Genomic DNA, 57,671 nt, shown 5'->3' with positions numbered 1-57,671 from the left:
GGCCGAGATCACCGCGAGGGCGGGGTTGCGGCCCCCGACCTTGCCCGTGGCGAGGCCCACGACGAAGCCGACACCCACGGCCGCCCAGCCGATCTCGTGCTCCGTGGCACCGATGACGGCACCGTAGATCCCGGCCGAGACGAGCGCGGTCACGAGGGCGACGACGATGCCGAGGCCCACGTTGTCCCGGGTGGGAGCGGGCGGCGCGGGCACCGTGTACGGGGGCTGGAAGCCTTGCTGCTGCTGCGGGAAGGCGGCGTACGGCTGCTGGGGCTGCTGGCCGTAGGGCTGCGAGCCGTACGGCTGCTGGGGCTGCTGCTGGGGGTAGCCGTAACCCGGCTGGCCGTACGGCTGCTGGGGTTGTTGCGGGTGGCCGTACGGCTGGCCTGGCGGCGTGGGCTGCGTCATGTGGATTCCCCCTGGGACACGAGAGTGCACTGGTGTGCGGTATTGGCTGGATCCGCACGGTAGCAGCAGTGACCGGCGTGCCTCAGGGGATCGTCGTGACGGTCACAGCCGGTGGGCGGCGCCCGCCGGGGTCGCGCCCCGGGTGTCGAGCAGCAGTTGGGCCTTCACGGCCAGGCCCTGGAGGTCGTAGGTGCGGTGGTGCTGGAGCAGGATCGTCAGATCGGCGTCGGCGGCCGCTTCGTAGAGGCTGTCCGCGCGCGGGACAGGATGGCCGAGAACGTTCCAGTGGGCCACGTACGGGTCGTGGTAGCTCACGGCGGCGCCGAGCTGCATGAGGCGGACCGCGATCTCCTGGGCCGGGGCGCCCTGCTGGTCGGCGACGTCCGGCTTGTAGGTGACGCCGAGCAGCAGCACGCGCGCGCCGCGGGCGGACTTGCCGTGCTCGTTGAGCAGGGTCGCGGCGCGCTGGATGACGTAGCCGGGCATGCGGTCGTTGACCTGCTGGGCGAGTTCGACCATGCGCAGGGGGCGGGCGCCGTGGGCCGGGCCCGGCACCTCCAGGGGGGCGCCGTGGCCGCCGACGCCGGGGCCCGGCCGGAAGGCCTGGAAGCCGAACGGCTTGGTCTCGGCGCAGCGGATGACGTCCCACAGGTCGATGCCGAGGTCGTGGCAGAGCACGGCCATCTCGTTGACCAAGGCCATGTTCACGTGGCGGTAGTTGGTCTCCAGGAGGTGCACGGTTTCGGCCTCCCGTGGCCCACGCGCGCGTACGACCTTGTCGGTGAGGCGGCCGTAGAAGGCGGCCGCCGACTCGGTGCAGGCGGGGGTGAGGCCACCGATGACCTTGGGGGTGCCCGCGTAGCCGTGGGTGCGGCTGCCGGGGTCGAGGCGGCCGGGGGAGTAGGCGAGGTGGAAGTCGCGTCCGGCGCGCAGGCCCGAGCCCTCTTCGAGGAGGGGGCGGAGGAATTCCTCCGTGGTTCCCGGGTAGGCGGGCGATTCGAGGATGACCGTGGTGTGCGGGCGCAGGCGTGCGGCCAGGGCGCGGGCGGCATCGGCCACGTGGCCGAGGTCGAGCGTGCGGTCGGCCGCCTGCGGCGCGGGCGCGCAGATGACGGCGGTGCGGACCCGGCCGAGCTCGGCCGGGTCGGTCGTCGGCCGGAAGCCGCCCGCGAGCATGCGGCGGACATCGGCGGCGGTGAGGGTGCCCTCCGCGCCGTCGCCGGGGAGGCGGCCGCCGGCGAGCTCGGGTGCGCGGGCGGGGTCGTAGCCGATGGTGGCGATGCCGCTGTGGGCGGCGGCCCGGGCCAGGGGCAGGCCGAGGTGGCCGAGGCCGATGACGGCGAGGTCTGCTGGCATGGCGTGAGCCGTCCTTCCCAATAGCCGGAGCGGGACGAGGGCGCAAGCCCTGTGGACAAGATGGGCCAGCGCAATGTCAGACTAGGAGTAAATATGACCGATTTGCGGCATTGGGCTCCGTCCGACGTCGGAGTGTTGTCCACAGGCGGTGGCTGAACTCGGCGAGCGCGACAAGAATCTGGGCATGATGTGAGCGCGACCACAGCCGACGATCACGGGAGGCAGCGGTGAGGACAGCGACTCTGGGGCCGGCGGAGCGGGCCGAGTCACTCGCGGGCATGGCCGAGCGCGAGCTGGACATTCTCGTGGTGGGCGCCGGTGTGGTCGGCGCGGGCACCGCGCTCGACGCCGTGACGCGCGGCCTGACCACGGGCCTGGTCGAGGCCAGGGACTGGGCCTCGGGCACGTCGAGCCGGTCGAGCAAGCTCATCCACGGCGGCCTGCGCTATCTGGAGATGCTGGACTTCGCGCTGGTCAGAGAGGCCCTGAAGGAGCGCGGCCTGCTTCTGGAGCGCCTCGCCCCGCACCTGGTGAAGCCGGTGCCGTTCCTGTACCCCCTGCAGCACCAGGGCTGGGAGCGGCTCTACGCCGGATCGGGCGTCGCGCTGTACGACGCGATGTCGATGGCGCGCGGCCACGGCCGCGGCCTGCCCATGCACCGCCACCTGACCCGGCGTCACGCGCTGCGCGTGGCCCCCTGCCTGAAGAAGGACGCCCTCGTCGGCGCCCTGCAGTACTACGACGCGCAGATGGACGACGCCCGCTATGTCGCCACGCTCGTGCGCACCGCGGCGGCCTATGGCGCCAAGGCCGCCAACCGCGCGCGGGTGACGGGCTTCCTCCGCGAGGGCGAGCGGGTCGTCGGCGCCCGCGTCCAGGACGTCGAGGCGGGCGGGGAGTACGAGATCCGGGCGAAGCAGATCGTGAACGCCACCGGGGTGTGGACCGACGACACCCAGGCGATGGTCGGCGACCGCGGCCAGTTCCACGTCCGGGCGTCCAAGGGCATCCATTTGGTCGTACCGAAGGACCGGATCAATTCGACGACGGGTCTGATCCTGCGCACGGAGAAGAGCGTCCTGTTCGTCATCCCCTGGGGAAGGCACTGGATCGTCGGCACCACCGACACGGACTGGGACCTGGACAAGGCCCACCCGGCGGCCTCCAGCGCGGACATCGACTATCTCCTGGAGCACGTGAACTCGGTCCTCGCGGTCCCGCTCTCCCGCGACGACGTCCAGGGGGTGTACGCGGGCCTGCGCCCGCTGCTCGCCGGGGAGTCGGACGCCACGAGCAAGCTCTCCCGCGAGCACACGGTCGCGCACCCCGCGCCCGGCCTCGTCGTCGTGGCGGGCGGCAAGTACACGACGTACCGCGTGATGGCCAAGGACGCCGTGGACGAGGCGGTGCACGGTCTGGACCAGCGCGTCGCGGAGTGCGTCACGGAGGACATCCCCCTGGTCGGCGCCGAGGGCTATCGAGCGCTGTGGAACTCCCGCGCGGGCATCGCCGCCCGCACCGGACTCCACGTGGTGCGCGTGGAGCACCTGTTGAACCGCTACGGCTCCCTCGCCGAGGAGGTCATCGAGCTGATCGAGGGCGACGCCTCGCTCGGCGCCCCGCTGCACGCGGCCGAGGACTATCTGCGCGCCGAAATCGTCTACGCCGCCTCGCACGAGGGCGCCCGGCACCTGGACGACGTGCTCACCCGCCGCACCCGCATCTCCATCGAGACCTTCGACCGGGGCACGCGCAGCGCCCGCGAGTGCGCCGAGCTGATGGCGCCCGTGCTCGGCTGGGACGAGGACCAAGTCGAGCGCGAGGTCCAGCACTACGAGAAGCGGGTGGAGGCCGAGCGCGAGTCCCAGCGCCAGCCGGACGACCTGACGGCGGACGCGGCCCGCCTCGGGGCACCGGACATCGTGCCCCTCTAGAGGTAGAGCCGGGGGTTGTCAAGGAAGGACACGCCAGAGATCGGCCGGTTTGACCGGAGCGGGGTGGCCAAGGGGGGTATGGCCAGGGGGGTTTGGGGTGGTGCGCAGGGGTTCGCGTGGCGACGAAGTCCACCATGTGGGACATCCGACCCGCGGCGTTGACCGGTCCTCGGGTGAGGGACAATGAAGGCTCTGTCAGGGCGGGTTGTGCGGGTAGTTGAGGGGACGCATGTCGGAGGCGGAGCAGACGGGCGGGGCCCGTCAGGATCAGAGCGCGCGTCTCCTCGCGGGCCGGTACCGGCTCGGTGACGTGCTCGGCCGGGGCGGCATGGGCACGGTCTGGCGGGCGAAGGACGAGACGCTGGGCCGCACGGTCGCCGTGAAGGAACTGCGCTTCCCGTCGAGCATCGACGACGAGGAGAAGCGGCGCCTCATCACGCGCACCCTCCGCGAGGCCAAGGCGATCGCCCGGATCCGCAACACCGGCGCGGTGACGGTCTATGACGTGGTCGACGAGGACGACCGGCCGTGGATCGTGATGGAGCTGGTCGAGGGCAAGTCCCTCGCCGAGGCCGTCCGCGAGGACGGGCTGCTCACCGCGCGGCGCGCGGCCGAGGTCGGGCTCGCCGTGCTCGACGTGCTGCGCTCCGCGCACCGCGAGGGCATCCTGCACCGTGACGTGAAGCCGTCCAACGTCCTCATCGCCGAGGACGGCCGGGTGGTCCTCACCGACTTCGGCATCGCCCAGGTCGAGGGCGACCCGTCCATCACCTCGACGGGCATGCTCGTCGGCGCCCCCTCGTACATCTCGCCGGAGCGGGCGCGCGGCCACAAGCCCGGTCCCGCGGCCGACATGTGGTCGCTCGGCGGGCTGATCTACGCGGCGGTGGAGGGCGTCCCGCCGTACGACAAGGGCTCGGCCATCGCGACGCTGACCGCCGTCATGACCGAGGCGGTCGAACCGCCGCAGAACGCGGGTCCGTTGCTGGAGAAGGTCATCTACGGCCTGCTCGCCAAGGACCCCGAGCAGCGGCTCGACGACGCGAGCGCGCGGGCGCTGCTCCAGGAAGTGATCAACGCCCCGGACGGCTCGGTGGACAAGCGCCCCGAGGACCCGGCGGACGCCACGAAGGTCGTACCCCTGCCGCCCGTGCCCCCGCAGGCGCCCGGGACCTCCGGCGGCCGCAAGGGCGAGGAGGCGGCGGAGCGGCTGAAGGGCGCGTTCCGCTCGGTGCGCAAGAAGGCGGCCGCGGCCGCGACGTCCCGGGGCGCGGGAGCCGCGGCGGCCGGTGGCGGCACGGCGCTCGGCGGTTCCGGCACGGACGCCCCGGCCGGAGGCGCGACCGGGGCCTCGGGCGCCGGAGCGGTCGCTTCTGGGAACCGCACGACGGGTACGGGCACGGGAGCGGGCCCGAGCAGTGGTGAGCGTGCCTCCAGTGCGAGTTCGGGTGCGGGCGCCGGTGCCGGTGCGTCGGTGCGGCCGGCGACCGGTCAGGCGGCGACCCGTGTCACCCCGGTGAGTCCCGGCGCGGGCACGGGCCTCGGCGCCGGAGCCGGTTCCGGCGGCGGTGGCAGTGCCGGTGGCGGTGTCGGCGGCGGTGTCGGAATGAACTCCGCCGCCGTGGGCGGCGGTTCCCCGCACGGCCCCCGCGTCCCCGCCCAGCCCGGCACTCTGCCCGGGGCGCCGCCGAAGCCACCGGTCAGGGCGCCGCTCACGGACGTGGTGCCCCGGCGCACGCTGGTGATCATCGCGGTGGTCGTCGTGCTCGCCGTACTCGGCACCGTGCTGGCCTTCGCGCTCAACGGCGACGAGAGCGGCAAGGGCGGCAAGAGCGGCGACACCTCGGCCTCCAGCGGCGCGAGCGCGGGCGGCGAAGGCAAGGGCAAGGACGCGGACGAGGAGAAGTCCGGCGGTTCCGGACCGGGCAAGGACGACGGCGCCAAGGGCGACCGGGGCAAGGGCGACGACCAGGGCTCCGGCGAGGGCGACGGAGCGGGCCAGGGCGCGCCCATCGGCGGGGACGGCAAGGACAAGGGCAAGGACAGGGACAAGGGCGACGGCGCCGAGACGACGCACAAGCACCCGCAGGGCTTCTCGATCGGGCTGCCCAAGGGCTGGAAGTTCAAGACCACGGACCGCGCGGGCGCGCGTTTCACGGGCCCTGACGGCCAGCGGCTGCTCGTCGGCTGGACCACGACGCCCAAGGACAATCCGGTGGCGGACTGGAAGAACCAGGAGCTGTCCATGGTCCGGGCGCAGTACAAGCGGATCCGAATAGAGAAGGTGGACTTCCGCGGCTGGCTCACGGCCGACTGGGAGTTCACCTACGTCGACGGCGGCACGAAGTACCGCTCGGTGGACCGCGGCTTCGTGGTCAACAGCGGTCTCGGCTACGGACTGATGTACACGGCGAAGGCCGACGACTGGGACGCTGACCAGCGCCGGGACACCTGGCGGACGTTCACGCGCACGTTCCAGCCCAAGAAGTGACTGAAGAAGCGACCCGAGCGGTGACCCGAGAAGCGACCCGAACGGTGACGAGAAGCGAACCGAGTGGCGACCCGAGGAGTGACCGGAGCGGTGAGCGGGAGGCACCCCGCGGATGACCGGTGAGCGGTTCCCGAAGTGAGCCGGAACCGGTGGTTGACGATCCGGTGAGATCTGGCATCCCGTCAATACGGTCCGGCCTGGAGACGTATCGTGAGTGCTTGCGGAGGGTAAGCAAGCGCAACGAGCCGTAAAACGAACGGAATTGACCACCGGGCGGTTGGGGGAGGCATCGTGGAGGACTATGCGGGACGGGTGCTCGCCGACCGCTACCGCCTGCCGCTGCCGCCGGCCGATGAGTACGAGTTCGCCGAGACCCGCGCCTTCGACACCTACAGCGGCCAGGAAGTCCTGGTCAGGCAGGTTCCCCTGCCCGAGGTCGTCGAGGCGGAAGTGGTCGGCGACGAGGGCTACGGCGACGGCGACCTGAGTGACGTCCTGCCCGGCGGGCTGCCCGAGGGCTTCCGGAGCGCGGGCTCCGGCGCACGGGGCGCGCGGACCCCCCGGCGCCCCGGCGCGCGGGCCACCCGCAGGCCCAGCGACCCCGCGGTGCGCCGGGCCATCGAGGCCGCGCAGGCCGCCGCGCGCATCCCCGACCACCCGCGCCTCGACCAGGTCTTCGACGTGTTCGCGGAGGACGGCTCGCTGTGGATAGTGAGTGAGCTGGTGGCGGCCCGCCCGCTCGCCGCACTGCTCGCCGACAAACCGCTGGACGCCTTCCGCGCGGCGGAGGTCGCCGCCGACGTCGTGACCGCGCTGCGCGTGCTGCACGCGCACGGCTGGGTCCATCGGAACATCACCGCGCGCACGGTGCTCGTCTGCGACGACGGACGCGTGCTCCTCACGGGGCTCGCGGCGGGCGCGGCGGAAGAGGCCCTGTGCGGGTACGATCCGCGGCCCGAGGGCGAGGACTTCTCCGGCTTCACGGAGCCCGCGGGCGCGCTCGTGGACGAGGAGGCCCGGGGCGTGGCGGCGGCCCCGGAGCCCGCGTACGAGCCCGACCCGCCGTATCGGGCAGAGCCGCCGTACGCGGCCGACGCGTACGAGCCGGGCGCCGCGTACGAGACCGATCCCGCGTACGAGCCGGAGGCCGGGACCGCGCCCGACTACGAATCCGATCTGCGGGCGGCGCGTGCCGGTGCGATCGCCGCGTACCGCGCGGGCGCGGCACGGGCGGCGGCCCAAGTGGGCGAGGCGGCCCAGGCGGACACCGGGAGCGCCACCGGCCGGAGCGCGGACCCGTACGGGGTGCGCGGCGGCGACGGCGGTCGCGAGGCGTACGGCCATGGCGGTGGCAACGGCACGCGGGAGAGCTGGGAGAGCGGCGGCCGGAAGCAGTGGCACGGCGCCGTGCCGCGCGGCGGAGTGCCCGCGCAGGGCGAATCCCCGTCCCCGAGCCTGGCCAAGCGCGCGGCGCCGCCGCAGCGGCAGGCCCCGCCGGACGACGACGCGTACGACACGTACGACAGGCAGGGCACGAGCGGCCCGGGCAGCCGGAGCGGCACGCGTGGCCTGAGCGGCGCGAGCGGCATGAGCGGCACATACGACGACGCGTACGAGTCGTCGGCCGATGAGCACGGGAGCGACGAGCCGGACGGCCATGCGCTCAGTGGCCGTTGGGACGACCCCGCAGCCGAGGGGCGGCCCCGGCGCGGCCCCACCACCGCGCTCGCCGCCGAGCGGGCCCGGCACGCGCGGATGACCGTCGTCGGCGCGGTCACCGAGCGCTGGGCCCCCGAGCAGGCCGGTCCCGTGCACGAGAACTGGCAGCTCGCCGCGCCCATCGGGCCCGCCACCGACCTGTGGGCGCTCGGCGCGCTGCTGTTCCGCGCCGTCCAGGGGCACGCGCCGTACCCGGAGGAGAGCACCGCCGAGCTGGTGCAGATGGTGTGCGCCGAGCCGCCCGCGTTCGCCGAGGAGTGCGGGCCGCTGCGGCCGGTCGTGGAGTCGCTGCTGCGTCAGGACCCGACCGAGCGCATCGACTTCGAGGAGCTGAGCGGCTGGCTGCGCTCCCTGGTGCGGTCGGCGCCGGAGCCGGACGCGGGTGTGCACGTGGTCCCGGCACCGCCGTACGACGGCGGCAGGCTGCCCGTGGTGCGCCGCCGGGGCGAGGTCGTGCGCAAGCGGCGCCCGCCCGCGCCGGTCGCCACGGGCCACGGCCACGGCCGCCACAAGCGCGGCCGGGAGCACGGCAAGGACACCAGGCCGGTGCGGGCGCCCCGGCCGGAGCGGGAGCCGCGCCCCTCGCAGGGCCCGCGTTCGCTGGGCCGGGTGCTGCTCCTGGTGATCCTCGCGGGGCTCGTGGCCGCGGTGACGTACGCGATGCTGTTCATGCCCAAGGCCGACGAGAACGAGGGCGCGGGACGCACCGGGAACGCGGGCGGGTCGAGCACGGCCCCGGACGACCGCCCCGCGGGGAACGGCAAGCCGGACGACGACGGCAAGGAAGAGGGCAAGGGCCGGGGCGAGGAGCCGGGCAAGACGCCGGACGACGAGAAGAGCCCCCGTTCGCAGGAGCCACAGACCACCGAGCCCGACCTGGCGTCCGGTTTCGCGCTGCGCAAGGACACGGAGGGCTTCCGCGTCGCCGTGGCCAGCGGCTGGCAGCGCAGCCCCAAGAACGGCCGCGGGCAAGTCCTCTACACCCACGGAAAGTTCGAGCTCCTCGTCGTCCCGGGCCGGGACAGCACCGGGGAGTACGGCACGGACCCGATGAAGTACCAGAAGGAGGACGAGCGCGAACTCCAGCCGTTCCGCGACTCGTCCTGGGCCACCTCCAGCGGGATGCGCCGGGTCGACGTGGGCGGCCGCGCCATGGCGGAGGGCCAGTTCACCTGGCAGGCCTCCGACGGCACGGAGGTCTTCGTCCGCAATCTGGTGCTGATCGCGGACGGCAAGTACCACGTGGTGCAGGTGCGCGGCCCGGAGGCCGAGCGGGACGAGGTGGACCGGCTGTACGAGCAAGCGTCGAAGTCGTACCAGGCCGTCGGCTGACCGCGCCTCACACGCTCCGGCCGGAGGCTGCCACCGCGCACCGCGCACCGCGCACCGCGCACCGCGAGGCCTCAGCGCCCCGCACTGCCCCGCCGCGCCCCGCACCACCCGGAGCCCGGCCGCGCGCCCCCGGCAGGCACAATCGGAAGTAACCCCTCCATACGCGGGGAAATCGCGAGGAATCACGGAGGAACGGCGAAGAACCGGAGCCGCATCCGTCACAGTGCGGCTTCCGGCCACCCCCTCCCGTTCCCTGCCTTCCCACGCCTCCTTACCCTTGGCTCTGTCAGAACCTGGGCCCTGTCAAGACCAACTGCGGGGGAACGTGAATCAGATGCAGGGCCTGCTCCTCGCCGGCCGCTACCGGCTCGGTGAGTCCATCGGCAGCGGTGGCATGGGGCGGGTGTGGCGTGCGCGGGACGAGGTGCTGCACCGGACCGTCGCCGTCAAGGAACTGACGGCCGCCCAGTGGGTGCAGGAGGCCGACCGCGCGGTCCTGCTGACCCGCACGCAGACGGAGGCCCGGGCCCAAGCGCAGATCAACCACTCCGCCGTCGTCACCGTCCACGACGTGCTCGAGTACGACGACCGGCCGTGGATCGTGATGGAACTGGTCGAGGGCCGCTCGCTCGCCGACGCGGTCAAGGAGCAGGGCCGCGTGGAGGCGCGCGAGGTCGCCCGCATCGGCCTGTGGGTGCTGCGGGCCCTGCGCGCCGCGCACACCGCGGGCGTCCTGCACCGCGACATCAAGCCGGGCAACGTGCTGCTCTCGCACGACAGCCGGGTGCTGCTCACCGACTTCGGGATCGCGGCGATCGAGGGCGACAAGACCATCACGCGCACCGGCGAAGTGGTGGGATCCGTCGACTACCTGGCGCCCGAGCGGGTCAGCGGCGCCAACCCCGGCCCCGCGGCCGACCTGTGGGCGCTCGGCGCGACGCTGTACACGGCGGTGGAGGGCAACTCGCCGTTCCGCCGCACCTCGCCGCTCGGCACCATGCAGGCCGTGGTGACGGAGGAGCCCACGGCGCCCGCGCACGCCGGTGCCCTCGGCCCCGTCATCGCCGCGCTGCTGCGCAAGGACCCGACCGCACGGCCGAGCGCGGACGAGGCCGAGCAGATGCTCGCGGAGGCCGCGGAGGGCCGACGGCCCAGCGCGGCGCAGGCGTACGTACCGACGCGCACCAACCAGCTGCCGCCGCCCGTGGCACCCCCCGTGGCCCAGCCCGTGACCGCGCCGCAGCCGACGCCCGCGGCCCCCGCGGCGCCCGGCCGGGGACGCTGGGCCAGGCGACTCGCGCTGGTCGCCGCGGCGGCGCTGCTCGGCGGCGGCGCGGTGTTCGGGTACTTGCAGTACGGCGGCGACGGCGAGGGCCGTGCCCGCGCCGATGCCGGTGAGGAGCGGAACAGCAAGGGCGGCAAGGACGGTGACAAGGTTGTCGGCGGCATCCCCGCCGACTGGGTGCGGGTGCGCGACGCCGAGGGCTTCAGCCTGATGCTGCCCAAGGGCTGGGCACGGCGCGTGGACGGCAGCCAGATCGACTACACGCCGGACAACGGTCGCCACTTCGTCCGCATCGCCGTCGACCGCAGCCCGGACTTCGACAGCCCCTACGCCCACCAGCTCGACCTGGAGAGACAGCTCAAGCTGCCCGACTTCCGGCGCCTGCACCTGAACTCCAACAGCTTCCGCGACCGGCCGGGCGCGCTGTGGGAGTTCAGCTGGACGGCGGGCTCGAACGACACCACCAAGGGCCCCCGGCACGCGATCTCGCAGGCGTACATCAGCCGGGACGGCGTCGAGTACGTGATCTACATGTCGGGTCCCGAGGAGAGCTGGGACAAGACGCGGGAGCAGTTCGACGCAGTGCTGCGCGGCTGGCGCGACTGACCCGCCCCCCCCGCCTGCCATACGCGCCGTCCCGCCCGCCGTACGCGCCGCCCACGCCTGCCGTACGCGCCGCCCCGCCCGCCGTACGCGCCGCCCACGCGCGCCGCGTGGGCGGCCTGAACTGGCCGGTCTCCGGCCCCACCTGCGGCGGCCCGGATCGATGGCCACACCTCTGGGGCATGATGGCCGCATGGGGAGCCTGGGTGACAGCACCCGTGTGATCGCCGGTCGTTACCGCCTCGAAGCGCGGCTCGGCCGGGGCGGCATGGGTGTCGTGTGGCGGGCCAGCGACCAGCTCCTCGGCCGCCGCGTCGCCGTCAAGGAGATCGTGGTCGACGAGACCCTCTCCGACGAGGACGCCGCCCGGCAGCGCGAGCGCACCCTGCACGAGGCGCGGGCGGTGGCGCGCCTGCGGCATCCGCACATCGTGGTCGTGCACGACGTGCTCGTCCAGGACGGCAACGCCTACCTCGTCATGGAGTACGTCGACGGCGGTTCGCTGGCGGGGCGCATCGCCCGCTCCGGGCCGCTCGGCCCGCACGCGGCCGCCCGGGTCGGCCTCGATCTGCTCGGCGCGCTGCGCACCGCGCACGCCGCCGGGATCCTGCACCGCGACCTGAAGCCCGCGAACGTCCTCATCGAGGAGGCCACCGGGCGCGTCGTCCTCACGGATTTCGGCATCGCGCAGGTCAGCGGGGCCACGACGCTCACCGAGAGCGGGACGTTCGTCGGCTCGCCCGAGTACACCGCGCCCGAGCGGATGTCCGGCGAGCGCACCGGGCCCGCGTCCGACCTGTGGTCGCTCGGGGCGCTGCTCGTCGCGGCGGTCAGCGGCGAGTCGCCGTTCCGCCGCGACTCGATCGGCGGGGTGCTGCACGCCGTCGTCTTCGACGAGATCCGCCCGCCGCCCGCCGCGGCGCCGATCGCGCCCGTGGTTCTCGGTCTGCTCGAACGCGACCCGGAGAGACGGCTCGACGTGACCGCCGCGGAGCGGCTGCTGCGGACGTACGTCGTGACCGGCACGATGCCGCGGCTCAACGGGGACCGGGCGGGCCCCGGCCTGCTGCCCGCCGCGTTACGCCCGGGACGCCAGCCGCCGACCCCGCGTGACCTGCCCAGATACCCGCGGACCAGGGCCGCGGTGCTGCTTCCGCTGCCGGCGGACCCGTACGAGCGGGGACCGCACGGCGGCCAGCGGCGGCTGAACCGCCGGCAGGGCCGCACGATGCTCATCGCCGCCGTCCTCGTCGCCGCCGTCGCGGGCGGCGCGGTCTCGGCCGCCGCGCTCCTGCTCGGCCGCGACGGCGAAGGGGAGGGGGGAAATCCGGCCACGTCGACCTCGCAGGACGTGCCCGGCACCGCGGCCACGAGCGCCCCCCGGCCCACCGCCACCTCCACGGTCACCAAGACGCCGGACTCCGTGCGGCCCTCCACGCCCGACGCCCCGCGCGGCTACCGCCTGGCGAAGGACCCACGCGGCTTCGCGCTCGCCGTGCCCACGGGCCACCGGCGCACCACGGACGGGCCGCGCACCTTCTACAGCTCCCCGGACGGCGCCTTCACCGTCGGCATCGAGGCCGCGAAACCGGTGCCCGGCGGCCCGGCCGCCGCCCAGCGCCGCGCCGACGCGAAGGGCCCCGAGCACAGCCCCGGCTACCGCGCCGGGCAGGTCACCGAGACCACCCGCAACGGCCGCCCCGCCGCGCTGCGCCAGTTCACCTGGGACGGCCCCGGCGCCGGGGCAGGCGCGCGCCGCACCTACGACCTGTGCTGGGAGGAGGGCGGGCGGATGTACGACGTGTGGGTGTCGGCACCGCTGTCCGAAGCCGGGCAGGGGCGGCGGTACTTCGACACCGCGGTCGACACGTTCGTACGCCGCTGACGGGCCTGGTGGGGGCGTGAGTTCCCGGGCCGTGCATCACCCCGGTCACAAGTAGGGGCCCCGGCTGGAATCAGACACGCCCGGCAAGGTAGTCATGGGTCCATGAGCAACGACGGGGGAGCCGGCTACGGCCCGCACGACACCACCAGTTACGGGCTGCAGCCGCCGCAGCCTCCTGAGCAGGGTGGGACGCCGTATCCGCATCCGTACGCCGAGCCGACGCAGGTCGTCCCGAACCAGCAGGCACCGTCCGGCGGGCAGCCGCCCGCCGCGCCGCAGGCACCGTCGGCTCCGGCCGCGCAGCCCACCCGGTCCGAACCGGGCGCGGGCCGTCTCGTGGGTGGCCGGTACCGGCTGCTCAGCAAGCTCGGGCACGGCGGCATGGGCACGGTCTGGCGGGCCAAGGACGAGACCGTGGACCGCGAGGTGGCCGTCAAGGAGCCGCGCGTCCCCGACCACCTGCCCGACCGCGAGCGCGCCAACGCCTTCGAGCGGATGCGCCGCGAGGCCCGCGCCGCCGCCCGCCTCGACCACCCGGCGGTCGTGAACGTCCACGACGTCGTCGTCGAGGACGGCCAGCCGTGGATCGTCATGGAGTTCGTACGGGGCCGCTCGCTCGGCGCCGCGCTGCGCGAGGGCACCCTCGGCGCGCGGGAGGCGGCGCGCGTCGGCCTCGAAGTGCTCGGCGCCCTGGAGGCGGCGCACGCGGCGGGCATCCTGCACCGCGACGTGAAGCCGGACAACGTGATGCTCGGCGACCACGACCGCGTCGTCCTCACCGACTTCGGCATCGCCCAGATCGAGGGCGAGACGAATCTGACGGACACCGGCGGCTTCGTCGGCTCGCCCGAGTTCATCGCCCCCGAGCGCGTCCTCGGCCAGCGGCCGGGTCCGGCGTCCGACCTGTGGTCGCTCGGCGTCGTCCTGTACGCGGCGACGGAGGGCGTGTCGCCCTTCCGCCGCAGCAACACGCCCGCGACGCTCCAGTCCGTCCTCAACGCCACGCCCGCCGCGCCCGCCTCCGCGCAGGGCCCGCTCGCCGACGCCATTAATGGCCTGCTGCACAAGGACCCCGGGCACCGCCCGAACGCGGGGCGGGTGCGGGCGCTCCTGGAGCAGGCCGCCGAGCCGCCGCGGCCGCCCGCCACCCAGCTGATCACGGTCGCGGGCGACGCGCCGTCCCGCGGCAAGGGCGTGTTCCTCAGCCGCAAGGCGCTCGCGGTCGTCGGGGGCGTGGCCGCCCTCGCGGTGGCGGCAGGAGCGGTCGTGGCCCTCGATCCGTTCGGCGGCTCGTCGGACGACGATCCCTGGGAGCGGCACGAGGAGAAGAACCTCGGGGCCACGGTGTCGGCGCCCAAGGGGTACGTGGGGTGGGTGCCCGGTGACGACGCGGCGGAGAAGGAGCACTGGGTCTCGTACCGGGACACCAGCGGCCAGATCTCGGTGACGCTGTCCCTCGACAAGAAGTCCGAGGACGAGTCGGGGTACATCGCGGCCACCTCCATGGCCGAGGCGTACGAGGACATGAAGGACCTGGAGGGCGGCAGCTCGGTGCTCAACTCGGCGCTGAGCCCCGACAAGGTGGGGTCCGGCAAGAAGACCACGCAGGGCGACTACAAGGGCAGCCAGTCCGCGGAGAACCTCGTCCCTTACACGAACGTGGAGAGCGAGCGGGAGTACCCGCGCGAGGCCACGATCTTCTACTACCGGACCAAGTCCGGGGACATGTACAAGCTGTGGATCGACTACCCGGCCAAGAGCGACTTCACCGAGCGCGGCCGCGAGGTGGCGGAGAAGGCCATCGCGGACCTGGAGATCAGCAAGCCCTGACGCGGCGGGTGCTGACGCTCGGTCACGGGGCGATCACCGGGCTGGCCCCCGCGCGTCCGCGCACGGTACTCATGAGACATGAGTACTGAGGGCGGACGTGTGATCGGGGGCCGCTACCGGCTCGTCGAGCGCATCGGCTCCGGGGGCATGGGCACCGTGTGGCGTGCCGTCGACGAGCTGGTGGACCGCGAGGTCGCCGTCAAGGAGCCGCGGCTGCCCGGCGATCCGCACGGCGAGGAGCGGCGGCGCGCGTACGCCCGGCTCCGGCGGGAGGCGCGGGCGGCGGCGCGGGTCGAGCACCCGGCGGCCGTCGCCGTCCTCGACGTGGTCGTCGAGGACGACGAAGTGCCCTGGATCGTCATGGAGTTGATCCGTGGCGAGTCGCTGCACGAGGTGCTCAGGCGCGGCGCCCTGTCGCCCGCCGAGTCCGCTCGCATCGGCCTCGCCCTCGTCGGCGCGCTCGCGGCCGCGCACGCCAAGGGCATCGTGCACCGCGACGTGAAGCCCGCGAACGTGCTGCTCGGGCCGCACGGCCGTGTCGTGCTCACCGACTTCGGCATCGCCCGCATCCAGGGCGAGGAGTCCCTGACGGTCAGCGGCGAGTTCGTCGGCTCGCTGGAGTTCATCGCCCCCGAGCGGATGTCGGGCCCCGGCGCGGGCCCGGCCTCCGACCTGTGGTCCCTCGGCGTCCTGTTGTACGCGGCCGTGGAGGGCCGCTCTCCGTTCCGCCGTACGACGCTGGAGTCGACCCTCGCGGCCGTCCTCGCGGCACAGGCGCCGAAGCCCGGGCAGGCGGGCGAACTGGGCCCCTGATCGAGGCGTTGCTGCACCGGGACCCGCAGGAGCGCCCTACCGCGCCGGAGGTGGCGGCGGCGCTCGGTGAGGTGGCGGAGTCGCCCGCCGACGTGGTGCGCGAGGAGGCCGTGCCGCACCGGAGGGATCCAGCCTCTCCGGCGTTTGAGGACGAGGCGCGGAGCGCCGATGGGGAGGGCTCGGCGGGCGAAGCCCCCGGTTCGGGAAGGGGCGGGCCCGGGGGCCGTGCGGCAGCGGCCCGCCGTCGCACCCCCACCCTGCTCGCCGGGGCCCTCGTGGGCGCCCTGCTCGTCGGCGGCGGAGTCTGGCTCGGCACCTCCCTGGCGGACGGCGACGGCGGGGAGGCGTACGAGGAGGGGCAGTCGGTCTCCGACGTGGGCGAAGAGATCGGCGAGATGGGCGAGTTCCCGCCCGCCGAGGTGGCGCCGGAGGAGTCCGTGGCGTCGGGCGCGAGCAAGCCGTCGTCCGGCCCGCGCTGGAAGGCGCACAAGGAGCGCGCGCTGTCCGCCGAGGTCTCCGTGCCGGCCTCGTACACGGAGGTCGTCCGCGACCCGGCGAACCCGAGCGGCGAGAACGGCGAGAACGCCGAGGACGCTGACAACGCCGCATACGTCGAGTACTCCGAGCCGGGCGGCCGGGTCTTTCTGCGGCTCACCAAGTCCGCGAAGCCTCCCGCGAAGAACGCGCTCGCCTGGGCGGACCAGGAGCGTCAGGAGTACGAGGAACCGCCGTACGACGCGGTCACCACGGCCATGTCCCCGACGAGCTTCCACGGCCAGGGCGCGGCGCTGCTCGACGCCGCGTACAAGAAGGGCGAGGCGGGTGAGAAGCGCGAGGGGAAGACGGATCCGGCGGTCACCCGTGAGATGCGGCTGATGATCCTCACCGATGCCGGTGAGGCCTACGAGCTGATGGTGCGGATGCCCAAGGGCGTCGCCGGGCACGAGAAGCGGGGCACCGCTCTCTTCAAGGCCGCGCGGGACCGTCTGAAGGTGGGCAAGGGCGCGACCGGCTCCGGCTAACGCCCTGATCAGCGGCTTTGCTGCCAGCGGGCACTGGCGCGGTGCAGGAGGGGTGCCGAGCCCGCGTGGGAGAGCGGTGAAAGCTCGTTACCCATGGGTACCCAAAGCGTCCGCCCAGGCATACGCTCACCGTCATGACGGACTCGCAGGCCCCCGCGGCATCCCTCGGTACGAACCCGATCGCTCAGGCCCCGCGCGGTGCCCGCACCGCCGCCGACGTGGTCACGCCGGAACTGGTGGCCCAGCTCACCCGGGGCGTGCTCGGCTCGGGCCGCACGGCCAACCACACGCCGTTCACCGGCGAGCAGTTGGCCGAGCTGCCGGAGTCCACGCCCGAGGACGTCGCCACCGCCTTCCAGCGGGCCCGTACCGCGCAGATCGCCTGGGCGCGCACGCCGGTGCGCCAGCGCGCCGCCGTGCTCCTGCGCTTCCACGACCTGCTGCTCCAGCGCCAGGGCGAGGCGCTCGACCTGATCCAGCTGGAGACCGGCAAGGCGCGGCTGCACGCGCACGAGGAGATCCAGGCCGTCGTCGTCGCGGCCCGCCACTACGGCCGTCGCGCGCCCGCCTATCTGAGCCCCAAGCGCCACACCGGTGTCGTACCGGCCCTGACGAAGGTCACCGAGCTGCGTCAGCCGCGCGGTGTCGTCGGCCAGATCGCGCCGTGGAACTACCCCTTGGAGCTGTCCATCGGCGACGCGCTGCCCGCGCTCGTCGCGGGCAACGCCCTTGTCATGAAGCCGGACACGGAGACCGCCCTGACCGCGCTGTGGGCCAGGGACCTCATCGTCGAGGCGGGGCTGCCCTCCGAGGTGTTCCAGGTCGTGCTCGGCGAAGGCCCCGTCGTGGGCCCCGAGATCGTCAAGCACGCCGACTACGTCTCCTTCACCGGCTCGACGCGCACCGGGCGCGAGGTCGCCACGGGCGCCGCGGCCCGGCTCGTCGGCGTCTCCCTCGAACTCGGCGGCAAGAACGCCATGCTGGTCCTGCACGACGCCGACGTGGAGAAGGCCGCCGCGGGCGCGGTGCGCGCCTGCTTCTCCTCCGCGGGCCAACTGTGCATATCCATCGAGCGGTTGTACGTCCACGAGTCGATCGCGGACGTGTTCGTCGAGCGGTTCGCCGCGCGCACCAGGGCGATGCGGCTCGGGCGCTCGCTCGCTTACGGCGCCGAGATGGGCTCGCTGGTCGGCGAGCGGCAGCTGGAGACCACCCGGCGCCACGTCGACGAGGCCGTCGCCAAGGGCGCGACCCTCGTCGCGGGCGGCACGGCCCGGCCCGACATCGGCCCGTACTTCTACGAGCCCACCATCCTCGACGGCGTCGAGTCGCCCATGGCCGTGTGCACGGAGGAGACCTTCGGCCCGGTCGTCTCGATCTACCGCTTCACCGACGAGAACGAGGCGGTGGAGCTCGCCAACGCGACGCCCTACGGCCTGAACTCCTCGGTCTGGACGAAGGACGGCAAGCGCGGCCGCGCGGTCGCCGCCCGCCTGCGCACCGGCACCGTGAACGTCAACGAGGGCTTCGCGCCCGCCTACGGCAGCGTGCAGTCGCCGATGGGCGGCATGAAGGACTCGGGTCTCGGCCGCCGCCACGGCTCCGAGGGCATCCTCAAGTACACCGAGGCGCAGACCGTGGCCCACCAGCGCCTCATGCCGCTGGCGCCGTCGTTCGGCATGGACGACGAGAAGTACGCGAAGTTCATGACGACGAGCCTGAAGGTGATGAAGGCCTTGCGGCTGCGTTGACGGGAGCGCCCCGAAGGGGCGCGGGGAACTGCGCGACCAGCCACGACGAGCCCGCAGATGCGAGGAGACCCCAATGCCGCAGGAGAACTCCGTCCAGAGCGAGGACGGCGCGGGCCACGACTACGACGTCATCGTCATAGGCTCCGGCTTCGGAGGCTCCGTGGCCGCGCTGCGGCTCACCGAGAAGGGCTACCGCGTCGGCGTCCTGGAAGCGGGCCGCCGCTTCACCCGCGCCACGCTGCCCAAGAACTCCTGGGACCTGAAGAACTACCTATGGGCCCCGGCACTCGGCCTTTACGGCATCCAACGCATCCATCTGCTGGGCAACGTGATGGTCCTGGCGGGCGCGGGCGTGGGCGGCGGATCGCTGAACTACGCGAACACGCTCTACGTACCGCCTGCGGCGTTCTTCGACGATCCGCAGTGGAAGGGCATCACGGACTGGCAGGACGAGCTGCGTCCGTACTACGAGCAGGCCAAGCGCATGCTCGGGGTGCGGCTCAATCCAACGACGACTCCCTCCGACGTCCATCTCAAGGCGGCCGCCGAGGCCATGGGGGTGGGCGACAGCTTCCACATGGCACCGGTCGGTGTCTTCTTCGGCGACGGACGGGACGCCACCGGTGAGTCAACGGCCGGGCCCGGCGCGGAAGTTCCCGACCCGTACTTCGGCGGCGCGGGCCCCGCGCGCCGGGCCTGCACCGAGTGCGGCGAGTGCATGACGGGCTGCCGCCACGGCGCGAAGAACACGCTCACCGAGAACTACCTGTACCTCGCCGAGAAGGCCGGCGCGGTCATCCACCCGATGACGACCGTGGTCGCCCTCACCGAGGACTCGCGCGGCGGCTACGCCGTGGCCACGCTGCCCACCGACAACAAGCGCAAGGGCAAGGGGCACACGTTCCGGGCCCGCCGCGTCGTCCTGGCCGCGGGCACCTACGGCACGCAGACGCTGCTGCACCGCATGAAGGACAGCCATCTGCTGCCGCGCGTCTCCCGGCGCCTCGGCGAGCTGACCCGCACCAACTCGGAGGCCCTGGTGGGCGCGCAGACCTCCGACCGGCGCTACCGCAAGCGCCACGGCAGCACCCAGGGCGACCGGGCCGACTTCAGCAGGGGCGTGGCCATCACCTCGTCCATCCACCCGAACGGCACCACCCACATCGAGCCCGTCCGCTACGGCAAGAAGTCCAACGCGATGGGCAGCCTGACCCTGCTCCAGGTGCCGTACACCGCCAAGGGCGGCAAGGCGCGCGTCGCGGGCTGGCTCGCCAACTCCGCCCGCCACCCGGTGCTCACCCTGCGCTCCCTGTCGAACCGCCGCTGGTCGGAGCGCACGATCATCGGCCTCGTCATGCAGACCCTTGACAACTCGCTGACCACGTACCGCAAGGAGAAGGGCCTGGGCAAGGGCCTGCTGACGGCCCGGCAGGGCCACGGCGCGCCCAACCCGGACCAGATTCCGGAGGCCACCCGCGCCGCGACCCTCATCGCGGAGGAGATCAACGGCTTCCCCGGTTCGAACGTCGGCGAGCTGATGGGCACCCCGCTCACCGCGCACTTCCTGGGCGGCTGCCCGATCGGCGACTCGCCGGAGACGGGCGTCATCGACCCCTACCACCGGCTGTACGGCCACCCGGGGATCTCCGTGGTCGACGGCTCGGCGGTGTCCGCGAACCTCGGCGTGAACCCGTCCCTCACGATCACCGCGCAGGCGGAGCGCGCCATGTCGTTCTGGCCGAACAAGGGCGGCGCCGATCCGCGTCCCGCGCAGGGCGTCGCGTACGTGCGTCTCGCGCCGGTCGAGCCGAAGTCCCCGGCGGTCCCGGCGGACGCGTTCGGGGCGCTGCGGCTGCCGTTCCTCGGGATGCCGGTGGTACCGCCCAAGGGGTGACTGGGCGGGGCTCCAGGGGCTCTCCAGCGGCTCCTGGGGCTCGCGGGGCTTCAAGGGGTCCGGAATGGCGAAAGGACCTGCACCCCCCTCCGAGTGCAGGTCCTTCGCGTCTTGCGGTGGTCTCGTGTCACATCCGCGCGCGGAGCGCGTTACGCAGCGTCCGAGTTACCACGACGGCGCACCACGAACACGGCGCCCGCGCCCGCGACGACGGCGACGCCGCCCACGATGCCGATGGTCGGCAGCGCGGAGCTCGACCCGGTCTCGGCGAGGCTGCCGCTGGGCGTCGGGGCCGTCGTCACGGTGGTGTGCTTGATGGGCTTGATGCCGCCCTGCGGCTTGGGCGCGGGGCGCGGGGCGGGCTTGTCCGGCAGCTCGATGGCCTCGCCCGGGTAGTCGATGTCGCTGCCCGGCTTCAGGACCGTGAACTCGAAGAAGTCGAACGAGCTGTGCGTGCACTCGAGCTCGGCGTCCGTGTAGCCGCCGAGGCCGAGCGCGTAGCCCGGGCCCGCCGGGGCCTTGGCGCTGATGTCGAGGCGCAGCTGGAGCTCGATCTGCTCGTGGGCGCCCAGCGTGGTCTTCCCGAAGTAGCTGCCGTCCGAGACCTCGTCGACGATCGACTTCCAGCCCTTGGCCTCGGGGTCGAAGTACTGGATGCGCGCGTACGTGCTCAGCCAGTTCCGCTCGTGCTCGCTGTTGGAGAAGTTGTCCACGGCCGCGAGCCAGTTGACCTCGCCGAGCTCGTCGTCGCTGGGGTTGGCCGCGGTCAGCGTGAACTCGTGCCAGCCGCTGCCCGCGACGATCTTGCCGGGCAGGCCCTTGAGGCTCAGTTCGAGGCGGCTGTCGAGGTCCTCGCCGGTCTCGTCGTCGACCTCGCAGGGCTCGGGGGAGGGCTTCTCCTCGTGGTCCTTGCCCTTGGACGGGGGCTTGGGGCCTTCTTCGCCGCCGGGCTTGCCGCCCTCGTCACCGGGCTTGCCGCCGGGCTCCTCGCCCGGCTTCTCACCGGCACCCGGCTTCTCGCCGGGCTTCTGCGCGCCGCCGGGCTTGCCGCCGGGCTCAGCGGGCTTGTCGGCACCGGGCTCATCGGGGCCGCCAGGCTCGCCACCGGGCTTCTCCGCCGGATCCTCCGTGCCTGGTGTGGGCGTGGGCGTGGCGGCGGGGTCCGGGGTCTCGCTCACGCTCGTGCCGGGCGTCGTCGCGTCGCCCTCGGTCGCGAGCGCGGCCGGGGCCGAGAGCAGCGCGAGCGGGGCGAGCGCGGCGGTGGCGGCCGCGGCGGCCAGGGCACGGCGAAGCTTCATGAAGACCTCGGTGAGTCCGGCGTGCCGCGCGTCCCTGCGCGGCACGAAGCTGGGGCCTCCGCGCCGAGACACGGAAGTGGCCGTAGTTACGCATGCATGACTTGTGTTTCCTGTGAATGGTTGCACCCGAACTCACGGAAACTTTATGTGGTTTGGGTCACACCTCGGGAGGATGTGAAGGGTCCGGGCTTGTGCGGCCCTCGTGGGGTGTCGTAGAACTTCCCCCGTTTGCAAGCGAGATGGACCCGCTGCGGGGCAACGGGCGGGGGAGGGGAGCACAGTGTCCGTGCAGTCGCCGCGCGAGCCCGAAGACGAGGGGCCCATATCCGACGAGGTGTGGCGGAGGTTCGCGGAGGACAGCGAGCGGGACATCCGCGCGTCGGCGCCCAAGGAGCCGTCGGCGCGGGCGCGCATGGTGGCCGAAAGGCTGCGCAAACTGGACGCGGAGGCGGCTCGGCAGCAGGCCGAGGGCACGGTGGGGCGCAAGCGCCGCAAGCGCAAGGAGGCGGCCGCCGCGCCCTGGCGTCCGGACGACTGGCGGGCCGCGCCCACCGGGCCGCGCCGCGGCGGCGCCGGGTCCGGGCGCTGGCGCCAGGTCCGCAGCGTGGTGATCGTCGTGGGCTTCATGGTCCTCGCGATCCTGCTCCTGAGCCCGTACCGGTTCTGGCCCTGGCAGGGGTGACCGTTTGCAATTCGATGCCGAACCGTGGAACCACCTGCGGCGATCTTCGGTCGTAGAGGGGGTGCGGGTGACTCCGCACCTGTGTTCCGCGTTCTGAAGTGCTGCGAGCTGCGAGCTGCGAGCTGCGTGCTGCGGAACCGGTTGCGGAATCGGTCAAGGCGAAAGTAGGGGAACGTGAAGTCAGCTGTGTCGCGCGTGGTGGTGGCCGCCTCGGTCGCGGCGACGCTGGGTCTGACCGCCGCGTGCGGCGGCGGTGACGGCGGCGGCCGTGACGAGGGCAAGTCGTCGACGGAGCAGGCGAAGCCGAAGGAGCGGGACAGCGCCGGAGCCCCGGACGCCGATGGCGGACGCGCACGTGACGGCGGCGGCTCAGGAGGCGGTGGTGGCGCGCGTGACGGCGGTGGCGCCCCCGCCAAGCTGACGGCGGCGTCCCTGGCCAAGGGCGACGTCCGCGGCCACGACGTGGCGACGCGCAAGCCGAACAAGCTGGAGGCCGCGTGGGCCGGAGCGTCGGCCTCCCCGGCCGCCTGCGCACCCTTGGCGGACCTCCTGACGTCCGCCACCCCGCCCGGCGCGAAGGGCCACGTCGGCCGCACCGTCACCGGCAAGGGCGCCCGTAACGTGTCGACGACGGACGTCGAGCTGTACGCGTACGCCAGTGAGGACGCGGCCGCGCGCGCCCTCGGGAAGCTGCGCACGGCCGCCGATGCCGGGAAGTGCGCCGCCTTCCGCACCGGCGACCTGCGCTACTCGGGCGTCAAGGCGCTGACCGCGCCGGACAAGGGTGACGGAGCCGTCAGCTACCGCCTCGGCAGCCGTCAGGGCGAGTTCCTGAAGCGCTGGACGGTCACCGTCGTGCGCGAGGGGTCCACGCTCGTGTCCTTCGCCGCGTCGAACTTCTACGACCCCCGGAGCGCGGCGCTGGACAAGGAGAGCCGCGAGGCCGGGGAGCCGGACCTGCCGGCGACGGACGCGGCGGACGCGCAGCCGAAGGTTCCCGCGGCGGTCATGGACGCGCAGCTGGCCAAGGTGAAGTAGGCGCCGAGCGGCGGCGGGCCGGGCCCGCCGCCGCTCGGCGCACGAGCGAAGGGCCCCGCGGGACGGAACCGCGGGGCCCTTGGCTGTCAGCACCGACGTCAGGGCAGCGTCGGTGCTTCGGGGCGGCGCCGGGGGGAGTACGCCGCTGGCTCGTGTGCCGGTGGCCGACCCGGCGCGCAAGGGGCGCACATCTGGTCCAGACCAATGGCAATGGAATTCTGTAGTGCTGGGCTGCTCGCTCGCCCTCTTACGCATCGTGGAGGATGGCCGGTTCTCCGCGCAACCGTTTCGACCGCATCCACTTGTGCCCGAGGGGAACACCCGAGCGGAAGAGCTTGAGGCCGGTCGGCCCCGGGCGTCCCCGGAGCCGACCGTTCCCTGGGTGACCGGGCTGCTGTCCCCTGCCGTCCGGTCACATCTCTGGGGCGAGGTCCCACGGCGTACGAATGATCCGTACGCCTCATCGCCCCAGCGGAGGAGCCACGCGTGGTTCTTTCGGGCCCGCCCCTGGCTGGCACGGACATCGGGACCAACGAAGGCCGTCGGGAACCGGTCACGCGCCGTACGGGTGAGAAGGCGTCCGAACTCAGGTCCGTGGCGCAGCGGTTCCGCGTGCGCGCGTACCCCCTCTCGGGCGGGGCCGGACCGCTCCCGGCGTGCCCTTGCCGGGCGGATGGCGCGCCCTCGCCGAGCGGATGGCGCGCCCTTGCGGAGCGGAGGGTGTGGCCCTGTCGAGCGGCTGGTGTGCCCCTGCCGGACGGCTCAGACGCGGCCGCGGCACAGTTCGAGGAGCGTCATCGCGAGCGCGGTGCCGGGCTTGCCGAGCGCGTCCCGGTAGTGGGCGAGGATCTCCATCTCGCGCGAGAGGTTCACGCGCCGCCCGCCCGAACCGATGCGGGCCTCCTGGATCACCGCCGAGACCGCCATCCGCTCCTGGACCAGACCAATGATCCGGTCGTCGAGCGCGTCAATCCGCTCACGGGCGCCGCCGATCAGCTCGGCGGCTTCGGGCGTACGGGCCCCGGTCCGCTCGGGCGCGGGCGTGCGGGCCGGGGCGGTGGGCTGCTGCGTGGCGGCGGTCGTGGTGGCGGTCGTGGCGGTCATGGTGGGGCTCCTCGCTGAATCGGATGGCGGCGGTGCCCCGGGATAAGGACCCGGAAACGACGGGACGCCCCGGGCCTTGTCGGCCCGGGGCGCCTGGGAAGTCGCTTGTCAGGTGATCAAGCAGCTCGACCATGGCAGCCGGCGGGCCGGATGCCATAGGTAAAGAGGAAGCTGAGGTGCTTGGTCACGGAGCCAGTATGCCCCCAGGCGCGCACGGCGGGTCAAACCGGTGTGTGACCTGACTCGCATGCTGAGACGCGGGACCGCTGCCCTCTCCGGGCTGCCCTGAGGGCTGCCGGTCCGCCCACAGGGCTGGAACCGGCCTGGACGGGACGGTCGGGCGGGCCCGGGAGCGGGGGCCGGGCGGCCGTCGGGAAGCCCCTGCCGCCGGGCCTTCGGGCCCGCGGTCCGTCGGATACGACGAAGGCGCCACGCCCAGGCCCGTTAGAATCGACAAAACAACCCCAGCTCCAACCGCGCGCGCACCCCTCGTGCACCCTTCCGCTCACGAACCTCCTGCGCACGCTCAACGCCGGAAGGCCGCCGCCGTGTCCTCAGCGACTCCCGCTGCCGCCGCTCCCGACACCGTTCTGGTCGTCGACTTCGGAGCGCAGTACGCCCAGCTCATCGCCCGCCGCGTCCGCGAAGCCCGGGTCTACAGCGAGATCGTGCCGAGCACCATGCCGGTCTCTGAGATGCTCGCCAAGAACCCTGCGGCGATCATCCTCTCCGGCGGCCCGTCTTCGGTGTACGCGGAACAGGCCCCGTCGGTCGATCGCGCCCTGTTCGAGGCGGGCGTCCCCGTCTTCGGCATGTGCTACGGCTTCCAGCTGATGGCGACCACCCTCGGCGGCACCGTCGACAACACCGGCGCCCGTGAGTACGGCCGCACCCCGCTCAGCGTCTCCAAGCCCGGCTCGACCCTCTTCGAGGGCACCCCGGCCGAGCAGTCCGTGTGGATGTCCCACGGCGACGCGTGCAGCGCCGCCCCCGAGGGCTTCGCCGTCACCGCCTCCACGGACGTCGTCCCGGTCGCCGCCTTCGAGAACGACGAGAAGAAGCTCTACGGCGTCCAGTACCACCCCGAGGTCATGCACTCCACGCACGGCCAGCAGGTCCTGGAGCACTTCCTCTACCGCGGCGCGGGCCTGAAGCCGAACTGGACCACCGGCAACGTCATCGACGAGCAGGTCGCCGCCATCCGCGCCCAGGTCGGCACCAAGCGCGCCATCTGCGGCCTGTCCGGCGGCGTCGACTCCGCCGTGGCCGCCGCCCTGGTGCAGAAGGCCATCGGCTCCCAGCTCACCTGCGTGTACGTCGACCACGGCCTGATGCGCCAGGGCGAGACCGAGCAGGTCGAGAAGGACTTCGTGGCCGCCACCGGCGTGCAGCTGAAGGTCGTCGACGCCCAGGAGCGGTTCCTCGCCGCGCTCGCCGGGGTGTCCGACCCCGAGGAGAAGCGGAAGATCATCGGGCGCGAGTTCATCCGCGTCTTCGAGCAGGCCCAGGCCGAGATCGTCGCCGAGGGCGCCGCCGACGGCGAGGCCGTCGAGTTCCTGGTCCAGGGCACCCTCTACCCGGACGTCGTCGAGTCCGGCGGCGGCACCGGCACCGCCAACATCAAGTCCCACCACAACGTGGGCGGCCTCCCCGAGGACCTCGAGTTCCAGCTCGTCGAACCGCTGCGCAAGCTGTTCAAGGACGAGGTGCGCATGGTCGGCCAGGAGCTCGGCCTGCCCGACGAGATCGTCCAGCGCCAGCCCTTCCCGGGCCCCGGCCTCGGCATCCGCATCGTCGGCGAGGTCACTCGCGAGCGGCTCGACCTGCTGCGCGAGGCCGACGCCATCGCCCGCGAGGAGCTGACCGCCGCCGGGCTCGACCGCGAGATCTGGCAGTGCCCCGTGGTGCTCCTCGCCGACGTCCGCTCCGTGGGCGTCCAGGGCGACGGCCGCACCTACGGCCACCCGATCGTGCTGCGCCCCGTCTCCTCCGAGGACGCCATGACGGCCGACTGGTCGCGCCTGCCGTACGACGTGCTCGCGAAGATCTCGACCCGCATCACCAACGAGGTCGCCGACGTCAACCGTGTCGTCCTCGACGTGACCAGCAAGCCGCCGGGCACCATCGAGTGGGAGTGACCCGACCGCAGGGGCCGAGCCCCACGGTCGGTCCGGGCCGCACGGCCCGCCCGCGCCCCCAGGCCTGAACGCCGGTGCCGCCGCCCCCGCAGGGGACGGCGGCACCGGCGTTCTCACGTCCGCCGCCCTCACGTCCGCCGCCCTCACGTCCGCCGTGTCGTGCGCACCGGCTGCCCCGGCTTCCACACCTGCACGGCCAGATACTTGTCGTCCTCGATGAACGTCCGCACGACCTCCGTCAGCTCCACCCGGAACAGATGGAACGCCGACGGATCCGGCGGCCGCACCTCGTCCGCGTACAGCTTCACCGTCTCCGGGTCGCGCACCTCCACCGCACGACCGGAGATGCGCACGTCCCCGCCGCCCATCTCCGTGCCGGAACCCAGGTTCGCCTGGAGCGTGCACCGCGGATCGCGCCGCAGGTCCAGCGCCTTGAGCGAGCCCGGCATCATCCCCAGCCACAACTCGCCGTTCAGGAAGCGGACTTCGATGCCCGACGTGCGCGGCACCCGTCCTTGCGCAGCGTCGCCAGGGTGTGGTGCGTGAACTGCCCGAAGCGCTCCTCGACCGTCCGGGCCAGCTCGGGTTCCGACGTCGCGAACGCTTTCCAGTTGCCTGTCATAGCGACAGTCTGACGCCGAAACCAGACACCTCCTGTCGCCCTTTACGGGCCGCCGCGCCACCGCCCGGCGCGTCCGGCTCCAGACTCTCTTCACAGAAGGCCCCTGTCGCCCTTCGCTGACCGGCGGTAACTTCCGCTCCGTACGACCAGGGACGGAGGACAGATGCGGGCGCCCACACCCATACCCGTCGAGCGGCTCCAGTTCGCGATGCCCCCGGTGCACGACACGCCGGAGGACGAACGGCGCCACCGCAAGGAGCGGCTCGCCGGCGCCCTGCGCGTCTTCGGCCGCCTCGGCTACGAGGACGGCGTCTCCGGCCACATCACCGCGCGCGACCCCCAACACCCGGACTGCTTCTGGGTGAACCCCTTCGGCATGCCCTTCAAGCACATCACCGTCAGCGACCTCGTCCTCGTCAACGCGGCGGGTCAGGTCGTCGAGGGGCGCCACCACGTCAACCAGGCCGCGTTCGCCGTCCACGCCGAGGTCCACAGGGCCCGGCCCGACGCCGTCGCCGTCGCCCACTGCCACTCCGTGCACGGCCGCGCCCTCGCCGCCCTCGGCGAACTCCTCGAACCCCTCACCCAGGAGTCCTGCGCCTTCTACGAGAGCCACGCCCTGTACGACGCCTACACGGGCGTCGCCGTGGACGCCGACGAATGCCGCCGCGTCGCCGCCGCCCTCGACGACCACAAGGCGCTCATCCTGCGCAACCACGGGCTGCTCACCGTGGGCGGCTCCGTCGACGCCGCCGCCTGGTGGTTCATCTCCATGGAGCGCTCCAGCCAGGTCCAGCTCACCGCCCGCGCCGCCGGGCGCCCGGTCCTCATCGGGCACGACGAGGCGGTGCGGACCCGGGACCAGCTCGGCGGCGACCTCGTGGCCTGGATCAACTACCAGTCCCTGTGGCAGGACATCAGCCGCGCCGAACCCGATCTGCTCGCCTGAACCCGCCGGACGACGGGCGCCCCGCCCGCGGCGACCCACCGCCCGTCCGGGCCCGCGTTGACCCCGCGTCAACACGCGTGCCCCCGGTCCACCCCCGCTGACCTGACCCGCGGAACGCGCACAGGCGTCCGTACGGCACAATTCCCAGTCATTGCAAGGTAGTTCGCGGGCGCGTGGGTGGCGGCAGAGCCGGTCACGGGTTCGATCACGGCCTCGGCCGAGGGCGGGGAAGGCGGGGTACGCGGTGGCGGTGCAGGAAGCCAGGCAGAGCACGCACGGGGGTGGCTGCACGTGCGGGGACTGCCCGCACGGCGCACGCGAGGGGCATCGGCGCGCCGTGGCCGCGTTCCTCGCCAAACGCGACGAGTTGGCGGCCGGGCAGGGCGTGCCCGCGGCCGTCGTCCACTCGGCGGGCGCGTCCCGCCAGTGGGTGTCGGACGAGCTGACCCAGTCCGCCAAGGCCGTCGCCGAACGCGGGCGCGCCGAGGGGGCGGCCTGGCTCACCCGGCTGTGGCGGTACACCCTCGCCGCCGTCTGGGCGGGCGTCGTCGCGCTGCTGCTCGTCCAGGCGCTCACGGCCGTCGGCACCGGCTGGACGGACACGCGCACGGCCGGACTGCTCGCGGCGCTCGCCATGGCCTTCCTGCTGTCCGGCGCCGCATATCTGCACCGCGCGCGCGGCGGCGTGCTCGCGCCCGTCATCGGTGAGGACAACCGCCTGTCCACCTCGCGCGCGGTCGCCGCCTCCTGGGTGCTGCTCGTCGTCTTCGCCGTGCTCGTCCTCGCGGGTGAACTCGCCGCGGCCTCCGGCGACGACCGGCGTGACGCCCTCATCGACGGCCTCCAACTCGACCGCGCCGCGGGCCTGGTGACCGTCCTCGCCGTCGTCTGCGCCGTCGCCGTGCTCGTCCGCCGCGTCGTGGGCCTCAGGGTCCTCGGACAGAAGCTGCAGAAGGTGCGCGCCGACCGGCCGAGGGCCGCCGACCTCCTCACCGACGACTCGGGCCGCGGCCACTTCGCGGACGCCCAGTACCTCCTCGTCAGCACCGCAGCCGCCGTCTTCGTCGCCGTTCGGCTCGCCCGCCGTCCCGAGCAGCTGCCCGACCTGCCCTGGGGCCTCGCCCTCCTCGTGCTCGTATCGGCCGCCACATACGTGGCGGGCAAGTACTCCGAGGGCGGCCGACCCGTGATCCTGTCCGTCGTCCGCGCCCGCGAGGCAGGCGATCTGGACGCGCCGATCCGCACCGGCGACGACATCGAGATCCGCGGCGCGGGCTTCGTACCGCCCGGCGCGCAGAGCGCGGACCGGCTCGCCCGGATGGCCGTCCGCATCGGCACCGTCCACGTCCACGTGCCGCTCGTGCCGGTCGCCGGGGGCTTCACCAACCCCTCGGACACCGTCCTGACCGTGCCCGTACCCGTCGACGTCGAGCCCGGCCGCGTCGACGTCCAAGTGATCACGGCGGCTGGTGTCGAGACCAACCGCTGCACCATCGACGTGACGGACTGACCGCCCCGCCGCACCAGCTTCCGCACGGACCGCGCGACACACCGCCCCGCGGCCCGCACCGCGTCGAACGGACGCATGCGCTCCCCCTTCCGCAGGCCCGGAACCGCCGACCCCCAGTGGTTTCCGGGCACACCTCACGGAATCCGCCGCACGCCACTGAGCGGCGACTCCCTTTCCTACGTATCGTCAGTTGACGGCTCAACGGGAGAGGCGGCGGACAGCCATGGTCCACGGCATGCGCACGGACACCCACGGCGGCTATGCCCGGCGGAACGACTGGCGGGACAACGCCACCCGCTACGCCCTGCTCCCGTTGAGGATCTTCCTCGGCGTCACCTTCATCTACGCGGGCCTGGACAAGCTGACCGACAGCGCCTTCATGAAGGCGAGCGGCGCCGGCTCGATCGGCGACCAGATGCGCAACATCCGCGACATCTCCGCCATCCCCGAGCTCGTCGACCTGGCCCTGAAGAGCCCCGTCGGCTTCGGCTACGCCATCGCCCTCGGCGAACTGGCCGTCGGCATCGGCACCCTCATCGGCCTGCTCGCCCGGATCGCCGCGCTCGGCGGCGCGCTGATCTCGCTCAGCCTCTGGCTGACCATGAGCTGGTCCGCCGAGCCGTACTACTACGGCAATGACCTCGCCTACTTGATGGCCTGGCTGCCGCTCGTGCTTGCCGGGGCGGCCTTCCTCTCCGTCGACGCCTGGCTCGCCCAACGCCGCGGCGCGTCCGGGCTGCGCCTGCGCTAGCCCCGGTCCGACTCGCCCGCGTCGGCCGCGTGCGTTTCGCCCGGGTCCACGGGGCGCGGTCCGTCCGCGCGGCCGCCGGTGCTGAGCCCGCGGCCCTTGCGTATGCCGTGGGCCAGGGTCGCCGTGGCGCCCGCGAGGCACAGACCTCCCGTCATGATCGGGATGATCACGAACCAGGGCGTGTCCCACAGACCGCCCGCGTCGCCCGCGTAGACGAGCCCGGCGACCGCCACGAAGAAGCCCGCGACCAGCCGGCCCGGCTGGAGCTCATGACGCAGCACGTGCCACCTCCGCCTGTCCGACGCCGACCTCGAGCCGCAGGTCGAGCGCGCCTTCGGCCTTGACGCCCGCGGGCGGGTCCAGCGTCACCTTCTTGTGCTTGTCGGGGGCGATGTCCACGTCCTGACTGTCGTCGCTGGGCAGCTGGATGTCCCCGACACCCACCTCGATCCTCAGGTCCACCTTGGCGTCCTCGGGCACGATCACCTTCAGCTTCCCGGCGCCCACCTCCGCCCGCGTGCGCACCGTCTGGTCCTTGCGGAGGTCGACCCGGCTCAGGTCCAGGGTGGCGACGCCCGTCCCCAGCTCGTACCGCGGGCGGACGTCCGAGGCCGTGGCCGGGGTCCAGTCCTTGCGTATCCAATCCGTCGTGATGTTCTTCGGCAGGGCCGCGGAGGTGGCGACGAGGGCGGCGGTGATCACCGCGAGCAGGAGGGAGCCGGCGCCCGTGCGCCCCAGGAACGAGCTGACCGCGATGCCCAGGCCGAACACGGCGAGCGCGCAGGCGAAGCCCGTCTGCAAGCTGGTACCGAGCGGCTGGTCCTCCCAGGTCAGGCCCGTGCCGAGGCCGGCCGCGAGCAGGGCGGCCAGGAACACCCAGCCACCGATCCAGCGCGGCCCGCGACGCCCGCGCGGCTCCTTGTCCAAGGGGGGCGCGCCCCACGCCGGGGTGTGCCCAGGGGCCGGCTGATACTCCACCGCGATCGGCTCCGGGCCCCAGAAGTACTTCGGCGGGCCCTCCTCGCCCACGGGGGTGCGCCACCAGGACGGGGCCCCGGTGACGGGCGGCGCCTTCGTCTCCGGCGGGGCGTCCGCGACGGCCTGCGCGGCTGCCGGGTCGGGATCCGGGGCGCCGCGCTGGCGCGACCAGTACCCCGCGCCCGCGAGGAGGATGCCGAGGACGGCCGCGAAGGTCAGCGCCCCGCCATTGCCGATCAGGGTCAGGAACACACCGCAGCCGACGAGGGCGAAGAGGACCGCTGCGAGGGCGTGGCCGTCGACGCGGGCGGTCAGCAGGCGCCGCGCCTCGTTCTCCTCCTCGCCCTCGTACGGAATGAGCAGCCACGCGAAGCCGTAGAAGACCAGGCCGAGGCCGCTCGTGACCGCGAGCACGGCCAGGCCGATGCGGAAGATCACCGGGTCCATGTCGCAGTGCCGGCCGAGGCCCGCGCACACGCCGCCCAGCCTGCGGTGCCGGGGGTCGCGGCGGAACTTCCGCTCGCGCGTGACCTCCGGACCGCCCGGCTCCTCGGCCGTCGCGGACGGATGATCGCGCGACGGGGCCCGAGGGCCCGGCGCGGGCTGCTGATCTGTCATGAGTCCATGGTGACGGCCCCGCCCCGCCCGCGGCAGTCGGGACAACCCTGGCCGAACCCTGAAATCGCCCCTGACCGTCCCCGAGCCCGCCCCTGACTGCCCGGAGATCAGGGGAGTCTCGGGGATGGACCCTGATGCCCCCGGCCCCGCCCGCGTGTGACCATCGGTGACATGCCGGAAGCCGCAGCTGTACCCATCGAAGACGAGCGGCCGCTGCGGAAGCTCTATCGCAGCGGCGAGGGCCGCCTGCTCGGCGGGGTCGCGCGCGGCCTCGCGGGCCACCTCGGGCTGCCCGTCATCTGGGTCCGGCTCATCTTCATCGGCCTGTTCACGGCGAACGGCCTGGGCGCGCTGCTGTACGCGGCCTTCTGGTTCTTCGTGCCGCTCGGCGTGGGCGGCGTCGCCGCCCAGCGCGCCGCCGTGGTGACCACGGAGACGGCCGCGGACGGCCGCCGCAGACTCGTCGCCCGCAAGCCGGACAAGGGCCAGATCGTCGCGCTCCTCGCGATGCTCGCCGTCGCCATGGTCTTCGTCGGCAGCATGGACCTCGGCGGCCCGACGAAGGCGTATCTCTGGCCGACGCTGCTCGTCGCCGCCGGTGTCGCCCTCGTCTGGCGCCAGGCGGACAACGCCCGGCGGGCCCGCTGGATGGAGGTGGGCCGCAAGCGCCGCACCCTGACGATCGCCCGGACCGCGGCCGGTGTCCTCCTCGTCGGCGTCGGCGTGTCCGGCATCTTCGTGCTGCGCGGCTCCGCGTCCGACCTGAGCGCGGCCCTGCAGGCGGCGCTCGCGGTGCTCGTCGGCATAGCGCTGCTCGCGGGCCCCTATCTCGTCCGCATGACCCAGGACCTCTCCGAGGAGCGCCTCATGCGCATCCGCGCCCAGGAGCGCGCGGAGGTCGCCGCCCACGTGCACGACTCGGTGCTGCACACCCTGACGCTCATCCAGCGCAACGCGGACAGCGCCGGGGAGGTCCGCCGCCTCGCCCGCGCCCAGGAGCGCGACCTGCGCGCCTGGCTGTACAAGCCGGAGGGCACCGGCAAGGAGGAGGCGGAGGAGCCGGACACCCTCGCCGAGGCGGTCCGGCGCAACGCCGCGGAGGTCGAGGACAAGCACGGCGTCCCCATCGAGGTGGTCGTCGTCGGCGACTGCCCGCTCGACGAGCGCCTGACGGCACAGATGCAGGCCGCGAGGGAAGCGATGGTGAACGCCGCCAAGTACGGTGGCGAGGGCGGCGCGGTGCAGGTCTTCGCCGAGGTCGAGGGGGAGACGGTCTTCGTGTCCGTCCGCGACCGGGGCCCGGGCTTCGACCTGGACGCGGTGCCGGACGACCGCATGGGCGTACGAGAATCGATCATCGGCCGCATGCAGCGCAACGGCGGTACGGCGCGGCTGCGCACGGTGCCGGGCGGCGGCACGGAAGTCGAGCTGGAGATGGAGAGGACGGCGGCGACATGAGCGACGCGACCGAAGCGAGCGGGCCCGTGGATCCGGCCGCCGGGGCAGCGGAGGCCGGGACCGGCGCCGCGCGGCGGGTGAAGGTCGTCCTGGTCGACGACCACCGGATGTTCCGCACCGGAGTGCAGGCGGAGATCGGCCAGACCGAGCGCACGGGCGTCGAGGTCGTCGGCGAGGCCGCGGACGTCGACCAGGCGGTCACGGTGATCACGGCGACCCGGCCCGAGGTCGTGCTGCTCGACGTGCATCTGCCGGGCGGCGGCGGGGTGGAGGTCCTGCGCCGCTGCGCGCCGTTGATGGTGGACGCGGAGAGCCCGGTGCGGTTCCTCGCGCTGTCCGTCTCGGACGCCGCGGAGGACGTCATCGGCGTCATCCGGGGCGGCGCCCGCGGCTATGTCACCAAGACCATCACCGGCACCGACCTGGTCGACTCGATCTTCCGGGTGCAGGAGGGCGACGCGGTGTTCTCGCCGCGCCTGGCCGGTTTCGTCCTGGACGCCTTCGCGTCGACGGACGCGGCGCCGGTCGACGAGGACCTGGACCGCCTCACCCAGCGCGAGCGCGAGGTGCTGCGCCTCATCGCGCGCGGGTACGCGTACAAGGAGATCGCCAAGCAGCTGTACATCTCCGTGAAGACGGTCGAGTCGCACGTGTCGGCGGTCCTGAGGAAGCTCCAGCTGTCGAACCGGCACGAGCTGACGAGGTGGGCGACGGCCCGACGGCTGGTCTGACAGGGGTCGCCGCACCCGCTCCCACGCGACCCTCAGGCTCCCCTCGGACCGCCCTCACGCCACCCGCGTGGCCCCCGCGAACGGCATCTGGTCGATGGGGGCCAGGCGGACCGGAGCGCTGGGGTTGGGCGCGTGGATCATCTGGCCGCCGCCCACGTAGAGGCCGACGTGGCTGATGCCGGAGTAGAAGAACACCAGGTCGCCCGGCTGGAGTTCGGAGCGCCCGACGCGACGGCCCGCGTCGATCTGGGCGTAGGTCGTGCGCGGCAGCGAGACGCCCGCAGCGCGGTAGGCGGCCTGGGTGAGGCCGGAGCAGTCGAAGGCGTTCGGGCCCGTGGCGCCCCACACGTAGGGGCTGCCGAGCGCTTTGCGGGCGTACGAGACGGCCTGTGCGGCGCGGGAGTTGGGGGCCTTCACGGCACCGGTCGGGGCCGTGCCGCGCGTGTCGGCCCGTGAGGCCCGGTCGGGGTCCGCGGCGCCGTCGCCGCCCGCGCTGTCCTCGCCGCGCTCGGTGGCGGCGAGGCGTGCCCGTTCGTCGGCGGTAAGGCGGGCGAGCAGCCGCTTGGCCTCGCCGAGCTTTCCGGTCACGGTCTTCTTGTGCTTCCTCAGGTCCGCCTGACGGGACTTGAGGTCCCCGAGGGTGTCGTCGGCCTCGGTGCGGAGCTGGTCGAGCTCCCGGACCTGCCGTCGTACGTCGGCGACCTCGGCGGCCTGGCGCCGTCCCGCGTGGTCGGCGCGGGCGGCCCGGTCGAGGAAGGCGTCCGGCTCGGCGGAGAGCGCGAGCTGGACGGACGGGTCCATGGCTCCGGTGCGGTACTGGGCGGTGGCCAGGGAGCCCAGGCCCTGGCGTGCCGAGTTGAGCCGATCCGTCTTGCGGGCGGCCTCGTCGCGCAGGTCCCGCAGCGACTCCTCGGCCCGGTCGGCCTTTTCCTTGGCGCCGTTGTACTTCTCGGTGGCGACCTCCGCCTCGCGGTAGAGCTCGTCGACCTTGGTCTTCACCTCGCCGGGGGAGAGCCGCGGCTCGGCGTGTCCGGTGCCCTCGAAGGCGGTCGCCGTGGCGGCCGACGCCAGGGCGAGGGTCGCGGCGGTACGGGCCGTATGGCCGCTGAGCGAGCGCTGCTTCGGCTTGCGGTGCTGTGCCACGGAGGCTCCACGTCCTTCCACAGTGACCAGGTCCGGTACGGCCCGCCACGGGGGTCGGGGCCGGGTCCGGCGGCGCCGCGCACAGGGGGAACGGGGCGCCGCCGGACTTCTCGGCGGTGATGTCCGGCTGCCGTCCCTGGTCCGGACGACGGTGGGGAGCCGGTCACCGGTCATGGACGCTAAACCTCGCCGTCACCGGGCCGTGACCTGTTGTGCGGAAGTGGCGCCCGCGGCCCGGTCGTGACCGGACGCGACCGCCCCGGCGGCCGGTCGGCGCCCGCTTCACCCGTTCCTGTGACCGATGTGGCGTTTGTGGCCCACCTGCCTGATGGGCGGTGATACGGGCCCGGTTAGGCTCCGCCCCATGGACGTACTCATCCATCTCTTCGTCGGCCTGCACATCATCGGCATCGCCTCGCTCCTGGGCGGCTTCCTGACCCAGATGAAGGCGATGGGTGACGGCACGGCCCGCTTCAGCCCCGCGATGCTGCACGGCGCGCTCACCATGCTGATCACGGGCGTGGCCCTGGTCGGCCTGAACCAGGCCGACGACAACGAGGTCAACAACCTCAAGATCGGCATCAAGATGGCGGTCCTCGTCGTGATCCTCGGGCTCGTGTACCTCAAGCGCGACGAGGAGAGGGTGGACAAGGCGATGTTCGGCGCGGTCGGCGCGCTGACGACGGCGAACATCTTCATCGCCGTCCTGTGGACGTAACCGCCCGCCGCCCGCCGCACGCGTGGGGGCCCGCACCCGGACCGGGTGCGGGCCCCCACGCGTATGCGCCCTCTCCGTAGAGGTCGATTTCCTGTCGCCCCGCTACGGAGACCTCAGACACCGGCCTCGGTCACGCCGGTCGGACCACGCTGTGGATCGGCATGTAGTAGATCGACTCGACGCGCACGTTCGCGCCCGGCTTCGGGGCGTGGATCATCTTGCCGTTGCCTATGTAGATCCCGACGTGGCTGATGTCGTCGTAGAAGAAGACCAGGTCGCCGCGTTCGGCGCTGGACGTGGACACCTTGGTGCCGGTCTTCACCTGGTCCCAGGTGGTGCGGGGCAGCGAGATCCCGGCGGTCTTCCACGCGGCCTGCGTGAGCCCGGAGCAGTCGTACGAACCAGGCCCGGTGGCGCCCCACACGTAGGGCTTGCCGATCTGCTTCTCGGCGAAGGCGATCACCTTCTCGGCCTTCGCGGCGTACCCGCTGTCCGTGTCCCCGGAACCGGAACCGGAGCCAGAACCGGAACCTGATCCCGAGCCGGTGCCGGTGCCGGTGCCGGTGCCGGAGCCCGACCCGGACCCCGTCCCCGAGTCCCCGGAGCCCTGGTCCGGGTCCTTGCCCTGCTCCCGCTCGCGCTCCCGCCGCTCCGCCTCCTCGGCCTTCCGTTTGCGCTCCGCTTCGGCCTGCTTGCGCGCCAGCTCGGCGGCCTTGCGCCGGGCGGCCTCCTCCTTCCGCTTCTCGATCGCGGCGAGCCGTGCCTTCTCCTCGGCGGTCAGCTTCGAAAGGAGCGTGCGGGCCTCGCCGAGCTTGGTCTGGACGGTCCGCTTGCTGGACTTCAGCTCGTCGCGGGAGTCGCTGAGCGTCTTGAGGCTCTTCGTGGCCTTCGCGCGCTGCTTGATGGCCGCCACCTGCTGCGTCTGGTAGTCGTCGACCGCCTTCTTCTGGCGGCTCGTGAGCCGGTCCGCGAGATGGTTCTGGTCGAAGAACCCCTTCGGGTCGTCGGCGAGCATCAGCGCGGCGGTCTCGGAGACGGCGCCGGTGCGGTACTGGGCGGCCGCGAACGAGCCGAGCTGCCGCCGGGCCTCGTTCAGGTTGTCCGTGCGTTCGGCGACGTCGTCCAGGAGCTTGTCGACGTGCTTGCGCTGCTTGTCGGTGCGTTCCTTGGCCGAGTTGTACTTCTGGGTGGCCACGCCCGCCTGGTGGTAGAGGTCGTCGACCTTCTTCTGGACCTCTTCGAGGCTCGGCTCGGCGGGCCCGGCCGGTGCCGAAGGGGCGGACGGCGCGGCGTTCGCGCTCTGTGACAGGAGCGCTACGGAGGTCAGCGCGGCCGTCGTGATGCCGAGTGCGGGGGCGCTGCGTGCCAGGGGGGAGCGGGTGCGCGGCTTGCGGTGCGACGCCAAGGGAGGCGACTCCTTCCGTGGACCGCCTACCGGGTTAGCTGTCGGGTTCGGGCGGTTCGGAAGGGCTGCCCTACCGGCCCGTGCGCGGTGCGCCGGGACGGATTCACCCCAAGATCATGGTGGGTCCCCGGCTCCGAACGCGTCGGACTCGGCGGAGGCCGCGCGGCCCGGCGTGGTTCGCCGGTTTGGGGGGACGTGCGGCCCGCGGAGCACGCTAGCCAACTCCTGTGGCGCGGGGGAAGATTGATGTTCGATATGCCCGATACATTTTCGTGACTTTACGCACCTCCGCGTTCTCCCCGGTGCCGCCGCGACACGGCTCACCTGCGGCGTGGCCCGGCGCGACCGCCTCGCGGCACCCCGCGGACGGAGTCGGCCGGCCCGGCGGTGGCCGGAACCCGGGGCGGGCTGTCAGTGGGGCCGCCTAGACTCGGGAGGCGATGAGCAGCCTCTTTGACGACAGCTTCCTGGCGGACCTCAAGCCCTCGCAGGGCGCTGAGGAGGAGCCCCCGCCGCCGCCCGAGGACAGCGCTCCGGAGCAGATTCCGGACGACCTGTTCGACGGGAAGTTCGACGCGCCCGCACCCCGGGACGGGTACTACCGGGACGGCGCCCCGCGCCCGGCACTCGACCCGGCGGCCCTCCTCGACGGGCTGAACGAGAACCAGCGCGCGGCGGTCGTGCACGCGGGATCCCCCCTGCTCATCGTCGCGGGCGCGGGCTCCGGCAAGACCCGCGTGCTGACCCACCGGATCGCGTACCTGCTCGCCGAGCGCGGGGTGCACCCCGGCCAGATCCTCGCGATCACGTTCACGAACAAGGCCGCGGGCGAGATGAAGGAGCGCGTCGAGCAGCTCGTCGGCCCGCGCGCGGGCGCGATGTGGGTGTCGACGTTCCACAGCGCGTGCGTGCGCATCCTGCGCCGCGAGTACAAGAAGCTGGGCTTCACGTCCTCGTTCTCGATCTACGACGCCGCGGACTCCAAGCGCCTGATGGCCCTGGTCTGCCGGGACCTGGACCTGGACCCGAAGAAGTTCCCGCCCAAGTCCTTCAGCGCCAAGATCTCGAACCTGAAGAACGAGCTGATCGACGAGGAGGACTTCGCCGCCCAGGCCGCCGACGGCTTCGAGAAGACCCTCGCCCAGGCGTACGCGATGTACCAGTCGCGGCTCCGCGAGGCCAACGCCCTCGACTTCGACGACCTGATCATGACCACGGTGCACCTCCTGCGCGCCTTCCCGGACGTCGCCGAGCACTACCGCCGCCGCTTCCGGCACGTCATGGTCGACGAGTACCAGGACACGAACCACGCGCAGTACGCGCTCGTGCGCGAGCTGGTCGGCCCCACCCCGCAGGAGGGCGAGGAGGGCGAGGCGCCCGGCGAGCTGTGCGTGGTCGGTGACGCCGACCAGTCCATCTACGCCTTCCGCGGCGCCACGATCCGCAACATCCTCCAGTTCGAGGAGGACTACTCGGACGCCACCACGATCCTCCTGGAGCAGAACTACCGCTCCACGCAGACGATCCTCAGCGCCGCCAACGCGGTCATCGAGCGCAACGAGAGCCGCCGCCCCAAGAACCTGTGGACGAACGCGGGCGCGGGCGCCGGCATCACCGGCTACGTCGCCGACACCGAGCACGACGAGGCGCAGTTCGTCGCCGACGAGATCGACCGCCTCACCGACGCGGGCGACGCGAAGGCCGGCGACGTGGCGATCTTCTACCGGACGAACGCGCAGTCGCGTGTCTTCGAAGAGATCTTCATCCGCGTCGGCCTGCCCTACAAGGTCGTCGGCGGCGTCCGCTTCTACGAGCGCAAGGAAGTCCGCGACGTCCTGGCCTATCTCCGGGTCCTCGCCAACCCGGAGGACGGCGTACCGATGCGCCGCATTCTGAACGTGCCGAAGCGCGGCATCGGCGACCGCGCCGAAGCCATGATCGACGCGCTCGCGCAGCGCGAGAAGATCTCCTTCCCCCAGGCGCTGCGGCGCGTGGACGAGGCGTACGGCATGGCGGCCCGCTCGGTGAACGCCGTCAAGCGGTTCAACACGCTCATGGAGGAGCTGCGCACCGTTGTCGAGTCGGGCGCGGGCCCGGCGGTCGTCCTGGAGGCCGTGCTCGAACGGACCGGATATCTGGCGGAGTTGCAGTCCTCCACGGACCCGCAGGACGAGACGCGCATCGAGAACCTCCAGGAACTGGCCGCCGTGGCCCTGGAGTTCGAGCAGGAGCGCCAGGAGGGCGAGGCCGGATCGCTGTCCGACTTCCTGGAGCGGGTGGCGCTCGTCGCCGACTCCGACCAGATCCCGGACGAGGAGGACGACGGCTCGGGCGTCATCACGCTCATGACGCTGCACACCGCCAAGGGCCTCGAATTCCCGGTCGTGTTCCTGACCGGCATGGAGGACGGCGTGTTCCCGCACATGCGCGCCCTCGGCCAGACCAAGGAGCTGGAGGAGGAGCGCCGCCTCGCGTACGTCGGCATCACGCGCGCGCGGGAGCGGCTCTACCTCACGCGGTCCTCGATGCGCAGCGCCTGGGGCCAGCCGTCGTACAACCCGCCGTCGCGCTTCCTGGAGGAGATCCCGGCGACCCACCTGGAGTGGAAGCGCACGGGTTCCGTCGGTGCGCCCGTCTCGTCGGGGCCCGCCGGGGGAGTGGCGTCCTCGCTGTCGTCGTCGCGCTCGCGCGCGGGGGGCGCGCAGGGCTTTGCCACGCGCCGTGCGACGGAGAAGCCGGTGGTGTCGCTCGCCGTGGGCGACCGCGTCACGCACGACCAGTTCGGCCTCGGCACGGTGGTCGGAGTGAAGGGCACGGGGGCGAACGCGGAGGCGACGGTGGACTTCGGCGCGGAGAAGCCGAAGCGGCTGCTGCTGCGGTACGCGCCGGTGGAGAAGCTCTGACCACTTCTCCGGAAGCCGGAAGCCGGAAGCCGGAAGCGGAAGCCGGAAGTCTGAAGGCTGCCGGTTGAAGTCCGAGTGACGCCTCGTGGAGGGGGCCCTGGCCGCCTCCACGAGGAGGGCGCCGGGCCGCGGCGGAGCGCGCGTCCGCCTACGTCGGGTCCAGGCCGTGGCTGCGCAGCCACGACAGGGGGTCTATCGCCGAGCCGCCGCCGGGGCGCACCTCGAAGTGCAGGTGGGGCCCGGTGGAGTTGCCGGAGTTCCCGGAGTAGGCGATGGTGTCGCCCGCCTTCACGGGGCCGTTGGAGATCTTGTGCGTGGAGAGGTGGCAGTACCACGTCTCCGTGCCGTCCTTGGCGGTCACGATGGCCATGTTTCCGTAGGCGCTGTTCCACTTCGTGGAGACGACGCCGTCGGTCGCGGCCATCACGGGGGTGCCGTACGACACCGGGAAGTCGATCCCGGAGTGCTGTGACATCCAGTTGATGCCCGCCTGGCCGTAGTACGCGCTCAGGCCGTGCTGGGAGACGGGGAGCGCGAACTTCGGGCGCAGCCGCTCCTTGCGCGCGGCCTCGGCCACCGCCTTCCGGTGCGCGGCGTCCTTCGCGGCCTTGAGGTCGATACGTTCCTGCGTACGGCTCGCGCGGTCGGCGAAGTCGCCCGCGTCGGCGGAGAGGTTGGCCAGCTGCGTGTCGAGCTTGTTGTTCGCGGCGGACGGCTGCACGGACGCGGGGTCAGGGGCGGACGCCGCCCGCGTCTCCTTGCCGTCGTCGTCGCCTCCGCTGAGGCCGCTCACCGACGCGGCGGCCACCCCGGCGACGCCCATCACGCACGCCGACGGCACGGCGACGGTGAGGAGCGCGGAACGCTTGGCGGGGGAGCGGCGCGAGCGGGTGCGGGTGCGCGAGGAGGCGGCGCGGGTGGAGCGGGGGCGCTCGTCGGGGGCGTGCTCGCTGAGGTTCGCACCCGCTTCGATGCCGCCGAGTTCTTCGCCGGGCGTGTCGTCGGGGGTGAACTCGTCTCCGCCGGTGGCCGGTTGGCCGTACGCGGCGGTCAGGGTGTCGCCGTTCTCGTAGGCGTCGCCCGGATCGGGGGCCGCACCGCCGGTGCTGTCCGTCCCGTCGGTCCCGTACGTCTCGGGCGTCGCGCCGTACGGCTCGTGGCCGCCGTCGGAGTTCCAGGCGGTGGCGTCGTACGCGCCGGTGTCGAAGACCTGGGTGGCCCACTGGCCGGTCTGCTGGGCGTCGGTCCAGGTGGGGGACCAGGCGGCGTCCGGGCCCGGCTGGGACGGGATGTCCGCGAGCTGCTGGTAGCCGCCGGTGTCCCACGCGCCCGTCGTGTCGTGGCTGCCCGTGTCGTACGGGGAGAGGCCCTGCGGGGCGCTGAACCCGTCGTGGCCCGGGGGCTGCTGGCCCGCCGCGGCCCACTGGCCGGTGTCGTAGGCCTGGCCGGGAAGCTCGCCGAAGAGCGGGTCGGAGGGGAAACCTCCGCCGACCGCGAATCCGGAGCCGGAAGTGTCGAAGACGCCCGTGCCGTCATACGCACCTGGGGCGTTGAACCCGGTGGCGGTGAAGCTTCCGGTGGCGTAGCCGTCGTACCCGTAGCCGACGTGCTGCGCGCTCTGGTCGTAGGAACCGTAGGGAGCGTAGTCGGCGTCGGGTGCCGGGGCCGGAGCGGGGGTCCCCGGCGGGTGACGGTCGTTCACCAACTTCTCTTTCGCCTCGACAGCATGGGGGCTGGCAGCGCAGTGCCGCGACTGTACCCGGCGGTATGCGGGCGCGACAATCTTCGGCAGGTTCCGTGCTCGCAGGAAACGGGCATTCGGCCGCCTTTCGGCGGACTGCGGGCACAGGCTTGGCCTGGCGTTCGAGGAGTGTTCGAGGTCAGAGGTGTGGGGATCCCGTGTGCGCGCCCCGGCGGGCCCTCCGGCCGTCGTCGTGAGGGGCCGGGTGGTCCGGGGGCGCGGTCCGGGGCGCGACGGACGTGTCTGTCCGCCGCTCTCGTACCGTCGCGCCCGGACCGCCCGTCTTCGAACCGTGCGGGTCAGGCGACCGTCAGACCGTCCGCCGACGCCGGGGTGTCGGCGGCCGGCTTCGTGAGGTCGAGCGCCTGCCGGATCGCCGTGGCGACGGCGGGATGCACCGGCAGGGCGAGGTGCCCGATGCCGGAGACGCGCACGTTCTGCGCGACCAGGTCGGGATGGTCGACGCAGGCCGTCTCGACCGGGTCCATCAGCTGGTCCAGCTCGCTCCAGAAGCTCACGAACTGCGTACGGCAGCCTGGCGCGGGCTCCCGCAGCTCCTCGATCACGTCCGATCCCGGCCGCATCTGGCGGACGATCGGGTGCGCGTCCGCCAGCGGCACGACGCGGGTGCCCGTGTGCGGGGTGCCGAGGGTGACCAGCGTGCGGACGCGGGCGTCGCCGCCGAGCCGCTGCGCGTAGTAGCGGGCGATGAGGCCGCCGAGGCTGTGGCCGACGATGTCCACGCGCTCGTGTCCCGTGCGCTCGCAGATCTCCTCCACATGGCGGCCGAGCAGCTCGGCGGCCTTGCGGATGTCGCAGGTCAGCGGCGAGTAGTTGAGGGATTCGAGGTGCTGTCTGCCGTGCTGCGCCAGGCTGCGGCGCAGCAGGACGAACACGGAGCGGTTGTCGATGAAGCCGTGCAGGAGCAGGACCGGGGGCTTGTCCCGCGTCGGCAGCCGTGGGGCGTCGGGGGGTGGCGGCGGTGGGGCCGCGCGCCTCTCCTGGACGATGCCCGAGGGATACAGCAGCAGGTGCCCGGCGAGGATCGCGAGCTCCAGGGCTGTTGCCTTCAGCAGGGCGATGGGGAGTCCCGCCAGTCTCGCGGGCAGCAGTGCTCCGCAGAGGCGAAAGGGCTGGACCCTCGTGAGCGTCATGTCGACCTCCCGGTCGGCACACGGGGAGACACCCTTGTCCCCCGTGTGCCCCTCAGGGGAAGCCGTGACCGAGGCATGACGAACCACGATGCGTCGCACCGCGGGCGATGCGCCGCCGCTACCATGCCGTGCGGCTGACGGCATGGTGGCGCGGCGGCCTCGCAGCGGCTCCCCTCGCGCGGCCCCCGGCTTCTCGCCCCGTGAATCGGGGGCGGCGCGCAGCGAACGTGTCCCACCGTGTGATTTCCCCCTCCCTCTCCACCACGAAACGGCGTGCTGCGGGATGCTGGCGATAACGTTCGTTCACCTACCCGGCCGGTGCGGCGCGGGGTATCCGTGCTGGGACAGCGGGATTTCCGTACATGGACGTCGGTACATGGAGGCAGTGATGGGTGTGGGAGCCGGTCCGATCCGCGTGGTGGTCGCCAAGCCGGGGCTCGACGGCCACGATCGCGGGGCCAAGGTGATCGCGCGGGCCCTGCGCGACGCCGGCATGGAGGTCATCTACACCGGCCTGCACCAGACGCCCGAGCAGGTCGTCGACACGGCCATCCAGGAGGACGCCGACGCGATCGGCCTGTCCATCCTGTCCGGGGCGCACATGACGCTGTTCGCCCGCGTCATCGAGCTCCTGAAGGAGCGCGACGCGGCGGACATCCAGGTCTTCGGCGGCGGGATCATTCCCGAGGAGGACATCCCGCCGCTCAAGGAGATGGGCGTCGCGGAGATCTTCACGCCCGGGGCGACGACCACAGCGATCGTGGAGTGGGTCCGGGAGAACGTGCGGCAGCCCAGCGAGGCGTAGGCCCGCGCGGTCCTCGGCCAGGACTGCGGGGCGCTGCCCCGGCGGGCCGGGCCGGGTGGTGGCGTGTCTCAAGGCGTGAGCTCCTCCCGCATCACCGCGCGCAGGCGCAGGGTGGTGACCAGGCGCTGGAAGGCCTCCGACCAGTAGCCCCCGGCGCCGGGCGCGGCGTCCTCGTGCTCGTCCGGCACGGCCGTGAGGGCGTCGAGCCGCACGGCTTCGGCGGGGTCGAGGCAGCGCTCCGCGAGGCCCATGACGCCGCTGAAGCTCCAGGGGTAACTGCCCGCGTCGCGCGCGATGTTCAGCGCGTCCACCACCGCGCGGCCGAGGTCGGGGGCCCAGGGCACGGCGCACACGCCGAGCAGCTGGAAGGCCTCGGACAGGCCGTGCGCGTCGATGAAGCCCGCCACCCACGCGGCCCGCTCGGGCGCGTGCAGGGCGGCGAGGAGCTTGGCGCGCTCCGCCAGGGACACCGCGCCCGGCCCCGCCGCGTCCGGCGCCGAAGGGGAGCCGAGCAGCGCCCGCGACCAGGTCGCGTCGCGCTGGCGGACGGCGGCGCGGCACCACGCGGCGTGCAGCTCGCCCCGCCAGTCGTCGGTGACGGGGAGCGCCACGATGTCGCCGGGGGCGCGGCTGCCGAGTCTGCTCTGCCAGGTCGCGAGGGGAGCGGCCTCCACCAGCTGGCCCAGCCACCAGGAGCGTTCGCCCCGTCCCGCGGGCGGCTTGGGGACGACGCCGTCGCGCTCCATGCCCGCGTCGCACTCGTGCGGGGCCTCCACGGTGAGCGTCGGCGTGCTCGCGGTGCGGTCGAGCGCCACGCAGGAGGAGGCGCGGTCGGCCATGCGGGCGGCGAGCGCCGAGGTCGGCAGGGCGGACAGGAGCTCGGCGGCCGTGGAGCGGACGTTGCGGCTGCGGTCGCCCAGGGCCTGCTCCAGGAACGGCTCGTCGGCCGGGCCGAGGCCCGTGCGCAGCGAGTCCAGGAACATCAGCCGGTCCTCGGCCCGCTCGGTCGTCCAGGTGTCGGCCAGGAGCTCGCGCGCGGCGGCGGGGTCGTGTGCCCGCAGGGCGGCCAGGAGCGCGACGCGCTCCGCGAACAGGCCCTCCTGCCAGCGGCGCGCCACCTCCGCCCCGTCCTGCGCGGCGGTGGCCGTGGCGCTGTGCGGGGCGGCGCGCAGCGCGAACTTCCAGTCCGGGTTGAGCGCCGCGAGCCACAGGGCGCGCGGGCCCGCGAAGGCCAGGGCCTGGGGGCGCAGGTCGGTGCGGCCGCGGGCCGCGTTCAACAGCGCGGGCAGCAGCTCCGGCGGGGCCGCGAAGTCCCGGTCGTTGGCCAGGGCCAGCCACTGGGGCAGCAGCTCCATCAGGTCGGGCGCGGTGCCCCGGCGGCCTCCGCCCGCGGTCGGGTGGTCGGCGAGCAGGCTCGCGAGGCGGCGCCGGGCCGCGGGCGGCACGACGGGCCGGGGATCCTCGGGAGCGGGCTCGGGGCGCGCGGCGGCGGGCGCCGGGCGCAGGCCCGCCCTGCGGTGCACGGTCTGGACGGCCGCCGCGTCCAGGAGGGCGGTGGGAGCGTCCCTGCCGGGCGCGTCCAGGTGCGGCGCACGCCGGTCGGTGCCCAGGAGCGCCGTCGTGACGAGCTCTTCCCACGGGGTGCGGGTGAAGACGGCGGCGGCCTGGCCGGGCAGTTGGCCCGCCGGTGCCGGTGCCGGTGCCGGTGCCGGTGCCGGTGCTGGTCCTGGTGCCGGTCCCTGGGGCTGTGCCTGCGCCTCGGGCGGTGGGGCCGTCGGCTCCGTCCAGGGCGTACGCGGCTCCCGCGCGCGGGCGGCGGGTGTGGGTGTGGATGTGGACGTGGACGTGGACGTGGATGTCGGCATCTTCGCTCCCTCTCCTCTCACAGCCGCACGGTTTCCGTCGTGCCGTCCGCCCAGGCCGCCAGGGGGGTGAAGCCCCGGTGGCCGCACTCGCCGAAGACGGTGAGCGGGGCGCCTCCGGACAGGGCGACCAGGCGCCAGAGGCCGGAGCGGGACGCGGCGGACGGGGCTATGGGCAGGGCCGATGCGCCGTCGGCGTCGGCCAGTTGCCATTCGGCGGTGGCGCCGGGGCCGCCGCCCCTGCCCGACGCGGTGGCGCGGGCCGGGACCGGTATCACCCGGGCGAGGGTGGTCGGCCAGGCGTCCAGCCACGGGTCGACGCGCAGCGCCTCGCCGTAGCGGGCCGTCGCCTCCCTCGGGGGCAGGCCCGGCGGGCGGCCCGTGGTGGGGGCCGGGGCAGTGAACTGCTCGCCCAGGTCGGCGCGGAGCCCGTGCACCGCCGGTTCGGCGGCGTACGGCACCAGTTCGGCGTCCAGGGCCAGGCCGACCGGCAGGCTGAGGGCGGGGGCGCGGCCCGCCGCCCCGTACGACAGGAGCAGGGCGGTGCGCCCGGACCGCTCGCCGTGCACCCAGACGCGGCGCGTGGTGAGCTTGCTGTCCGCCGTGTCGTACTGCGCGAGGACCTGCCAGTTGTCCCTGATCGGTGCGGACCGCTCCGGTGCGGGCAGGCCGACGCGGGAGCGGACCGTGGCCGCCAGCGGGGCGGGCAGCTCGTCGCGGCGCAGCCAGCCCGAGGCGAGCAGGTGCAGCAGGGCGCACTCCTCCAGGAGCCGGGCGGGCCAGCCGGAGCCGGAGGAGCGTATCGCCCCCAACTCCCGCACCCGCGCGGCGAGTCCGGGAGCCTGGGCGTCGACCATGCGGGCGGCCGTCTCCTCCCACAGGCCGTATCCCGACTGCTCGGCCGTGGCCAGGCCGCCGCGCAGCAGGTCGGACAGGCGGCGCTCCAGCTCCGTCGCGCCCGCCGTGACGCGCTCGGCGCGGCGCTCCGCCCGCTTGCGCGCGGCCTCCGGATCGGCGGTCGTCCGCTGCGGCGCCGCGGCCGCACTCCGCTTCGTCTCCGCCCGCTTGCGCCGCGAGTCCAGCCACTGCCGCGCCCAGTCCGGCGGCAGCGCGCTCTCGGGCACCGCCCCGGACGCCCCGTCAGAACCCGCGGAGCCGTCCGGGCCCGCCCAGAGCAGCAGCAGGCCGAGCGCGTGCTTGCAGGGGAACTTGCGGCTCGGGCAGCTGCATGTGTACGCCGGGCCCGCCGCGTCCGCCACGTCGATCACCGTCTGGTACGGCTTGCTGCCGCTGCCCTTGCACAGTCCCCACACCGCCCCCTCGCCCGAACTGCCCGTCTGTGCCCACGGCCCGGCCGTGCCGAGCCTGCTTCCCGCCTTGCGTGACGGTGCGTCAGGTGCCAGTGCCAGCACCTGGTCCGCCGTCCAGCGCACCCCCTGCTGAGTCATGTCGTCGACGGTAGGTCCCGCCACTGACAATCAGCCGCGAGTACGTCCTTTACGCAGGTCAGAGTCCTGTCGAGGGCGATTGTCAGTGGCGTGGTGCACCGTGGGAACCACATCGCGGCCAAGCCGTCGGCGAGGCCGCGTCGTTGCCGACGCATGCGCGCTTCGGGTGGCTCGCGCATGCCCGAGCTTGAGGGGGACCACCATGACCGTTTCCGTGGAGCCGACCGGCGGACGCGCCGCATCCGTGAGGCCCGCGGAGGGCGGCGGGGCGAGCGCGGCACAGGAGCTGCGGCCGCACGCCGAGGACGCCTTCGCCGCCGAACTCGCCGCGCTCGCCGGGCAGGACGACCGGCCGCGCCCGGCCCGCTGGCGGCTCTCGCCCTGGGCCGTGGCCACGTATCTGCTGGGCGGCACGCTGCCGGACGGGACCGTGATCACGCCCAAGTACGTGGGCCCGCGCCGCATCGTCGAGGTCGCCGTCACCACGCTCGCCACCGACCGCGCCCTGCTGCTGCTCGGCGTGCCCGGCACCGCGAAGACCTGGGTGTCCGAGCATCTTGCGGCGGCGGTCAGCGGCGACTCGACGCTGCTGGTGCAGGGCACGGCGGGCACCCCCGAGGAAGCCATTCGCTACGGGTGGAACTACGCGCAGCTGCTCGCCCACGGCCCCAGCCGCGACGCCCTCGTGCCCAGCCCGGTGATGCGCGCCATGGCCGAGGGCATGACGGCCCGGGTCGAGGAGCTGACCCGCATCCCCGCGGACGTACAGGACACGCTGATCACGATCCTGTCGGAGAAGACCCTGCCCATACCGGAGCTGGGCGAGGAAGTGCAGGCCGTCCGCGGCTTCAACCTGATCGCCACGGCGAACGACCGCGACCGCGGGGTCAACGACCTGTCCAGCGCGCTGCGCCGCCGCTTCAACACGGTCGTCCTTCCGCTGCCGGCGAGCGCCGACGCCGAGGTCGACATCGTCGCGCGCCGCGTCGACCAGATCGGGCGCTCCCTCGACCTGCCCGCCGCGCCCGACGGCATCGACGAGATCCGCCGCGTCGTCACGGTCTTCCGCGAGCTGCGCGACGGCGTCACGACGGACGGCCGTACGAAGGTGAAGTCGCCGAGCGGCACGCTCTCGACGGCCGAGGCGATCTCCGTGGTCACCAACGGCCTGGCGCTCGCCGCGCACTTCGGGGACGGCGTGCTGCGCCCCGGTGACGTCGCCGCGGGCATCCTCGGCGCGGTCGTGCGGGACCCGGCGGCGGACTCGGTGGTCTGGCAGGAGTACCTGGAAGCGGTCGTGCGCGAGCGCGACGGGTGGAAGGACTTCTACCGCGCGTGCCGCGAGGTGAGCGCATGACGACCGCCACGGAAAGGGCCGGCGGGCCGCTGCTGCTCGGGGTGCGGCACCACGGTCCCGGCTCCGCGCGCGCGGTGCGGGCCGCGCTCGACGCCGCGGCTCCGCGGGTGCTCCTGATCGAGGGCCCGCCGGAGGCCGACGACCTCGTACGGCTCGCCGTCGACGCGGACATGCGGCCGCCGGTCGCCCTGCTCGCGCACGTGGTGGACGAGCCGGGCCGGTCGGCGTTCTGGCCGCTCGCGGAGTTCTCGCCGGAGTGGGTGGCGATCCGGTGGGCCGTGCGGCGCGGGGTGCCGGTGCGGTTCATGGACCTCCCGGCCGCGCACACGCTCGCGCGCCGCGAGGAGGAGCCGGGCCCCGGCAGGGGCGACCCCATCGGCACGCTCGCCGGGGCCGCGGGGTACGACGACCCGGAGCGCTGGTGGGAGGACGTGGTCGAGCACCGGGGGGCGGGCGCCGACCCGTTCGCCCCGTTCGAGGCGCTCGGCGAGGCCATGGGGGCGCTGCGCGAGACCCCGGGCGGCGACGGCGAGGGCCGGGACCTGCTGCGTGAGGCGTACATGCGGCTGCAAGTGCGGGCGGCACAGCGGGAGTTCGGGGCCGAGGGCGTCGCCGTGGTCTGCGGGGCCTGGCACGTGCCCGCGCTGCGGCAGCGGACGACCGTGGCCGCGGACCGGGCCCTGCTCAAGGGCCTGCCGAAGGTCAAGGTCGACATGACGTGGGTGCCCTGGACGCACCGCCGCCTCGCCCGTACGAGCGGGTACGGCGCGGGCATCGACTCGCCCGGCTGGTACGGCCATCTGTTCGGCGCGCCCGACCGGCCCGTCGAGCGCTGGCTGACCAGGGTCGCGATGCTGCTCAGGGAGGAGGGCAGGATCGTGTCGTCCGCGCACGTCATCGAGGCGGTGCGGCTCGCCGACACGCTCGCGGCGATGCGCGGGCGGCCCCTTGCCGGGCTCACCGAGACGCTGGACGCGGTGCGGGCCGTGATGTGCGACGGCTCGGACGTGCCCCTCGCCCTGGTGCACGACAGGCTCGTCGTCGGCGACGTGCTCGGCGAAGTGCCGGAGTCCGCCCCTGCCGTGCCGTTGCAGCGGGACCTCAGCCGCCTCCAGCGCAAGCTGCGGTTCAAGCCGGAGGCGCTGGAGCGCGAGGTGGAGCTCGACCTGCGCAAGGAGACCGACGCGGCGCGCAGCAGGCTCCTGCACCGGCTGCGGCTGCTCGGCGTCGGCTGGGGCGAGCAGGCTCAGGCGCGCGGCAGCACCGGCACGTTCCGGGAGACCTGGCGGCTGCGGTGGGAGCCGGAGCTGTCGGTGCGGGTCGCCGAGGCCGGGGTGTGGGGCACGACGGTCGCGGCCGCGGCGACCGCCAAGGCGCGGGCGGACGCCGTGGGTGCGGAGGCCCTCGCCGACGTCACGGCCCTGGCGGAGCGGTGCCTGCTGGCCGAGCTGCCGTCGGCCCTGCCGGTGGTGATGCGGGTGCTCGCCGACCGGGCGGCCCTGGACGCGGACGTGGGCCGTCTGGCGGAGGCGCTGCCCGCGCTGGTGCGGTCGCTGCGGTACGGGGACGTGCGGGGCACGGACACCGGGGCGTTGGGGGAGGTGGCGCTCGGGCTCGCGGAGCGGGTGTGCGTGGGGTTGCCGTCGGCCTGTGTGGGGCTTGACGCGGAGGCGGCCGAGCGGATGAGGGGCCGCGTGGACGCGGTGCATGGGGCTGTGGGGTTGCTGGGGTCGCTGGGGGGTTCGGCCGCGGCTGAGCCCGGGGGCGGTGACACGGTGCTGGGCGACGGGAGCTGTGCCCACCCCTCAGCGGAGATCGCTCGTGGTGGTCTTCGGGCGCGTTGGCTTCGGGTGTTGCGGGGGATCGCTGAGGGGGAGCGGGTCGTCGGGGGTGTCCGGGGGCGGTGTGCTCGGTTGTTGATGGATGACGGGGTGCTGGCGGAGGGGGAGGCCGCGCGGTTGATGGGGCTCGCTCTGTCGCGGGGGAGCGAGCCGGGGGAGGCGGCCGCGTGGATCGAGGGGTTCGTCGGCGGGGGCGCGGGCGGCGGGATGCTGCTGGTGCACGACGAGCGGCTGCTCGGGCTCGTCGACCAGTGGCTCACGGGGGTGTCGGCCGAGGCGTTCGTCGACGTGCTGCCGCTGCTGCGGCGGACGTTCTCCGCGTACGAGGCGGGGGTGCGGCGCACGCTCGGCGAGCTGGTGCGGCGGGGGCCCGGGCGGGGCGGGGCCGCGGCGGTCGCCGCGGGGGTGCCCGGGTTCGCCCAGGAGCTCGACCGGGAGCGGGCGGACGCGGTCCTGCCCGTGCTGGGGCTGTTGCTGGGGCTCGGGGGCGGCAGGGGCGGGGCCGGAGGAGCGGACGATCGACTCGAAGGCGGTGGTGTGGTGTACGGGAGTGCCGACGACGGTGACGGTGACACGGGCTGGGGCGGCGGCCGTGGTGACGGCCGCGGCAGCGGCTCCGGCGGTAGCCGGGCCACGGCTGTGCGGGACAGCGGCCTCGTGGGGGTGACCCGATGACGGGCGCGGGTGGTGTGGCGGGCGCGGCTGGCGTGACGGGAACGGCTGGTGTGACAGGCGCGGGTGGTGTGACAGGCACGGGTGGTGTGGCGGGCGCGGCTGGCGTGGCGGGCACGGGTGGTGTGACAGGCACGGGTGGTGTGGCGGGCGCGGCTGGCGTGGCGGGCACGGCTGGTGTGACAGGCACGGGTGGTGTGACAGGCACGGGTGGTGTGACGGGCCCGGCTGGTGTGGCGGGCCCGGCTGGTGTGGCGGGCGACGAGCGGCTGCGGCGGTGGCGGCTCGTGCTCGGCGGGGACGGGCCGGACGGCACCGGCCGCGCGCTGACCGGGCGGGACGCCGCGATGGACGGGGCGCTGTCCTCGCTGTACGGGGGCGGTGGGCGCGGGAAGGACCGGGGGCAGGCGCGTGCGGCGGGGCTCGGGGCGTCGGCGCCGTCGGTCGCGCGGTGGCTCGGTGACATCCGGACGTACTTCCCGTCGTCCGTCGTGCAGGTCATGCAGCGCGACGCGATCGACCGCCTCGGGCTCTCCGCGCTGCTCCTGGAGCCGGAGATGCTGGAGGCGGTGGAGGCGGACGTCCACCTGGTCGGCACGCTGCTCTCGCTGAACCAGGCGATGCCGGAGGAGACGAAGGACACCGCGAGAGCCGTCGTGCGCAAGGTCGTCGACGACCTGGAGAAGCGGCTCGCGACCCGCACCCGCGCCACGCTCACCGGCGCGCTCGACCGCAGCGCGCGGGTGCGCAGGCCCCGCCACCACGACATCGACTGGAACCGCACGATCGCGGCCAACCTCAAGCACTACCTGCCCGAGTACAGGACGGTGGTCCCCGAGCGCCTCGTCGGGTACGGGCGGGCCTCGCAGGCGGTGAAGAAGGACGTCATCCTCTGCGTCGACCAGTCCGGTTCGATGGCGGCGTCCGTCGTCTACGCCTCGGTGTTCGGCGCGGTCCTCGCGTCCATGCGGTCGATCAGCACGCGGCTCGTGGTGTTCGACACCAGCGTCGTCGATCTGACGGACCAGCTCGACGACCCCGTGGAGGTGCTCTTCGGCACGCAGCTCGGCGGCGGCACCGACATCAACAGGGCGCTCGCGTACTGCCAGTCGCGCATAGCCCGCCCCGCCGACACGGTCGTGGTCCTGATCTCGGACCTGTACGAGGGCGGGATACGGAACGAGATGCTGAAGCGGGTCGCGGCGATGAAGGCCTCCGGAGTGCAGTTCGTGACGCTGCTCGCGCTGTCCGACGAGGGGGCGCCCGCGTACGACCACGACCACGCGGCCGCGCTCGCCGCCCTCGGCGCTCCGGCGTTCGCCTGCACCCCCGACCACTTCCCCGAAGTGATGGCCGCCGCGATCGAGCGCCGCCCTCTGCCCGTACCGGACCGGAGTAGTACTCCTCGGTAACGGGTCGTGCGGCCTTCGCGGGCGGGACGGCGAGCGGCGGTGTCCGGGCCCTCGCGAGGGCGGCGCGCCGTGCGGCGACTGATCGCGGGAGCGAACGGGTGGGGTCCGTCGAGAGCGTCACCGGCGGGGCCCGCCGGGGCCCGGAGGCCGTGAGGGACCGCGCCGAAGGGCCGCTCGCGGCCCGCCCGCCTACCACGTCGGGCACGATCTGTGACCGTCATCACCGCGCAAATGTGATCTGCGATTTAGGGACGCAGGTCCCACGGCGATAACCTGCGAGACGGACATGCCGCGTACCGGACTCTTCGGCTACGCCTCCCTTGTGACAGCGCAGTCACGTTGCCCTTCGCGGCACGCCCACGCAGAGCACGCAGAGACTGAAGCCGCTAAGCGACAGCGGCGCGAGATCACTGAAAAGGGACGGACGCGCGTGGACCTGTTCGAGTACCAGGCGAGGGACCTCTTCGCCAAGCACGGTGTACCGGTGCTGGCCGGTGAAGTCATCGACACGCCTGAGGCGGCGCGCGCGGCGACTGAGCGCCTTGGCGGCAAATCGGTCGTGAAGGCGCAGGTGAAGGTTGGTGGCCGCGGCAAGGCCGGCGGCGTGAAGCTGGCGGCGACGCCGGACGAGGCCGTCGCTCGCGCGACGGACATCCTCGGCATGGACATCAAGGGCCACACGGTCCACAAGGTGATGATCGCCGAGACGGCCCCGGAGATCGTGGAGGAGTACTACGTCTCCTTCCTCCTGGACCGCACCAACCGCACCTTCCTCTCCATCGCCTCCGTCGAGGGCGGCATGGACATCGAGGAGGTGGCGGCCACCCGCCCGGAGGCCGTCGCCAAGACCCCGATCGACGCCAACAAGGGCGTGACCCCGGAGAAGGCGCGGGAGATCGTCGAGGCGGCGAAGTTCCCGGCCGAGGTCGCGGACAAGGTCGCCGACGTCCTGGTGACGCTGTGGGAGACCTTCCTCAAGGAGGACGCCCTCCTCGTCGAGGTCAACCCGCTGGCCAAGGTCGCCTCCGGCGACATCCTGGCCCTGGACGGCAAGGTGTCCCTGGACGCCAACGCCGACTTCCGCCAGCCGGAGCACGAGGCCCTCGAGGACAAGGAGGCAGCCGACCCGCTCGAGGCTGCCGCCAAGGCCAAGGACCTCAACTACGTCAAGCTCGACGGCGAGGTCGGCATCATCGGCAACGGCGCGGGTCTGGTCATGTCGACCCTCGACGTCGTCGCGTACGCCGGTGAGAACCACGGCGGCGTGAAGCCGGCCAACTTCCTCGACATCGGCGGCGGCGCCTCCGCCCAGGTGATGGCGAACGGCCTGGAGATCATCCTCGGCGACCCGGCGGTCAAGTCCGTCTTCGTCAACGTCTTCGGCGGCATCACCGCCTGTGACGAGGTCGCCAACGGCATCGTCCAGGCGCTCAAGCTCCTCGAGGAGAAGGGCGAGAAGGTGGAGAAGCCGCTCGTCGTCCGCCTCGACGGCAACAACGCCGAGCTGGGTCGCAAGATCCTCTCCGACGCCAACCACCCGCTGGTGCAGCGTGTGGACACCATGGACGGCGCGGCCGACAAGGCCGCCGAGCTCGCGGCTGCGAAGTAAGGGACGAGGGACCAAACAGCCATGGCTATTTTCCTCAACAAGGACTCCAAGGTCATCGTCCAGGGCATGACCGGTGCCACGGGCATGAAGCACACCAAGCTCATGCTGGGTGACGGCACGAACATCGTCGGCGGCGTGAACCCGCGCAAGGCGGGCACCACGGTCGACATCGACGGCACCGAGATCCCGGTCTTCGGCACCGTCGCCGAGGCGATGGAGAAGACGGGCGCCAACGTCTCCGTCCTCTTCGTGCCCCCGGCCTTCGCGAAGGCCGCCGTCGTCGAGGCCATCGACGCCGAGATCCCGCTCGCGGTCGTCATCACCGAGGGCATCGCCGTCCACGACTCCGCCGCGTTCTACGCGTACGCCGTGGAGAAGGGCAACACGACGCGGATCATCGGTCCGAACTGCCCGGGTCTGATCACCCCCGGTCAGTCGAACGCGGGCATCATCCCGGGCGACATCACGAAGCCGGGCCGCATCGGCCTGGTCTCGAAGTCCGGCACGCTCACGTACCAGATGATGTACGAGCTGCGCGACATCGGCTTCTCGTCGGCCGTCGGCATCGGTGGCGACCCGGTCATCGGTACGACGCACATCGACGCCCTGGCCGCGTTCGAGGCCGACCCCGACACCGACCTGATCGTGATGATCGGTGAGATCGGCGGCGACGCCGAGGAGCGTGCGGCGGACTACATCAAGGCCAACGTGACCAAGCCGGTCGTCGGCTACGTCGCGGGCTTCACCGCGCCCGAGGGCAAGACGATGGGCCACGCCGGCGCCATCGTCTCCGGCTCCTCCGGCACGGCCGCCGCGAAGAAGGAGGCCCTCGAGGCCGCCGGGGTGAAGGTCGGCAAGACCCCCACCGAGACGGCGAAGCTGGCCCGGGCGATCCTGGCCGGCTGACCTCCACGGTCCTGCGAAGCGGGCCCGCACCCAGAATCTGGGTGCGGGCCCGCTTCCGTGTTCCGCGACGCTAGTACGCCTGGGGGGTCAGCCGGTCGGGGCCGGGGTTCGGGGCCGACCGGAGCTTCTGTTTGAGGGTCTCGTCCTCGGGGGTCAGGGGGCCCGGGCCCATCCTCGGAGGGACGCCGCTGATGGCCTTGCCCGCGGGCACGGGCGGTTCGTAGCGGGTGGGGGCCGTGCGCAGGGTCAGGGCGGTGGCGGTGACGATCAGCGCGGTGAAGGCGATGGCGGCACGGGTCCACAGACGGGCGCGGCGCTCGCTGGCGGTGCGGACGCGGGCCGGTCGCGGGACGGCGAGCCGCTCCGCGCGGCCGAGCGCGGTCAGCCGCTCGGTCAGGGCCTCGGGCCGGTCGGCGATGCCGAGGTCCGAAAGCCGCTCGGCCATCGCCCCGCGGGCGCTGAGCAGCCGTCCCGCCGCGGCCGGAGTGCTGGCCTCCGTCTCGGCGGCGGTCTCGGGCAGGTCGAGCCCGACGCCGTCGTAGAGCATCAGGGTGCGGCGCTGCGCGGGCGGCAGGCCGAGCAGGACGTCGAGGACGGCGCGGTCGGAGGCGTCGGCGGGCGGCGTGTCCGGGTGCCGCAGGCCGGGGCGGAAGCGGTGCCAGGGGGACAGCGCGTACTCGTGCGTGGCCGCGCGGACCCAGCTCGCCGGGTCGCGGTCCACGGCGACCTCGGGCCAGCGTTGCCAGGCGAGCTGGAAGGCGCGCTCCACGGACTCCGAGGCGAGGGCGCGGTGGCCGGTGAGGGCGTAGGCCTGGCGGAGCAGGCCCGGGGCCGTACGGGCGCAGAGGGTGTCGAAGGCCTCTTCGGGGGTGGTCGGAAGGGCGGATTCCGCCAGCGCGTCGGCTGAGGAAGCGGCCGCGGTCGAAGCAGCGGGGGCCGAGGCTGCGCAGGCCGGGGCGGCGGCGGCCGGGGCCGCCGGTTCCGCGAGGGACGCCAGGAGCTTCGCGTAGGCCGCGCGCCTGCTGCCGCGCGGTTCCGTGCGGCCGGACTCCCAGGAGCGGACGGTCTCGCGGGTGACGCCCACGAGCGCGGCGAGCTGGGCCTGGGTCAGCGGCTTCGCCTCGCGCAGCCTGCGGCGCTCCTTGGGGGGCGGCAGCGAAGGGGGTCCCCCCTGCTCGGTCGGGGCCGAGAGGCTGGGGGAGGCCGGGCTCTGGGTCATGGCCGGCCGTCCCGCCGTACGAAAAAGAACATAAACGTATCTTGGGCGACACATCCGGTATTCGCGTGTTACGCGAAGAAAGCGCGTGTCGTTGGGAGCATGGCCGGGTGACCCATCTCACCGACTCCGACTCCGGTTCCTGGCCGCCGCCGCAGGAGCAGCCGAACCCGTCCGTCGTGGCGGGGCGGACGCATGACGGGTCGTCAGGGTTCGCCACGGGGGTCCTTGGCGGGGCGATCGCGGCGGGCCTCGGGCTCGGCGCCCTCGCGGTCCTGGTGATGGTCCTGTGGATCAGCTCGCCGTACCCGGACAGCGGCCCCGACGGCGCGCTGCACGTGGCGGCGGCGCTGTGGCTGCTCGCGCACGGCACGGAGCTGATCCGCACCGACACGCTGTCCGGGGCGTCCGCGCCGGTCGGGGTGGTGCCGCTGCTCCTGCTCGCGCTGCCGTGCTGGCTGCTGCACCGGGCCGCGCGGGACGCGGCCGATCCGGAGGGGCGCGCGATGGGGGTGCGCGCGGCGTGGTGGGGCGTGGTCGCGGGCTACCTCCTGGTGGGGCTCGCGGCCACGCTGTACGCGGCGGGCGGTGCGCTGCGGCCGTCGTGGCCGAGCGCGGCGTGGCACGTGCCGGTGCTCGCGGTGGCGGCGGCGGGCTCGGGGGTGTGGGCGGCGCACGGGCGGCCCCGGGGGCCGCTGCCGGAGGCGGTGACGCGCGCGTGGGAACGGCTTCCCGCCGCGTTCCGGCGCTTCTTCGTACGGGAACGGGTGCTCGCCGCGGGCCGGGCGGCGACCGCCGGGACGGTGGTGCTCGTGGGCGGGGGCGCGCTGCTCGTCGGGGTGTCGCTCGTGCTGCACGGCGGCCTGGTGCGGGAGTCGTTCCTGGGGCTCACCGGGGTGTGGTCGGGGCGGTTCGCGGTGCTCCTGCTCGCGCTCGCGCTGGTGCCGAACGCGGCGGTGTGGGGCGCGGCGTACGGGCTCGGGCCCGGGTTCGTGCTCGGTACGGGGACCGTGGTCGGGCCGCTCGGCGCGCAGGCGGCGCCGCTGCTTCCGGAGTTCCCGCTGCTCGCGGCGGTGCCGGGAGCCGGGGCCGGGTCGCCGTTCACCTGGGCGGCGGGGGTGGTGCCGGTGCTCGCGGGGTGCGCGGTGGGGTGGTTCGTGGCGGGGGCGGCGGCACCGGCGTTCGGGGAGCGGGAGGCGGCGTGGCCCGCGGGCCGGACGGCGCTCGTGGTGGTGGGCGCGGCGGTGGGGTGCGGGGGTGCGTGTGCGGTGCTCGCGGG

38 protein-coding genes, 2 pseudogenes and 1 riboswitch (1 of these 41 running past the window's edge) are annotated in these 57,671 nt (G+C 73.4%); of the genes and pseudogenes, 26 read left to right on the top strand and 14 right to left on the bottom strand.

Annotated features, from left to right (window positions below):
* Together IG74_RS0125330 and IG74_RS0125325 are read right to left on the bottom strand one after the other, a co-directional pair.
* Window positions 1-408: the 5' portion of a hypothetical protein gene (locus IG74_RS0125330; RefSeq protein ID WP_030681692.1), read on the bottom strand. 213 nt of this gene lie to the left of the window's left edge; 408 of the gene's 621 nt are visible here — the first part of the coding sequence; its start codon is at window positions 406-408; its stop codon lies off the left edge, out of view.
* Between the two features lie 102 nt (window positions 409-510).
* Window positions 511-1,764 (bottom strand): nucleotide sugar dehydrogenase, encoded by a 1,254-nt coding sequence (locus IG74_RS0125325; protein WP_030681689.1) that lies wholly within the window; start codon window positions 1,762-1,764, stop codon window positions 511-513.
* A gap of 227 nt (window positions 1,765-1,991) precedes the next feature.
* Here IG74_RS0125325 and IG74_RS0125320 point away from each other — a divergent pair, with 227 nt between their 5' ends.
* The 9 genes and pseudogenes from IG74_RS0125320 (at window position 1,992) to IG74_RS0125280 (ending at window position 20,323) form a co-directional block, all read left to right on the top strand.
* Window positions 1,992-3,698 carry a glycerol-3-phosphate dehydrogenase/oxidase gene (locus IG74_RS0125320; RefSeq protein ID WP_030681686.1) on the top strand — a complete coding sequence of 569 codons (1,707 nt, stop codon included), beginning with the start codon at window positions 1,992-1,994 and terminating at the stop codon, window positions 3,696-3,698.
* Window positions 3,699-3,927: 229 nt separating this feature from the next.
* Entirely contained in the window at window positions 3,928-6,189 is a 2,262-nt protein-coding gene (locus IG74_RS0125315) for a serine/threonine-protein kinase (protein ID WP_030681683.1), read from the top strand.
* A 291-nt stretch (window positions 6,190-6,480) separates the two neighbouring features.
* Window positions 6,481-9,240 (top strand): protein kinase, encoded by a 2,760-nt coding sequence (locus IG74_RS0125310; protein WP_030681680.1) that lies wholly within the window; start codon window positions 6,481-6,483, stop codon window positions 9,238-9,240.
* Between the two features lie 334 nt (window positions 9,241-9,574).
* Window positions 9,575-11,131: a serine/threonine-protein kinase gene (locus tag IG74_RS0125305; protein ID WP_030681678.1), complete on the top strand. Its 1,557-nt coding sequence runs from the start codon at window positions 9,575-9,577 to the stop codon at window positions 11,129-11,131.
* A 190-nt stretch (window positions 11,132-11,321) separates the two neighbouring features.
* Window positions 11,322-13,013, top strand: a complete 1,692-nt coding sequence (locus tag IG74_RS0125300; protein ID WP_030681677.1) for a serine/threonine-protein kinase — start codon at window positions 11,322-11,324, stop codon at window positions 13,011-13,013.
* A gap of 102 nt (window positions 13,014-13,115) precedes the next feature.
* Window positions 13,116-14,843 (top strand): serine/threonine-protein kinase, encoded by a 1,728-nt coding sequence (locus IG74_RS0125295; protein WP_030681676.1) that lies wholly within the window; start codon window positions 13,116-13,118, stop codon window positions 14,841-14,843.
* Between the two features lie 78 nt (window positions 14,844-14,921).
* A pseudogene (locus tag IG74_RS54440) lies at window positions 14,922-15,733 on the top strand (serine/threonine-protein kinase); the annotation flags it as partial.
* A 1,079-nt stretch (window positions 15,734-16,812) separates the two neighbouring features.
* Window positions 16,813-18,429: a succinic semialdehyde dehydrogenase gene (locus IG74_RS0125285; RefSeq protein ID WP_030681675.1), complete on the top strand. Its 1,617-nt coding sequence runs from the start codon at window positions 16,813-16,815 to the stop codon at window positions 18,427-18,429.
* A 73-nt stretch (window positions 18,430-18,502) separates the two neighbouring features.
* The gene (locus IG74_RS0125280; protein ID WP_030681672.1) at window positions 18,503-20,323 is read left to right on the top strand and encodes a GMC oxidoreductase; all 1,821 of its coding nucleotides are present in this window, start codon (window positions 18,503-18,505) and stop codon (window positions 20,321-20,323) included.
* Between the two features lie 149 nt (window positions 20,324-20,472).
* On the opposite strand, the gene IG74_RS0125275 is transcribed toward IG74_RS0125280, so the two are convergent.
* A complete protein-coding gene (locus IG74_RS0125275; RefSeq protein WP_234334452.1) occupies window positions 20,473-21,693 on the bottom strand; it encodes an LAETG motif-containing sortase-dependent surface protein in 1,221 nt (406 codons plus the stop codon).
* A 208-nt stretch (window positions 21,694-21,901) separates the two neighbouring features.
* Here IG74_RS0125275 and IG74_RS0125270 point away from each other — a divergent pair, with 208 nt between their 5' ends.
* Window positions 21,902-22,303: a hypothetical protein gene (locus IG74_RS0125270; RefSeq protein WP_051855355.1), complete on the top strand. Its 402-nt coding sequence runs from the start codon at window positions 21,902-21,904 to the stop codon at window positions 22,301-22,303.
* A gap of 174 nt (window positions 22,304-22,477) precedes the next feature.
* Window positions 22,478-23,341: a hypothetical protein gene (locus IG74_RS0125265; protein ID WP_158857755.1), complete on the top strand. Its 864-nt coding sequence runs from the start codon at window positions 22,478-22,480 to the stop codon at window positions 23,339-23,341.
* Window positions 23,342-24,103: 762 nt separating this feature from the next.
* Here the strand turns inward: IG74_RS0125265 and IG74_RS0125260 are convergent.
* Entirely contained in the window at window positions 24,104-24,445 is a 342-nt protein-coding gene (locus IG74_RS0125260; RefSeq protein WP_030681658.1) for a chorismate mutase, read from the bottom strand.
* Window positions 24,446-24,993: 548 nt separating this feature from the next.
* Between IG74_RS0125260 and guaA the strand changes: the two genes are divergently transcribed.
* Window positions 24,994-26,583, top strand: coding sequence for a glutamine-hydrolyzing GMP synthase (guaA, locus tag IG74_RS0125255; protein WP_030681655.1), 1,590 nt, complete (start codon window positions 24,994-24,996; stop codon window positions 26,581-26,583).
* A gap of 143 nt (window positions 26,584-26,726) precedes the next feature.
* Here the strand turns inward: guaA and IG74_RS46245 are convergent.
* Window positions 26,727-27,205: pseudogene (locus IG74_RS46245) on the bottom strand (pyridoxamine 5'-phosphate oxidase family protein).
* 163 nt (window positions 27,206-27,368) lie between these two features.
* Here IG74_RS46245 and IG74_RS0125245 point away from each other — a divergent pair.
* The 3 genes from IG74_RS0125245 (at window position 27,369) to IG74_RS0125235 (ending at window position 30,415) form a co-directional block, all read left to right on the top strand.
* Entirely contained in the window at window positions 27,369-28,154 is a 786-nt protein-coding gene (locus IG74_RS0125245; protein WP_030681651.1) for a class II aldolase/adducin family protein, read from the top strand.
* Window positions 28,155-28,398: 244 nt separating this feature from the next.
* A complete protein-coding gene (locus tag IG74_RS0125240) occupies window positions 28,399-29,664 on the top strand; it encodes a hypothetical protein (RefSeq protein ID WP_030681649.1) in 1,266 nt (421 codons plus the stop codon).
* Window positions 29,665-29,887: 223 nt separating this feature from the next.
* Window positions 29,888-30,415 carry a DoxX family protein gene (locus IG74_RS0125235; RefSeq protein ID WP_030681645.1) on the top strand — a complete coding sequence of 176 codons (528 nt, stop codon included), beginning with the start codon at window positions 29,888-29,890 and terminating at the stop codon, window positions 30,413-30,415.
* Here IG74_RS0125235 and IG74_RS0125230 read toward each other — a convergent pair.
* Together IG74_RS0125230 and IG74_RS0125225 are read right to left on the bottom strand one after the other, a co-directional pair.
* Window positions 30,412-30,696 carry a hypothetical protein gene (locus IG74_RS0125230; RefSeq protein ID WP_051855351.1) on the bottom strand — a complete coding sequence of 95 codons (285 nt, stop codon included), beginning with the start codon at window positions 30,694-30,696 and terminating at the stop codon, window positions 30,412-30,414. The genes IG74_RS0125235 and IG74_RS0125230 overlap by 4 nt on opposite strands.
* Window positions 30,683-32,011, bottom strand: coding sequence for a PspC domain-containing protein (locus IG74_RS0125225; RefSeq protein WP_030681641.1), 1,329 nt, complete (start codon window positions 32,009-32,011; stop codon window positions 30,683-30,685). Before IG74_RS0125225 ends, IG74_RS0125230 begins: the two co-directional genes overlap by 14 nt.
* Before the next feature lie 171 nt (window positions 32,012-32,182).
* Between IG74_RS0125225 and IG74_RS0125220 the strand changes: the two genes are divergently transcribed.
* Together IG74_RS0125220 and IG74_RS0125215 are read left to right on the top strand one after the other, a co-directional pair.
* Window positions 32,183-33,469, top strand: coding sequence for a PspC domain-containing protein (locus IG74_RS0125220; protein ID WP_030681637.1), 1,287 nt, complete (start codon window positions 32,183-32,185; stop codon window positions 33,467-33,469).
* The gene (locus IG74_RS0125215) at window positions 33,466-34,200 is read left to right on the top strand and encodes a LuxR C-terminal-related transcriptional regulator (RefSeq protein ID WP_030681634.1); all 735 of its coding nucleotides are present in this window, start codon (window positions 33,466-33,468) and stop codon (window positions 34,198-34,200) included. Before IG74_RS0125220 ends, IG74_RS0125215 begins: the two co-directional genes overlap by 4 nt.
* A gap of 54 nt (window positions 34,201-34,254) precedes the next feature.
* Here the strand turns inward: IG74_RS0125215 and IG74_RS0125210 are convergent, their stop codons facing one another.
* Window positions 34,255-35,343, bottom strand: a complete 1,089-nt coding sequence (locus tag IG74_RS0125210; RefSeq protein WP_030681631.1) for a C40 family peptidase — start codon at window positions 35,341-35,343, stop codon at window positions 34,255-34,257.
* Between the two features lie 364 nt (window positions 35,344-35,707).
* Between IG74_RS0125210 and IG74_RS0125205 the strand changes: the two genes are divergently transcribed.
* Window positions 35,708-36,061, top strand: a complete 354-nt coding sequence (locus IG74_RS0125205) for a hypothetical protein (protein WP_030681628.1) — start codon at window positions 35,708-35,710, stop codon at window positions 36,059-36,061.
* Window positions 36,062-36,191: 130 nt separating this feature from the next.
* Here IG74_RS0125205 and IG74_RS0125200 read toward each other — a convergent pair whose 3' ends face one another.
* Window positions 36,192-37,466, bottom strand: coding sequence for a C40 family peptidase (locus IG74_RS0125200; RefSeq protein ID WP_030681625.1), 1,275 nt, complete (start codon window positions 37,464-37,466; stop codon window positions 36,192-36,194).
* A gap of 7 nt (window positions 37,467-37,473) precedes the next feature.
* Window positions 37,474-37,630: riboswitch (cyclic di-AMP (ydaO/yuaA leader) on the bottom strand.
* A gap of 276 nt (window positions 37,631-37,906) precedes the next feature.
* Here IG74_RS0125200 and pcrA point away from each other — a divergent pair.
* On the top strand, window positions 37,907-40,369 hold the full coding sequence (pcrA, locus tag IG74_RS0125195) for a DNA helicase PcrA (RefSeq protein WP_030681622.1): 2,463 nt from the start codon (window positions 37,907-37,909) through the stop codon (window positions 40,367-40,369).
* 148 nt (window positions 40,370-40,517) lie between these two features.
* Here pcrA and IG74_RS0125190 read toward each other — a convergent pair whose 3' ends face one another.
* Complete coding sequence (locus IG74_RS0125190; RefSeq protein WP_030681619.1) at window positions 40,518-42,071, bottom strand: M23 family metallopeptidase; 1,554 nt, start codon at window positions 42,069-42,071, stop codon at window positions 40,518-40,520.
* Window positions 42,072-42,409: 338 nt separating this feature from the next.
* Window positions 42,410-43,264 carry an esterase/lipase family protein gene (locus IG74_RS0125185; protein ID WP_030681617.1) on the bottom strand — a complete coding sequence of 285 codons (855 nt, stop codon included), beginning with the start codon at window positions 43,262-43,264 and terminating at the stop codon, window positions 42,410-42,412.
* Window positions 43,265-43,652: 388 nt separating this feature from the next.
* On the opposite strand from IG74_RS0125185, the gene IG74_RS0125180 reads away from it, so the two are divergent.
* Entirely contained in the window at window positions 43,653-44,069 is a 417-nt protein-coding gene (locus tag IG74_RS0125180) for a cobalamin B12-binding domain-containing protein (protein WP_030681615.1), read from the top strand.
* Between the two features lie 68 nt (window positions 44,070-44,137).
* On the opposite strand, the gene IG74_RS0125175 is transcribed toward IG74_RS0125180, so the two are convergent.
* Window positions 44,138-45,934 carry a DUF5691 domain-containing protein gene (locus IG74_RS0125175; RefSeq protein ID WP_234334451.1) on the bottom strand — a complete coding sequence of 599 codons (1,797 nt, stop codon included), beginning with the start codon at window positions 45,932-45,934 and terminating at the stop codon, window positions 44,138-44,140.
* A 17-nt stretch (window positions 45,935-45,951) separates the two neighbouring features.
* Window positions 45,952-47,379 carry an SWIM zinc finger family protein gene (locus tag IG74_RS0125170; RefSeq protein WP_030681609.1) on the bottom strand — a complete coding sequence of 476 codons (1,428 nt, stop codon included), beginning with the start codon at window positions 47,377-47,379 and terminating at the stop codon, window positions 45,952-45,954.
* A gap of 202 nt (window positions 47,380-47,581) precedes the next feature.
* On the opposite strand from IG74_RS0125170, the gene IG74_RS0125165 reads away from it, so the two are divergent.
* The 5 genes from IG74_RS0125165 to sucD all read left to right on the top strand — a co-directional run bounded on the left by IG74_RS0125165 (window position 47,582) and on the right by sucD (window position 55,176).
* Window positions 47,582-48,736 carry an ATP-binding protein gene (locus tag IG74_RS0125165; RefSeq protein WP_030681607.1) on the top strand — a complete coding sequence of 385 codons (1,155 nt, stop codon included), beginning with the start codon at window positions 47,582-47,584 and terminating at the stop codon, window positions 48,734-48,736.
* The gene (locus IG74_RS0125160; RefSeq protein ID WP_234334450.1) at window positions 48,733-51,252 is read left to right on the top strand and encodes a DUF5682 family protein; all 2,520 of its coding nucleotides are present in this window, start codon (window positions 48,733-48,735) and stop codon (window positions 51,250-51,252) included. Before IG74_RS0125165 ends, IG74_RS0125160 begins: the two co-directional genes overlap by 4 nt.
* A 212-nt stretch (window positions 51,253-51,464) precedes the next feature.
* Window positions 51,465-52,661 (top strand): VWA domain-containing protein, encoded by a 1,197-nt coding sequence (locus IG74_RS0125155; RefSeq protein ID WP_030681602.1) that lies wholly within the window; start codon window positions 51,465-51,467, stop codon window positions 52,659-52,661.
* A gap of 430 nt (window positions 52,662-53,091) precedes the next feature.
* Window positions 53,092-54,270, top strand: coding sequence for an ADP-forming succinate--CoA ligase subunit beta (gene sucC, locus IG74_RS0125150; protein ID WP_030681600.1), 1,179 nt, complete (start codon window positions 53,092-53,094; stop codon window positions 54,268-54,270).
* A 21-nt stretch (window positions 54,271-54,291) separates the two neighbouring features.
* Window positions 54,292-55,176 (top strand): succinate--CoA ligase subunit alpha, encoded by an 885-nt coding sequence (gene sucD, locus IG74_RS0125145; RefSeq protein ID WP_030681598.1) that lies wholly within the window; start codon window positions 54,292-54,294, stop codon window positions 55,174-55,176.
* A 70-nt stretch (window positions 55,177-55,246) separates the two neighbouring features.
* Here the strand turns inward: sucD and IG74_RS0125140 are convergent, their stop codons facing one another.
* Complete coding sequence (locus IG74_RS0125140) at window positions 55,247-56,395, bottom strand: helix-turn-helix domain-containing protein (protein ID WP_030681596.1); 1,149 nt, start codon at window positions 56,393-56,395, stop codon at window positions 55,247-55,249.
* Window positions 56,396-56,571: 176 nt separating this feature from the next.
* Between IG74_RS0125140 and IG74_RS0125135 the strand changes: the two genes are divergently transcribed.
* Window positions 56,572-57,671, top strand: a 1,100-nt coding sequence (locus tag IG74_RS0125135) for a DUF6350 family protein (RefSeq protein WP_234334453.1), incomplete at its 3' end; no start/stop codon positions are given.

Origin of the sequence: Streptomyces sp. NRRL B-1347 (assembly GCF_000720325.1) — a bacterium.
GTDB lineage: Bacteria > Actinomycetota > Actinomycetes > Streptomycetales > Streptomycetaceae > Streptomyces.
This window is presented reverse-complemented; position numbering and strand designations above follow the sequence as displayed.

Coding starts and splice junctions, on each gene's coding strand:
- IG74_RS0125235 (WP_030681645.1), top strand. CDS start 29,888: ATGGTCCACGGCATGCGCACGGACACCCACGGCGGCTATGCCCGGCGG.
- IG74_RS0125325 (WP_030681689.1), bottom strand. CDS start 1,764: ATGCCAGCAGACCTCGCCGTCATCGGCCTCGGCCACCTCGGCCTGCCC.
- IG74_RS0125315 (WP_030681683.1), top strand. CDS start 3,928: ATGTCGGAGGCGGAGCAGACGGGCGGGGCCCGTCAGGATCAGAGCGCG.
- IG74_RS0125245 (WP_030681651.1), top strand. CDS start 27,369: ATGCGGGCGCCCACACCCATACCCGTCGAGCGGCTCCAGTTCGCGATG.
- IG74_RS0125225 (WP_030681641.1), bottom strand. CDS start 32,011: ATGACAGATCAGCAGCCCGCGCCGGGCCCTCGGGCCCCGTCGCGCGAT.
- pcrA (WP_030681622.1), top strand. CDS start 37,907: ATGAGCAGCCTCTTTGACGACAGCTTCCTGGCGGACCTCAAGCCCTCG.
- IG74_RS0125300 (WP_030681677.1), top strand. CDS start 11,322: ATGGGGAGCCTGGGTGACAGCACCCGTGTGATCGCCGGTCGTTACCGC.
- IG74_RS0125165 (WP_030681607.1), top strand. CDS start 47,582: ATGACCGTTTCCGTGGAGCCGACCGGCGGACGCGCCGCATCCGTGAGG.
- IG74_RS0125280 (WP_030681672.1), top strand. CDS start 18,503: ATGCCGCAGGAGAACTCCGTCCAGAGCGAGGACGGCGCGGGCCACGAC.
- IG74_RS0125220 (WP_030681637.1), top strand. CDS start 32,183: ATGCCGGAAGCCGCAGCTGTACCCATCGAAGACGAGCGGCCGCTGCGG.
- IG74_RS0125215 (WP_030681634.1), top strand. CDS start 33,466: ATGAGCGACGCGACCGAAGCGAGCGGGCCCGTGGATCCGGCCGCCGGG.
- IG74_RS0125175 (WP_234334451.1), bottom strand. CDS start 45,934: ATGCCGACATCCACGTCCACGTCCACGTCCACATCCACACCCACACCC.
- IG74_RS0125160 (WP_234334450.1), top strand. CDS start 48,733: ATGACGACCGCCACGGAAAGGGCCGGCGGGCCGCTGCTGCTCGGGGTG.
- IG74_RS0125185 (WP_030681617.1), bottom strand. CDS start 43,264: ATGACGCTCACGAGGGTCCAGCCCTTTCGCCTCTGCGGAGCACTGCTG.
- sucD (WP_030681598.1), top strand. CDS start 54,292: ATGGCTATTTTCCTCAACAAGGACTCCAAGGTCATCGTCCAGGGCATG.
- IG74_RS0125305 (WP_030681678.1), top strand. CDS start 9,575: ATGCAGGGCCTGCTCCTCGCCGGCCGCTACCGGCTCGGTGAGTCCATC.
- IG74_RS0125260 (WP_030681658.1), bottom strand. CDS start 24,445: ATGACCGCCACGACCGCCACCACGACCGCCGCCACGCAGCAGCCCACC.
- IG74_RS0125285 (WP_030681675.1), top strand. CDS start 16,813: ATGACGGACTCGCAGGCCCCCGCGGCATCCCTCGGTACGAACCCGATC.
- IG74_RS0125140 (WP_030681596.1), bottom strand. CDS start 56,395: ATGACCCAGAGCCCGGCCTCCCCCAGCCTCTCGGCCCCGACCGAGCAG.
- IG74_RS0125170 (WP_030681609.1), bottom strand. CDS start 47,379: ATGACTCAGCAGGGGGTGCGCTGGACGGCGGACCAGGTGCTGGCACTG.
- IG74_RS0125205 (WP_030681628.1), top strand. CDS start 35,708: ATGGACGTACTCATCCATCTCTTCGTCGGCCTGCACATCATCGGCATC.
- IG74_RS0125295 (WP_030681676.1), top strand. CDS start 13,116: ATGAGCAACGACGGGGGAGCCGGCTACGGCCCGCACGACACCACCAGT.
- IG74_RS0125180 (WP_030681615.1), top strand. CDS start 43,653: ATGGGTGTGGGAGCCGGTCCGATCCGCGTGGTGGTCGCCAAGCCGGGG.